Consider the following 57,512-nt stretch of genomic DNA (forward strand, 5'->3'; position numbering starts at 1 on the left):
GCTGCCGCTGGTTCCCGAGGCCATCGGCATCGCCGCGATCGTGCTGATGCTCTGCATGATCTTCATCCGGCTCCCCGTCGCGCTGGCGATGATCGTCCCCGCCCTGATCGGCATGTACGCCCTACGAGGTGAGCTGCTGGTCGAGAGCGCGCTCACCACGCTGCCCTACAGCCAGGTGGCGGAGTGGAGCCTGAGCGTCGTCCCGATGTTCATCCTGATGGGCCTGCTGCTCTGGAAGGCCGGACTCACCGAGAGTCTCTACTCCGCGGGGCGCAAGTGGCTCGGGTGGATGCCCGGCGGCCTGGCGGTCGGCACCAACATCGCCGGCGCCGGACTGGCCTCGGTGAGTGGCTCCTCGGTCGGCACCGCCTATGCGCTGGCGCGCATCGGCATCCCCGAGATGCTCAAGGCCGGCTACGACAAGAGGCTGGCCATCGGCGCGGTGATCGTCGCCGGGCTGCCCGGCCAGCTCATCCCGCCGAGCATCATGCTGGTGATCTACGCCGGCATCGCCGAGGTGCCGATCGGTCCCCAGCTGCTGGCCGGCATCGGCCCGGGCATCCTGGTCGCGATCCTGTTCACGGTGATGATCGTGATCTTCGCGAAGCGCTGGGCGCCCACGGTCGCCGAGGAGGCGGCCGGCCAGGACCCGGTCACCTGGGGCGACCGCTTCGGCAGTCTCGCCAAGATCTGGCCGGTCCCCATCTTGATCGTGGTGATCGTCTGGGGCATGTTCTCCGGCACCTTCACCGCCACCGAGGCGGGTGCCTGCGCCGCGCTGGTCTCGCTGCTGATCACCTTCATCTGGAAGAGGGGCGACGGCCCGTTCCGCGCCATCGCCGACGCCTCCGTCGCGACGGTCAGCAGCGTGGGTGGCATCTTCTTCATGCTGATCGGTGTGGAGATGCTCTCCCGGATGTTCACCCTGACCGGGATCAGCACCGGGTTCGCCGAGCTGGTCGAGTCGATGGACCTCAACCGGGTGACCTTCCTGCTGCTGATGATGGTCGTCTACATCGTGCTGGGCACCTTCATGGAGCCGTTGCCGATGATGGTCCTCACCATCCCGATCCTGATGCCGACGCTCATCTCCCTGGACATCTCGCTGCTCTGGTACGGCGCCTTCGCCGTCCTCATGGGCGAGCTGGCGGTGGTCACGCCCCCGGTCGGCATCCTCGCCTTCATCATCCACCAGATCACGAAGGAGCCCGAGGTCAACCAGGGGCAGAACATCCGCCTCAACGACGTGTTCAACGCCTGCTGGTGGTTCATGCCGATGGCGATCCTGGTGACCGTCATATTGATCTTCTTCCCCGAGATCAGCACCTGGCTGCCCAGCATGGCCTCCGACAGCTGATCGATCCCGCCAGCCCCGAAAGGACGCACCACCCCATGACGCAGACGCACCGCGGGTGCCCGGTCGCGCACACCGACTTCACCGGGTCCGCTCCGATCCTCGAGCACTACAGGATGCTGGACGAGGACCGGGAGAAGGCGCGCTTCCTCTTCAACGACACCACCGACCGCGGCTTCCTCATGCTGCAGCGCTACGACGACGTCCAGGAGGGCTTCCAGCAGCACGAGACCTGGACGACAGCGGTGCGCAGCGCGCTGCGGCCGGGCCTCGGCGAGCCGCTGCTGCCGCAGGACCTCAACGGGCAGCCGCACGTCAAGCTGCGCCGGATCCTCAACCAGTTCTTCGCACCCGCCGCCGTGCGGCGGATGGAGCCGATGGCCAAGCAGCGGTGCATCGAGCTGATCGAGGAGATCGAGGACGCGGGCAGCTGCGACTTCGTCAAGGAGTTCGCGATCCGCTATCCGACCGACATGTTCCTGGCGCTGCTCGGCCTGCCGGTCAGCGACGGCGAGCAGTTCCTCGAGTGGTCCGACGACTACTTCGGCGCGCTCCTGGCCGGTGACCCGGGCCGGGCGGAGGCCGCGAAGACGAGCATCATGAAGTACTTCGACGAGGCGGTCAACGAGCGGCGCGCCCACCCGCGCGACCCCAAGGAGGACATGGTCACCCGGCTCGTCCAGGCCCGCATCGACGACGAGGCGCTCACCCAGGACGAGATCCTCACGATCTGCCTCACGCTGATGCTCGCGGGCCTGGACACCACCCGCAGCGCCCTCGGCTACATCTACGCCCACCTCGCCCAGAACCCCGCGGACAGGCAGGCGCTGATCGACGACCCGGCGCTCATCCCCAAGGCCGTCGAGGAGTTCCTCCGCCTCTACCCGCTGGTCTTCCAGGCCGGCCGCGAGGTGCAGGAGCCGCAGGACTTCAACGGCCTCGAGGTCGAGAAGGGCGACGTCGTCTGGCTCGGCATCGCGCAGGCCAACCGCGACCCGCGCAAGTTCGAGAACCCCGACGAGTTCGACGTCGCGCGCCACAATGCCAACCAGCACCTCGCCTTCGGCGGTGGCCCGCACCGGTGTCTCGGCATGCACCTGGCCCGCCTGGAGCTGAAGGTCGTGCTGGAGGAGTGGCACCGGCGGATCCCGGAGTACCGGATCAAGGCGGGCACCGAGCTGACCGAGCGCGGCGTCCAGCTCAGCATGTCCTCGCTGCCGCTCGAGTGGGACGTGGAGGCCTGATGTTCATCGCGATCGACGCGGGCAAGTGCATGGGCCACGGCCGGTGCTACGCCGTCGCCGAGGACCTGCTCTCCGACGACGACGAGGGCTTCGTGGCCGAGCGCGGTCGCTGCTGGGAGCTCCCGGCGGACCTCGTCGGCCAGGCACAGGACGCCGCGGACGCCTGTCCCGAGGGCGCGATCGCGGTCACGGAGACCGCGCCGGCCGATGCTTGAGCACCTCCGCGTCCTGGACCTGACCGACGAACGCGGCCTGCTCTGCGGGCGGCTGCTTGCCGACCTGGGCGCCGACGTGGTCCAGGTCGAGCCGGCGGGCGGGTCCACGGCCCGCCAGGCACCGCCGGTCGCCGAGGGCGCCGCCCCGAGCTCGATGTACTGGGAGGCGTTCGCCGCCGGCAAGCGCGGGGCCGCGTTCGACCTCGACGACCCCCAGGAGGTGGCCCGGCTCCGGCTCCTCGCGGACGCCGCCGACATCGTCGTCACCTCCTGGCCGCGCCCGCGCCTGGAGGCGCTCGGCCTCGACCCGGCGACGCTGCGCGCCGACCGGCCGGGGCTCGTCTACACGGTGGTCAGCGCGTTCGGCTGGGACGGCCCCAAGGCGCCGTACGCCGACACGGACCTCGTGGTCTGGGCGGCCGGAGGCCCGCTTGCCCCGCATCGCGACGGCGACCTCCCGCCGCTGCGGATCAGCGTCCCGCAGGCCTTCCTGCACGCGGCCGCGGACGCGGCGGCCGGCACCATGATCGCCGTCCTCGCCCGCGGCGCGACCGGCCGCGGCCAGGTCGTCGACGTCTCCGCGCAGGAGGCCGTCGGCGTCGCCACCCTCGCCCGGGTCCTCGCCACGGCCGTCGGCGACGACCACCCGGAGTGGCAGACCACGCCCGGCAAGCGCACCGGCGGACGCACCGACCAGAGCGGCAGCGGCGCGGCGACCCCCAACAGCCTGAAGAAGTGGCACTGCCGCGACGGGATGGTGGAGCTCCACCTCTCGATGGGTCCCGCCGCCGGCACGTTCACCAACAACCTGTTCGCCTGGCTGCGGGACGAGGGGGCGGTCGAGGAGCCCGTCGCGTCGTGGGACTGGCGCGTCGTGCCGGACCGGCTGGTCTCCGGTGAGCTCGGCCACGACGACCTCGACGTGGCGCGCGCCGCGGTGCGGGCGTTCCTGCTGACCAGGACCAAGGCGGAGGTCCTCGACGCCGCCATCCGCCGGCGGCTGCTGTGCATGGCCATCTTCGACATGGCCGACATCGCCGCGAGCCCGCACCTGGAGGAGCGCGGCTTCTGGGGGCACGTCGACGTCGGCTCGACCGACGTCAAGCTGCCCGGCCGGATGGCGCAGGTACGCGGCCCCGAGGGTCCGCGGGTCCGCGGTCGCGCGCCGCTGGTCGGCGAGCACACCGACGTCGTACTGAGGGAGTGGCTGCGATGACCACCGACGCGTTGGCCGGGCTGAAGGTCCTCGACCTGTCCTGGGTCGTCGCCGGACCGCTCATCGGCCGCACCCTCGCCGACTTCGGCGCCACCGTCGTGCGGGTCGAGTCGAGCGTCCGGGTCGAGACCGCGCGCCTCATGCAGCCCTTCCACGGCGGCGTGCAGGACAAGGAGGGCTCCGCGCTCTTCGGCAACTGCAACGCCGGCAAGCTGGGCCTGACCCTCGACCTCAAGTCCGAGGAGGGCCAGCAGGTCGTGCGCGACCTGGTGGCGTGGGCCGATGTCGTCGTCGAGTCCTTCTCGCCCGGCCAGCTCCGGAAGTGGGGCCTCGACTACGAGACCCTGCGCGCCGGCAAGCCGGACCTCGTCATGCTCAGCACCTCGATCGCCGGGCAGCACGGTCCCTGGTCGACCCTCGCCGGCTTCGGCAACGTCGGCTCGTCGCTGAGCGGGTTCCAGCACCTGGTCGGCTACGAGGACCGGCTGCCGATGGGCACCTTCGGGCCCTACACCGACTACGTCGGCCCGCGCCTCGCCCTCGTGACGCTGCTGGCCGCGCTGGAGAACCGCCGCCGTACCGGCGAGGGCGCCTACATCGACGTCTCGCAGGTCGAGGCCGGCATCTACTTCCTCTCGCCGCAGGTCGCGCAGTTCGGCTACGACGGCACGATCGCCGAGCGCCAGGGCAACCGTGACCAGCAGTACGCCCCCCACGGTGTCTTCGGCTGTCGGCAGGTCGACGGCAAGGACCGCTTCGTGGCGGTCGTGGCCCGCGACACCGCCGAGTGGCGCGCCCTGGCCAGGGCGATGAGCCGGCCCGACCTGGCCGATCGCGCCGACCTGGCGACGGTCGAGGGGCGGCGGGCGGCACAGGACGAGATCGAGTCCGCCGTGGCCGCCTGGACCAGCGGGCTCGCCGCGACCGAGGTCGAGCGCGTGCTCCAGTCCGCCGGCGTCCCCGCGCACCTCGCGGTCACCAGCGACGACTACCCGGCCGACAGCCAGCTCGGGCACCGCGGGCACCTGGTCGAGCTGCCGCACCCGCGCCACGGCACCACCTGGGTCGAGGGCCCGCGCTACGCGCTGTCCGAGACGCCCGGGCGTCCGCGCGGCGCCGCGCCCACGCTCGGTCAGCACAACGAGATGGTCCTCACGGAGATCCTCGGCTACGACGCCGAGCGGGTCGCCGTACTCACCGAAGGAGGGATCCTGCGATGACCGCGACAGCGGACACCGGACAGGACTGGCAGGCCGCGTGGCAGCCGGTGATCGACGCGATCGGGAAGGACTTCGCCGAGGGCGCGGTCACCTGGGGTGGCGACGCCGTGGAGCGCGGCGGGATCCGCCGCTACCTCGAGCCGCTCGAGCTCGACTGCGCGCTGCACACCGACCCGGAGCTGGCCCGCGCGGCAGGGTACGCCGACGTCACGATGCCGGCCACCGGCGTCATCGCGTGGACCATTCCCGCGGCCTGGACGCCGGGGCAGGTGCTCTTCGCCAGCAGCGAGCGCGACGCCCAGCCCGTGCACAGTGCGATCAACAACGCGGACATGACCCTGGGGCCGCGCACCACCGGCTTCTTCGGAACCGACATCGAGGTCGACTTCCTGCGCGACGTCGTGGCGGGGGAGCGGCTGGGCCGCCGGGGGAGGACCCTGCTCAGCTGCAAGCCCAAGGAGACCGCGGTCGGCCGGGGCGCGTTCCTGACCTGGGGGAGCGAGATCGTCACCGCGGAGCTCGAGGTCGTCGGCCGGATCCGGATCGGCACCTACGCCTATGTTCCGCACGCCAAGGAGGAGGACGCGTCGTGAGTGCCGAGACCCCGCTGCTGGAGGGCCGCCGCTTCGAGGACGTCGTCGTCGGCGACCAGCTGCCCGTCGTCGAGCTGCCCCTCACCGTCTACCGCCTGGTCATGGCGGCCGGCAGCAACCGCGACTTCAACTCGATCCACCACAACACCGAGTACGCCCGCTCGACCGGAGCCGAGGAGATGTACGCCAACACCTCCTTCCTGATGAGCTCCTGGGAGCGCAGCGTGCGCGACTGGATGGGACTGGCCGGCCGGATCCGCGGCATCCGCGGCTTCCGGATGCGCAGCTTCAACTACGTCGGCGACACCCTGCGGGTCATCGCGGAGGTCGCCGCCACCCGCCTCGAGGGCGAGACGGGCATCGTGGAGATCGTGATCCGCTGCGAGAACGGCGCGGGCGTGAGCGTGGGCCCCGGCGTGGTCGAGGTCGAGCTGCCGCGCCGCGCTGCCGAGAGCGGCACGGCCGCCCCCACCACCCGCACCACCGGACAGGAGACCCCGTGACCGCCGCCATCGCCGGACTCGGCATGACCGAGATGGGCAAGATCTACGGCCGCACCGCCACCCAGTTCGCCGTCGAGGCGATCAGCCGTGCCGCCGAGGACGCCGGCCTGACCCTGGCCGACATCGACGGCCTGTACGTCAACCCGGGCGTCAAGAACGACACCGACCTGCGCCTGCAGTCGACCCTGCAGATGCGCGACACCCGTCTGCTGGCGACGATCCAGGGCTTCGGCTCCTCGGCCGGCCAGATGGTGCAGTACGCCGCCATGGCGATCGACGCCGGCATGGCCGAGGTCGTCGCCTGCGTGTACGCCGACGCGCCGCTGAAGGAGGGCAAGCGCGCCGGCGCGGCGTACCCCGGTCAGGCTCGGGCGATGGAGGGCGTCGGCTCGCTGCCGTTCGCCGCCGGCCTCAAGGCCGCCCCGGAGCGCTATGCCGTCGCCGCCCGCCGGCACATGGAGAGGTACGGCACCACCAGCGAGCAGCTCGGCGCGGTCGCGGTCGCGGCCCGGCAGTGGGCGGCGATGAACCCCGCGGCGCAGATGCGCGAGCCGATGACACTCGAGGACCACCAGTCCTCGCGGATGATCGCCGACCCGCTGCGCCTGCTGGACTGCTGCCTGGTGAGCAACGGCGCGGTCGCGGTGATCGTGACCAGCGCCGAACGGGCCGCGACCCTGCGGCAGCCGCCCGTGCACGTGTGGGGCTGGGGACAGGGGCATCCGGGCTACGTGAACCGACGCGACAGCGAGTTCGGTCTCGTCACCGGCGCCGCCCGGTCGGGCGCGGACGCGCTGAAGATGGCCGGCGTCGGTGTCGACGAGATCGACGTGCGCGAGCTCTACGACTGCTTCACCTACACGACGCTCATCACGTTGGAGGACTACGGCTTCTGCGCGAAGGGCGAGGGCGGCGACTTCGTCGCCAGCGGCGCGATCGCCCCCGGCGGGTCGCACCCGACCAACACGGGCGGTGGCGAGCTGTCGTCGTTCTACATGTGGGGGATGACCCCGCTGTCCGAGGCCGTCATCCAGGCACGTGGCCAGGGCGGCGAGCGGCAGGTGCCGCAGCACGACCTGGTGATGGTCAGCGGCAACGGCGGCGTCCTCGACTTCCACTCCACACTGGTCCTCAGCCCCCACCCGAAGACGAGGTGACCGCGATGTCCCTGGCTCCCGTCGTCCGCGACGACTTCTCCGCCCCCTTCTTCGAGGCCTCGGCCGAGGGCCGGCTCCTGCTGCGCTTCTCGCCGAGCAGCGGCGCGTGGTCGGAGCCGAGCGCGATGGTGTGCTCGGTCTCCCAGGCCGCCGACCTGGAGTGGCGCGAGGCATCCGGTCGCGGCCACCTGGTCAGCTGGACGATCAAGCCCGGGCGTCCGCGCGACGACCAGCCCGCCCAGGACACCGTCATCGGCATCGTCGAGACCGACGAGGGTCCGTGGCTGACCCTGCTGCTGCCCGACGCCGATGTCGCCGCGCTCGCGGTCGGCGCTGCTGTCGAGGTGCGGTTCGTCCGGCCCGAGGGCAGCGAGCACCTGCCGGTGGGTCGGCTCGGGGGCTGAGGCTCGCCGGCTGTAACTATCTGTTGTTGCCTCCACCACACCGGTCTACCGGTACGCCAGTGGCAGTAGCAGTTAGTTACAGCGGCGTGCCCGGGCCGTCAGAAGGTGACGACGGTCCGAGCGGCGGTGGCGCCGTCGATCCCGTCGAGCGCGGCCGCGAGTCCGTCGATCGAGACGGTGGCGCCCTGCAGCGCATCGAGGTCGAGCCGGCCGGAGAGGTACATCCGCGCGTAGAGCGGTACGTCGACCCGCAGCCGGGTGCCGCCGAGCCGTGAGCCCTGCAGCCGCTTCTCGGCGAGCAGGTCCGACGCCGGGATGGAGACGGCGTCCCCCGGCCGGGCGAGGCCGACCACAGTGGCCGTGCCGCGGGTGCGCAGCATGGCGAAGGCCTGGGCGATGGTCGCGGGGAGACCGACCATCTCCAGCGCGTGGTCGACACCACCGGTGAGGTCGAGGACGGCGGCGACCGGGTCGGTCGTGGCGGCGTCGACGACGTCCGTGGCGCCCATCCGGAGGGCGAGGTCGAGCTTCTCGGGCATGCGGTCGACGGCGACGACCCGGGACGCGCCGGCGAGCACGGCGCCCTGCACCGCGCTGAGCCCGACGCCGCCGCAGCCGATGACGGCGACGGTGTCGCCGACCCGGACGGCGGCGCTGTGCCGCACGGCGCCCAGGCCCGTGATCACGGCGCACCCGAGGAGGGCGGCCTTGTCGAGGGGCATGTCCACGGGGATCTTCGCGACGCTGGACGCCTGGACGAGCATCTCCTCGGCGAAGCTGCCGATCCCGACGAACTGGGTGACGGCCCGGCCGTCCAGGGTGAGCCGTGGCGATCCGTCGGCGCGGGTCCGCCTCAGGTCGGTGCAGTGCTGGGGATGTCCCTGGCTGCACCAGGGGCAGGTGCCGCACGACCCGGCCGGCGCCACGACGACGTGGTCGCCGGGTGCGATCCCGGAGACGTCGCGGCCGACCTCGACGACGACGCCGGCCGCCTCGTGCCCGAGCACGGTGGGCAGGCCGAGCGCCGGGTTGCCGCCGGTCTGGCCGTGGCGGTCGGAGTGGCAGATGCCCGTCGCGGCCGTGCGGATGCGCACCTCCGCGGCGAGGGGCGCCTCGACGTGCACGTCCTCGAGCACCACCTGCTGATCGAACCCGTGCAGCACCGCAGCCTTCACGCCGAGCGTCCTCTCTCTTGCCTCTGTGATGGACGTTACCGTAGATTGCTGATCATCAAAACCATGGATTGACCCGGATCGACTCCGAGGGAGGACAGACGCGTGGCCGCGATCGACGTCGAGACCAGAGGACCCCACGGCAACGTCCGGTGGATCACCATCAACCGTCCCGACCGGCTCAATGCCTACGACCTCGACATGGCGCGGACGATGATCGCGGCCTTCGAGGACGCCGCGGCGTACGACGCCGTCGTGCTCACCGGCGCCGGCGGAGCCTTCTGCGCCGGGGGTGCCCTCGACCAGCTCGGGGAGCCCGATCCCGAGCAGCTGCGCTCGCTCTTCACCGGCTCGCTGCGGCTGGTCGACGCCATCCGGTCCTGCCCGCGCCCGGTGATCGCCGCGGTGGACGGAGCCGCGGCCGGCGGCGGCAACGAGCTCGTCGTCGCCTGCGACTTCGCGATCGCCACCGAGCGCTCGACGTTCGGCCAGACCGGGCCCCGCGTCGGCTCGGCGCCGGTGCTCGGCGCCACGAACCTGATGGCGGTGCAGATCGGCGAGAAGCGCGCCAAGGAGATGGCGATGCTCTGCCGTCGCTACTCCGCCCAGCAGGCGCTGACGATGGGCCTGATCAACGAGGTCGTGCCCGACGGCGCCCTGGCCGAGGCCGTGGATCGGTGGCTCGGTGAGATCGAGCGGCTGAGCCCGCGCTATCTCGAGATCGCCAAGATCAGCTCCAACCAGTGGTGGAACGCCTCCAAGGACAACATGAGCGCCGGGCTCGGCATGCTCATCCAGGCCATCGGCAGCGAGGACATGCTCGAGGGCGCCAACGCCTTCCTCGAGAAGCGCAAGCCCGACTTCCGCGCCGCGCGGCGCGCCCAGCAGAAGCCGACCGAGAAGGACGACCAGTGAGCATCCGGCACTACCGCGACCTCCAGCCCACCTTCGCCGACCGCGCCCAGTGGGCGCTGCCGACCGTGCTGCGTCATCACGCCGCGGAGCGCCCCGACGCGGTCTGGCTCGACTGTCCCGAGGAGGGGCGCACCTGGACCTTCGCCGAGACCCTCGCGGCCGCCGAGCGCGTGGGCCGGAGCCTCCTCGCCGCGGGCGCCGAGCCGGGCGACCGGGTGGTCCTGGTCGCGCAGAACTCCTCACAGTTCGTCCGGACCTGGGTCGGCACCGCCGTGGCCGGGTTGGTCGAGGTGCCGGTCAACACCGCCTACGAGCACGACTTCCTCGCCCACCAGGTGAGCACCGTCGAGGCCACGCTCGCCGTCGTCGACGACGTCTACGCCGCCCGCTTCGTCGCGATCGCCGAGGCGGCCAAGTCCATCCGCAAGTTCTGGGTCATCGACACCGGCACCCGCGACGAGGCGCTCGAGACCCTGCGCGCGGCCGGCTGGGACGCCGCGCCGTTCGAGGAGCTCGACGAGGACGCCGGCGCGCCCGGCGTCGTCGACGGCGCGATCGCGCTGCCCGACGTACGCCCACAGGACCTGGCGTCGGTGCTCTTCACCTCCGGCACCACGGGCCCGAGCAAGGGCGTGGCGATGCCGCACGCGCAGATGTACTTCTTCGCCGACGAGTGCGTGTCGCTGGTCCGGCTCACGCCGGCGGACGCCTGGATGTCGGTGACGCCGCTCTTCCACGGCAACGCCCAGTTCATGGCGGCCTACCCGACGTTGGTCGCGGGCGCCCGGTTCGTGACGCGCAGCAGGTTCTCCGCGAGCCGCTGGGTCGACCAGCTGCGCGAGAGCCGCGTGACGGTCACCAACTTCATCGGCGTGATGATGGACTTCATCTGGAAGCAGGACCGGCGCGAGGACGACGCCGACAACCCGCTGCGCGTGGTGTTCGCCGCGCCGACCGCCGCCACGCTGGTGGGCCCGATGAGGGAGCGCTACGGCATCGAGGCCTTCGTCGAGGTCTTCGGCCTGACGGAGACCTCCGCGCCGATCATCTCGCCGTACGGCGAGGACCGCCCCGCCGGGGCCGCCGGTCTCGCGGCGGACGAGTGGTTCGACGTCCGGCTGGTGGACCCGGACACCGACGAGGAGGTCGCCATCGGGGAGATCGGCGAGCTGGTCGTGCGGCCGAAGGTGCCGTTCATCTGCTCGATGGGCTACTTCAACATGCCGGACAAGACCGTCGAGGCGTGGCGCAACCTGTGGTTCCACACGGGGGACGCGCTGCGCCGAGACGAGAACGGCTGGTTCTACTTCGTGGACCGGTTCAAGGACGCCCTGCGCCGCAGGGGCGAGAACATCAGCTCCTACGAGATCGAGACGTCGATCCTCGCGCATCCCGCGGTCGTCGAATGCGCGGTGATCGCGGTGCCGGCCTCCAGCGAGGCCGGGGAGGACGAGGTGATGGCCTACGTCATCACCGGCGGCGACGCGTCGCCGCCCACCGCCGAGGAGCTGTGGGCCCACTGCGACGTCCGGATCCCGTCCTTCGCCGTGCCCCGCTTCCTCCGCTTCGTCGACGAGCTGCCGAAGACGCCCTCGCAGCGGGTCCAGAAGGCGAAGCTGCGCGCCCTCGGGGTCACCCCGGACACCCACGACCGGGAGGGCTGAGCCGTGCACCCCTACCGAACCGTCCTCTTCGTCCCCGCGCACAAGCCGGAGTGGGCTGCGAAGGCACTGGCCTCGGGCGCGGACTGCGTGGTCCTCGACCTCGAGGACTCGGTGCCCCACGACCTCAAGCACGAGGCCCGCGCGACCGTGCGCGAGACCCTGCCGAAGCTGCGCGCCGAGCGGCCGGAGGTCGGCCTGTTCGTGCGGCCCAACGCCCTCGCCACCCGGCTCGCCGGCGCCGACCTGGAGGCCGTCGTGTGTCCGGAGCTCGACGGGATCTTCGCCCCGAAGATCAAGGACGCGACCGACGTGCTGCGCTGGGAGACGCTCATCGACTGGTTCGAGGCGCGCAACGGCGCCGAGGGCCTCGAGATGATCGTGCCGGTCGAGATGGTCGACGCGATCACCAACTGCTTCGAGATCGCCGCGGCCTCGCCACGGGTCGGCGCGATGATCGGACCGACCTCCGAGCACGCCGACATCGCCCGCGCCGTCGGCTTCCGCCAGTCCCCCGAGGGCTCGGAGACGTTGTACCTGCGCAGCCGGATCCTGCTCGCCTGCCGACAGTACGGTCTGCACCCCCTGACCGCCCTGTGGGAGGACCTCGCCGACCTCGACGGCCTGCACCGCTTCGCCGACTACGGCTTCCAGCTGGGCTTCCGCGGGATGATCGCGATCCACCCCAGCCACGTGCCGGTGATCAACGAGGTGTTCACGCCCTCGGACGAGGAGGTCGCCTACTACGAGGACCTCGTCGCCACCGTCGACGCGGCGGTCGCGCGGGGCGAGGGTGCGATCCGCTTCCGCGGCCAGCATGTGGACCTCGCGCACGCCGACAAGGCCCGTGACTGGCTCGAGCACGCCCGGCTGGTGCGCGGGGGGACGCCTGCCCGATGAGGGCGTTCGTCCTGGACCGGGACGGCTGGCGGCTCACGGACGTACCTGACCCCCGCCCCGCGCCGGGGCAGGTCGTGGTCCGTACGACGGCCGCCGGGCTGTGCCACTCCGACCTGACCCTGGCGAGCAGGTCGGCCGACGAGCAGCGATTCGCCCTGCCCGTCGTGCTCGGCCACGAGCTCGCGGGCACGGTGGTCGCCCTCGGCGCCGGCGTGACTGACGGCGGGGACATCGCGATCGGCAGTGCCGTGGTGGGCTACGGTCCCCGCGGCTGCGGTCGCTGCGCCGCCTGCGCGACGGGCGCGGAGAACTACTGCCGTGCGCCCGGCTCGCGGCTGCCGCCGGGACTCGGGGCGGACGGAGCCCTGGCCGAGCTCGTCGCCGTCGACCTGGACCATCTCCTCCTCGCGACGGGCGTCCCGCCCGCGCAGGGCGCGGCGCTGACCGATGCCGGCCTGACCGCCCTGCACGCCCTCGGCCGTGCCCTCGCCGCGGTCGGCCTGCCGCCCGACGAGGTCACCGTCGTGGTCCTGGGGATCGGCGGGCTGGGCCATGTCGCGGTCCAGCTCGCCCGACGCGCCGGCGCGTCCGTGATCGCGGTCGACCGGCTGCCCGCCAAGCGCCGACTGGCCGAGCGGCTCGGGGCGGACCACGCGCTGCCGGCCGACGCGGACCTCCCCGGCGCCGTGCGCGAGCTCACCTCCGGACGCGGTGCCGACGTGGTGCTCGACCTGGTCGGCTCCGGGCCGAGCCTGGCCCAGGCGGCGGACCTGGTCGGCGTGAACGGCGTGATCTCCGTCGTCGGTGTGGGCAGTGGCCGTCTCGAGGTCGGCATGCACGCGCTGCCGCTCGGCGTCCGCACCGACCTGCCGTACTGGGGCACGCGGCCCGAGCTGGCCCGGCTGCTGGAGCTGGCGGCCGCCGGGGAGGTCCGCGTCGAGGTCGAGGAGGTCGCGCTGGACGAGGTCGAGGCGGCCTATACGCGCCTCGCCGCCGGCGCGGTGCTGGGACGAGCGGTCGCGGTCCCGGCGCCGGAGCTGCTTGACCGGTGACCGAAATCACTGATAAGGATTATATCGATCATCATCGCTAGGGAAGGTGCTGCCCATGTCCACAGGTCTGACGAGAGGACGGCGCCGCGGCGCCGTCCTCACCGCTCTCACGACGGCGATGCTCGCCCTGGCGGCCTGCTCGGGATCGTCGGCGACCGAGGAGACCAACGCGGGCGGTGAGAGCATCGAGTACGGCGCCGACCGGGCGGCGTACGCGGAGGCGCTCGCCGACATGGAGCCGGTGACCCTGGCCATGCAGTCCACCGGTCCCAAGGGCTCGGCGACCGGACGGCGCTTCGAGGACTACGCCGCCGTCGTCGAGGAGTGGTCGGACGGCAAGATCTCCTTCGACCTCACCTACGCCAACGGCATGGCACCGCCCGACGAAGTGCACCTCGCCCTCGCGGACGGCCGGCTCGACGTCGGCTCGGTCATGCCCGCCCTCATCCCGGACGAGCTGCCGGCCGCCAACGCGCTCGGCGACCTCAGCCACCTGGGTCGACAGACTCCCGTGGACTGGATGCTCCAGTGGCACGGGATCATGCTCGACATCGCCGCTGCTGCCGACGACGTCGACCGCGAGTACGAGGCGCATGGCATGAAGCTGTTGCTGCCCGCCTTCGGATCGGGCGCCTACATGCCCTACTGCACCGATCCCGGCGCCTCCGCCGATGCGCTCGACGGTCGCGGCATCGCGAGCCAGAGCAAGGTGCAGAACCGGGAGGCCGAGGCGCTGGGCCTCGCGCCGACCTCGATCAGCTACGCCGAGATGTTCGAGGGCCTGCAGCGCGGTGTCATCGACTGTGCCTTCAGCACGGTCACGGGTGCCGCGCTGGGCGGGTTCATCCCGGCGGCGCCGCATGTGGCCTACGCCGAGGACGAGGGGTTCAACTCGCCGGCCGGCACGATCGCGATCAGCCTGGCCCGCTGGAACGAGCTGCCGCTGGCGGCCCAGCAGCTCATGTTCGACCGGCTCGACGTGCTCCTGCAGGCCAACTTCGAGGGTGCCTGGGAGAACACCGCCGCGGCCGTCCAGGCGGTCCTCGACGCCGGCGGCGAGCTGGCTGCCTTCGACGACGATGCCGTGGCCCGGCTGGCCGCCGTCCACTCCACCGTGGAGGAGGAGGTCGCCGGCAGCGACGCGGTCAGCGACGGCCGGGCACTGGTCGACGTCGCCACGCAGGCCGAGGAGGAGTGGGCGAACCGGATCGACGAGCTCGGCATCGACGGCGTCGGCACGTCCTACGAGGACTTCCCCGCGTGGTACGCGCGGGGAGTGCCGGACCTGCAGCCGTACTTCGACGCCCTGTGGGACGGCGCCATGGGCGAGCGGCGTCCGTCGTGAACTTCGACGTCGACCCGGTCCACGACGACATCCGGCAGGGGATGCGCGACCTGTGCGCGAGGTTCCCCGACGAGTACTGGGCCGCCAGGGACGAGCTGCACGAGTTTCCCTGGGACTTCTACCGCGCCGTCACGGACGCCGGGTGGCTGGGCCTGACCATCCCCGAGGAGTACGGCGGCGGCGGGCTCGGCGTCACCGAGGCGGCGATCGTGGAGCGCGAGATCTCCGCGTCCGGCGCCGGGATGGGCGGGTGCAGCTCGGTCCACATCGGGATCTTCGGCTTCGAGCCGATCCTGCGCCACGGCAGCGAGGACCTGAAGCAGCGCTTCCTGCCGCGGGTGCCGAAGGGCGACCTGCAGATCTCGTTCGCGGTCACCGAGCCCGATGCCGGCACGGACACGACCAACCTGTCCACCTTCGCCCGCAAGGTCGACGGCGGGTGGCTGGTGTCGGGCAAGAAGGTCTGGATCTCCAACGCCCAGCAGGCCGAGCGGATGCTGCTCCTGGCGCGGACCACGCCCAAGGACCAGTGTGCTCGTCGGACCGACGGGCTGACGGTCTTCTTCGCGCCGGTCGACCGGGACCGCGTGACGATCCGGCCGATCCCCAAGATGGGCCGCAACTCCGTCGACAGCAACGAGCTGTTCATCGACGACCTCTTCGTCGCCGACGAGGACGTCGTCGGCGAGGTCGGCCGGGGCTTCGAGGTGATCCTCACCGGCCTCAACGCCGAGCGGGTGGTCGCCGCCAACGCGATGCTCGGGATCGGAGAGGCGGCGCTGCGCCGCGGCGTGCGGTATGCCCAGGACCGGGTGGTCTTCGGCCGCCCGATCGGTCAGAACCAGGGCCTGTCGTTCCAGCTCGCGGAGGCCAAGATCCGGCTCGAGGCCGCCGACGCGGTGCTGCAGAAGGCGACCTGGCTGGTCGACCGGCAGCGGCCCTGCGGTGCGGAGGCCAACTACGCCAAGTGGCTGTGCGCCGAGGCGGGCTTCTACGCCGCCGACGTGGCGCTGCAGGTGCACGGCGGCATGGGCTACAGCAAGGAGTTCCACGTCGAGCGGTACTTCCGCGAGGCCCGGCTGATGCGGATCGCCCCGATCAGCCAGGAGATGGTGCTCAACTACGTCGCCGAGCACGTGCTCGGCCTGCCGAGGAGCTACTGATGCGCGGCCTGTACTTCGAGGAGTTCGAGATCGGGAAGGTCTACCGGCACGCCTTCCGGCGCACGGTGACCGAGATGGACAACGTCCTCTTCACGTCGTTGACCATGAACGTCGCTCCGATCCACCTCGACGCCGAGCATGCGAAGACCACGATCCACGGCCGTCCGCTGGTCAACAGCCTGTTCACCGTGGCGCTCATCGGGGCGTTCCACGTACCCGAGCTGACGATGGGGACCACGCTGGGCAACCTCGGCTACGAGGAGATGCGCTTCCCCGCGCCCGTCTTCCACGGCGACACCCTGCGCGGGGAGACCACTGTCGTCGACAAGCGGGAGTCGGCCAGCCGGGACGACTCGGGGATCGTGTGGTTCGAGCACCGCGGCTACAACCAGGACGACGTGCTCGTCATGACCTGCAAGCGGGCCGGACTGATGATGCGGCTCCCTGCCGACGGCACGGCGTTCGGAGAGTGAGCGCTTCGTGACGGAGCAGCACGAGGGCCGGTACCCGCACGTCTTCACCCCGATCACCATCGGGACGATGCGGCTGCGCAACCGGATCATGGTTCCGCCGCACGGCTCCGGGATCGGGAACCTGTGGGGCACCGACGCCGAGGCCGAGACCCACATGGCCTACTGGGAGTCGCGGGCGCTGGACGGCGCGTCCTGGATCGACGGCGTACGCGGCCGGGTCCGCAACCCCGTGATCCCCGGCTTCGACACGGGCGGCTACGGCGCGGAGACCATCGGCAACTACCGGCAGCCGAACTACGTCGAGCGGGTCCAGGAGCTGGCCCACCGGCTGCACCGGGCCGGGGCGGTGGTCACCAGCCAGCTCACCGTGATCGGCGGGGTGCCGCAGTCACCCGGCCGGGTGCTCAGCTCCCCGCTCACCAACGCCCGGCCGCACGTGATGTCGACCGCCGACGTCGCCGAGTACGTCGAGGAGTACCGGTTCAGCGCCACCCGCGCCCGCGAGGCCGGGCTCGACGGCATCGAGCTGCACCTCAACCACGACGACATGCTCGAGTGGTTCCTCTCGCCGCTGACCAACGACCGCACCGACCGCTACGGCGGGTCCCTGGAGAACCGGGCCCGCTTCGCGGTCGAGTCGCTGCGGGCCGTCCGCGAGGCGGTGGGCTCGGAGCTGACCGTCGGGGTCCGGTTCAACCTGCGCGAGGAGATGCCCGAGGGCTACGACGAGAGCGGCGGTGTCGAGGTGGCGCAGCTGCTCGAGGCGACCGGCCTGGTCGACTACCTGCACGCGGTGGTCGGCTCGCCCTGGGGCGACCCCAGCTACATCCAGTCCCAGCACTACGACGCCGCGCAGTGGGCCGAGCTGGCCGGACGGGTCCGCAAGGAGGTCTCGCTGCCGGTGGTCTATGCCGGCCGGGTCAACACCGTCGCGGTGGCCGAGCAGGTGCTGGCCGCCGGCCACGCCGACGTGGTCGGCATCGCGCGGGCCTACCTCGCCGAGCGCGATCTGCTCGCCAAGGCGCGCGCGGGCCGCGAGGGCGAGATCCGCCCGTGCGTGGGCGGCAACGACTGCATCAGCCGGCAGTACGCCGAGGGCCTGCCGTTCTCGTGCGCGGTCAACCCGCACGTCAAGACCGAGGCGCAGGGCCGGTGGGGCGAGGGCGACCTCGGCGTCGCCGCGTCGCCGCGCAAGCTGCTGGTGATCGGTGGCGGACCGGCGGGCCTCGAGCTGGCCGCGCTGGCCGCGGAGAGCGGACACCAGGTGGCGCTCTGGGAGGCCGGTGAGCGGCTCGGCGGCCAGCTCGCGACCGTCGCCAACGCGCCCACCTTCGACAAGTACGGCGAGTACCTCACCTGGCAGGAGGCGCGGTTGGCCCGGCTCGGGGTGGACGTGCGTCGGGCGACGACGGCCACCGTGGAGTCGGTGGTCGCGGCGGAGGCCGAGGTCGTCGCGGTCGCCACCGGCGCACGACCGCACCGGCCGGTGCTGCCGGGAGTCGACCTGCCGCACGTCGTGGACGCCGCGGACGTGCTGGGCGGCACCGCCGCCGTGGGCGACCGGGTGCTGATCATCGCGCGCGACGACCACCTGCCGCCGCTCACCGTCGCTGACCTGCTCGCCGGCCAGGGCCGCCAGGTCACCCTGGTGTACGGCGCCCAGCAGCCCGGCCAGCAGCTCGGTCGCTACATCCTCGGCGGCGTACTGGCGAGGCTGCACAAGCAGAAGGTGGAGTTCCGCCACCTCGAGGAGGTGCGGGCGATCCACGCCGACGGCGTCGACGTACGACACGTCTACACGTTCGAGTCGCAGCGGCTGTCCGGCTACGACACCGTCGTGCTCGCCTGTGGCGCGGACAGCGACGACACCCTGTTCCAGCAGCTCCAGGGCAAGGTGCCCGAGCTGCACGTGCTCGGCGACGCGTACGCACCCCGGCGGCTGTCGTTCGCGACCCGCCAGGCCTACGCGCTCGCCGAGGTGCTGGCCGGCCACCCCGAGGTGGTCGACGGTCGTTGGTCATCGTCCCCGGTGGAGCGGATCGGATGAGCGCCCGCACCGCCCTCGTCGTCGGCGGCGCCGGCGCGATCGGAGCCGCCTGCGTGCGGGCCCTCACCGCCGACGGGCTGAGGGTGGTCCTGGCCGACCTGGACGAGTCCGCTGCCGGTCAGGTCGCGGAGCGCACCGGCGCCGTCGGAGCGGTCGGCATCGACGTCACCTCCGCCGACAGCGTCCGCGACGGCGTACGGCGTGCCGTCGAGATCCTGGACGGCCTCGACGTCGCCGTGAACCTCGCCGCCATCGGCGGCCCGCCCGTTCGGTTGCACGAGTACGACGACGCCGGCTGGGAGCGGGTCGTCGACGTCAACCTCAACGGCACCTTCCGCTGCCTGCGCGAGCAGGTGGGGGCGATGCTCGGGACCGCGGGCGCCGCTGCCGGTGCCGGTGGCAGCATCGTGGTGGTCTCCTCGGTCGGTGCCGGCGTCGGGTTCGCCGGCGCGGCCGCCTACTCGGCCACCAAGCACGCACTGACCGGACTGACCCGATCGGCTGCGCTGGAGTACGCCGGGGACGGCATCCGGATCAACGCCGTCGCGCCCGGCTTCGTGGACACCGGGCTGCTGCGCTCTCGCCGTACGGACGAGGAGATCGCCCACCTCGAGTCGGCCCACCCCCTCGGCCGGCTTGCCACGGTCGAGGAGGTCGCGGCCGTGGTCGCCTTCCTCGCCTCTAGCGCAGCCGGCTTCGTGACGGGCTCCTGCTACGGCGTCGACGGTGGCTTCCTGGCCGGCAACGCGAACCTGCTGAACCGTCCCGAGTAGCCCAGCCGCCCGCGCCCCGTGCGGGCGTCTCGATACCGCACCTGCGCTCGTTCAGCGCTGCGGCGCTACTCGACGACCACGCGGACTCGGCGTTCTAGGCTCTTCGGTGGAAGCGGATGTCGCCGTCGGGCAGGGTGTCATGGTCATAGACCTGGTCATGGATCCGGTGATGATGAAACCCGCACAACAAGATCCCGTTGCCCAGGCTCGTCACCCCACCCAGCGCCCACGGTTGCAGATGATGGGCCTCGCACCACCGAGCCGGGATCGTGCACCCCTCACCCCGACACACCGGATCACGCAACCGCAGCGCCCTGCGGATCGCCGTGCTGAACAACCGCTGCTTGCGACCCAGGTCCAGGACCTCGCTCTCCCCGCCCAGGACGGCGGGGATGACGCCCCCCGTGCACGCCAACCGCCGCGCCTCGGCCGCAGAGATGTCCGTGGTGCCCGTTGGCGACAGCGGGTTCGTGGTCGTCGCCGCCCCCATCCCCGACAACAACTGCTTGATCCCGATCGTCACGACCACCGACGTCGCGTCCCCGCCCTGGTCGGGCAGCTTCGACGGGTCCAGGTGCTCCAACAGGCGACGGAACGCCTCGGCCAACTGCCGGTGTCGCGGCAACCGCACCACATCCGGGTTCGACCCCGCACCGTCGTTCCCGACGTCGTGCTGGTCGCGCTGGTTGGGGTGGCGGGGATTGGTCCACCCGTCCAGGTACGTCTCGAACCGACCGGCGACCGCATCGGCGACCCGAAGATGGATCTTGGTGGTGCCGTCGCCGACGGGGCGGAACCGCACCGAGGCCTTCTCCTCCGCATGCCGCTCTTGCTCCGCCAACCGCCGCGCGTCCTCGGCGTCGGCGATCTCGGGAGCCGAGACATGCAGAATCGCCCGCCCCAACCGGCGCAGCTCGGCGGGACCGAAGTCCGCGGCCAACCGGATCAGGTCCGCCTCCGCCTGCTGTTTCACCGCGACCCCGACCCGGTCGGGCAGGTCATCGACACAAGCGGTGATGACCCGCACCTGCTCCAGGTTCACCCCACCCTTGGCGAGCGCGGCAGCGGTCGCGGTGAACCGGTCCGCCACCGCTGAGGCCAGCCGCTCCTCGGCCCGCACCTTGGCGGGGTCGGCATGCACGGCTTTGGCGAACCAGCCCGCCACATCGCGCGACCCGTGGCTCTCCGCGACGTCACCGGCGACCGCCAGCGTGCGCAGCCGCAGCTCCACGACCTGCGCCTCCAGGCCCGCGAGCTCGGTCAGCAACCGCTCCTTCTCCCCCGTCGAGAGGTACAGCGGCTGCATGTCCCGCACGCCGGCCAGGGCCTCCCGCGACACCGCCACCGCAGCCGCCAACGGAGCAGGCGGTGACTGGATGAGGGACATCGGAGCGGCCTTCCCGATCGGCTTCGGCGTACGCCGATCCTCTCAAGCGGCTCCGACACGAAGGCCCTTCTCACACTGAGCTGTGGAGACAGGCTCGACTCTGACAGGGGTCTCGACAGGCTCGACCTACGGTTGGCGTCAGGGATAGCGGGCGACGAGGCGGCCGGTGACGTCACCCCGGCGCAGCCGGTCGAGCGCGGCCGGGATGTCGTCGAAGCCGATCGGCTCGAGGGCGGGGGAGAGGTCGCCCGAGGCGAACATCTCGTACACCGCGGCGATGTCCTCGACGGTCCCGCCACGGGAGCCGAGCAGGGTGACCTGCTTGAGGATCAGGGCGTTGGTCGAGATCGTCGACTCCAGGCGACCCATCCCGACCTGCACCACGCGCCCGAAGTCGCGCACGGTCTCGATCGCGGCGGCGGTGGTGGTGCCGAACCCGGCGAAGTCCACGATCAGGTCGAGACCGACGTCGGCGAAGGCGGTGATGTCGGCGGCGACCTCGGTGACACCGAGCTCGCGCGCCATCGGCCACAGCGACTGCTTGGGCTCGGCGGCGTACACCTCCGCCCCGCGGAGCACCGCGATCCGCGCGCCCACCTGCCCCAGGCCGCCGAGGCCGATGATGCCGACCTTGTCGCCGGCGGCGACCTCGCCGCGCACCACCACGGCCCGGTACGGCGCCCGGCCGGCGTCGGTGCCCGCGGCGGCCAGCTCGAAGGAGAGCCCCTCGGGGACGCGGACGAGGTCGGGCGGGTCCGCGACGACGTACGGCCCGTAGCCGCCGTCGCGGCCGAGTCCTGGCCGGGTGCTGCCGGCGGGGTTCACGGCGACCCGGTCGCCGACGGCCCAGCCGTCGACCCCGACCCCGACGGCGGCGATCACGCCGGCGACCTCGTGGCCGAGGGTCAGCGGGAACGGACCGAGCCGGGCGGTCCAGGTGGCGTCGTCGAGGATCCCGACGTCGGTGTGGCACAGGCCGGCCGCGCGCACGGCCACCAGCACCTCACCGGGACCGGCGACCGGCTCGGGGAGGTCGGTCAGGCGCAGCGGCTCGCCGGTGCCCGTCATCTGCCAGGCACGCATCGTCGCGCTCAGCGGCCCGTCCAGCGGGGCGCGCGCTTCTCGACGAAGGCGAGTGCGCCCTCCTGGGCGTCGGCGGACTCGCGGACCGGGTTCACGAAGGCCTCCTGACGGTCGAACATCTCGGTCAGGGGCCAGTCGGCCGACCGGACCAGCACCTGCTTGGAGGCGGCGAGGGCGAGGGGCGCGTTCGCAGCGACCTCGTCGGCGAGGTCGAGCGCGGCGGCCAGCGCCTGCCCGGGCTCGGTGAGCCGGTTGACCAGGTGGACCTCGGCAGCGTCCGGTGCCGGCCACATGCGCCCGGTCAGGACCAGCTCCATCGCCAGGTGGTACGGGATCCGGTGCTGCAGGCGCAGCAGGCCGCCGGCCGCGGCGGTGAGGCCGCGCTTCACCTCGGGCAGCCCGAACCTCGCCGCGGACGAGGCGACGACGAGGTCGCAGGACAGCACGATCTCGAAGCCTCCGGCGAGCGCGTAGCCCTCGACGGCGGCGATCACGGGCTTGGTCGGCGGTCGCCTCACGATGCCGGCGAAGCCGCGACCCTCGACGACGGGGCGCTCGCCGCGGGCGAAGCCCTTGAGGTCCATGCCCGCACAGAACGTGCCGCCGGCACCCGTGATCACCGCGACGCTGAGGTCCGCGCGGTCGTCCAGGAGCTGGAGCGCGTCGGCGATCCGGTGCGCCATCGCCATGGACATGGCGTTCTTCGACTCGGGCCGGTTCATGGTCAGCACGAGGACGCGGCCCCGCTCCTCGACGAGCAGGTCGGTGTCGGTCACGATGCTCTCCTCCGTGGTCATCGCGGGCTCATCCGGATCGCGCCGTCGAGGCGGATCGTCTCGCCGTTGAGGTAGGGGTTCTGGACGATCTGCTCGGCGAGCAGGGCGAACTCGTCGGGCTGGCCGAGCCGGGCGGGGTTCGGGACCTGCGCGCCGAGGCCGTCCCGGATCTCCTGCGAGAAGCGGGCCAGGATCGGGGTGTCGAAGACGCCGGGCGCGATCGTGTTCACCCGGATGCCCTTGGTGGCCAGGTCCCGTGCGGCGACGAGAGTCATCCCCACGACGCCGGCCTTCGCCGAGGCGTAGGGGATCTGGCCGATCTGGCCCTCCCATGCGGCGACCGACGCGGTCAGCACGCACACGCCGCGCTCGCCGTCGACAGGCTCGTTCGCGGCCATCCGCGCGGCCGCCAGGCGCAGCACGTTGAAGGTGCCGACGAGATTGATGTCGATCAGCTGCCGGTAGAGGTCGAGGTCGCCGGCCGAGCCGTCCCGGTTGACGAGGCGGACCGTGCCGCCCTTGCCGGCGCAGTGCACCAGCGCCCGCAGGGGGCCCCGCTCGACGGCCAGGTCGAGCGCGGCGTCGACGCGCTGCGCGTCGGTGACGTCCGCGGCCGCGTACGATCCACCGACCTCCTCGGCGAGCTCCTTGCCGAGCTGCTCGTTGAGGTCGAGGACGACGACATGGGCGCCCGCGCGGGCCAGTCGCCGCGCGGTCGCGGCGCCGAGGCCGGACGCGCCGCCGGTGACGAGGGCCGAGGCTCCGGTGAGGTCCACAGTGTTCTCCTTCGGGTGGGCGGGCTCAGAGCCGCTCGAGGATGGTGGCGTTGGCCATGCCGCCGGCCTCGCACATGAGCTGGAGGCCGAGGCGCTGGTCGTTGTCCTCCAACGCGTGCAGCAGGGTGGTCATCAGCCGCGCTCCGGACGCGCCGAGGGCGTGACCCAGCGCGATCGCACCGCCGCGGGGGTTGACCCGCGCGGGATCGACGTCGAACTCGGCCTGCCAGGCGAGGGGGACCGAGGCGAAGGCCTCGTTGAGCTCGATGTGGTCGAGGTCGCCGACCGAGAGTCCGGCCCGCTCCAGCACCCGATGCGTGGCGGGGATGGGGCCGGTCAGCATGAGCAGCGGGTCGTCGCCGACCACCGCCATGCTGTGGATCCGCGCTCGGGGGGCGAGCCCGAGCTGCTCGGCGCGCTGGGCGGACATGAGGAGCAGGGCGCTCGCCCCGTCGGTGATCTGCGAGGAGTTGCCGGCGGTGACCGACCAGTCGATCTCGGGGAAGCGGGCGCCGAGCTCGGCGGTCTCGAAGACCGTCCTCAGCCCGGCCAGCCGCTCGACGGTCGTGCCGCGGCGGATCGTCTCGTCGCGGCCCACGACACCCGCCGGTGTCGTGACCGCGATCACCTCGCGGTCGAACGCCCCCGAGTCCTGCGCCGCCGCTGCCAGCTCGTGGGAGCGCACGGCGTGCTCGTCGAGCTCGGTGCGGGAGAGCTTCCAGCGAGCGGCCACCAGCTCGGCGGCGACCCCCTGGGACACCAGCCCGGGGGCGAAGCGCTCGGCCACCCGCGCGCCGTACGGGTCGGCGCCCATCCGGGCCGAGCCCATGACGACCCGGCTCATGGACTCCACGCCGCCGGCGACGATGACATCGGCCTGGCCGGACGCGATGGCCTGCGCGGCGAAGTGCACGGCCTGCTGGCTCGACCCGCACTTGCGGTCGATGGTGGTCGCCGGGACGTGCGGGGGCAGGCCCGCGCCCAGCCAGGCCATCCGGCCGGGAGTGGCGGACTGCTCGCCGACCTGGGACACGCAGCCGACGATCACGTCGTCCACGGTCGCCGGGTCGAGGGCGGGGGAGCGGTCGAGCAGGGTCTCGATCGTCTGGGAGAGGAGGTCGACGGGGTGGAGGCCGGCGAGCGCACCGTCGGGCTTGCCCCGACCGCTGGGCGTGCGTACGGCATCGACGACGACGACGTCGGAGAGGTAGCGTCCAGTCACCCCTAATGCTTATCATGATATTCATCAAGTGTCACGAGGCCTTGACATCCGCCTGGGTGGCGAATCTAGGATAATGATTACAACCGTGAAGGAGGATGTCGTGCCGAACGACGAGTACGCGGAGGTCCGGCGGCTCGCCGCTCAGGTCGCCCGCGACGTGTACGGGCCGGTGGCCGAGGAGATGGACGTCAACCGCACGCCCGTGTCCCGCGAGCAGCGCATGCAGCTGGGCGAGCTCGGGTTCCTCGGCATCGCCCACCCCGAGGAGTACGGCGGCTCCGGTGCCCCGCTCGCCCAGGCGCTGGTGGTGGTGGAGGAGTTCGCCAAGGTGTGCCGTCCGGCGGCCTTCCAGATCTTCGAGGCCAACACCGGCCCCGCCCAGGTGGTCAACCACCTCGGCACCGAGGAGCAGAAGCGGCGGTGGCTCCCGGCGATCATCTCCGGCGAGCGGACCATGGCCGTCGGCATCTCGGAGCCCGACGCCGGCTCGGCGGCCACGGACATGCGCACGACCGCCAAGGTCACCAACGGCACCGTCGTGGTCAACGGCAACAAGCGCTGGATCTCCAACGGCGGCGAGGCCGACCAGTACGTCGTGTACTGCCGCCTCTCCGACGCACCCGGGGCCAAGGGCATCGGCGCGGTCGTCGTCGACAAGGGGGCACCCGGCTTCTCGTTCGGGGCCAGTGAGCGCCTGATGGGCTTCCGCGGCATTCCCTCGGCCGACCTCTACTTCGACAACGTCGAGGTGCCCGAGTCGAACATCATCGTTCCCGCGGGCGGCTTCGGCAGGCTCTTCGGCGTCTTCTCCATCGAGCGGATGGGCAACACCACCATGAGCCTGGCGATCGGGCAGGCCGCGCTCGACCGGACGCTCAAGTACGTCGAGGAGCGCGAGCAGTTCGGCAAGCCGCTCATCGAGTTCCAGAGCATCCAGGTGATGGTCGCCGACATGGTGCTGCAGGTGGAGGCCGCGCGCCTCCTGCGCGACCAGGCGGCCGCGTCGGTGGACGCGCGGGGGATGCCCGACGCGCTCAAGGTGTCGCTCGCCAAGTGCACGGCCAACGAGATGGCCAAGCGGGTCACCGACCTCGCCATGCAGATCCACGGCGGCAACGGCTACACCGAGGAGTACGGCATCGAGCGGCTCCACCGCGACGCCCACGGCTGGGCGATCGCCGGTGGCACGCCCACCATGCAGCGCATCCGGATCGTCTCCGAGGTGCTCGGCCGCAAGTTCGACCAGCGCCGCTGATGATCACCGGCCGACCCGTGACTGCCGCGGACGCGGCAGGGAGGATGGACCCATGTTCGACCTGACCCCGGAGCACCGGGAGATCCAGGCCGCGGCACGCGCGCTGGCTGCCGCCGTCGAGCCGTTCGCCGACGAGGCGGACGAGTACGTCGAGGTGCACCCGAAGGTGCGCGCGCTGCTCGCCGAGAGCGGGCTCGCCCGCCACGTCGTCCCGGCGCAGTACGGCGGCGTGAGCGAGGTGCTCGACCCGCTCACCATCGCGGTGGTCCGCGAGGCGCTGATGTACTCCTCCGCCCACCTGGACTCGATGTTCGGGATGCAGGGCGTCGGCAGCTACTCGCTGTCGGTCGGCGGCTCGGACGAGCTCAGGGCGCAGTGGCTGCCGAGGGTCGCCTCGCTCGAGGCCATCGCGGGCCTGGCGCTGACCGAGCCCGACGTCGGCTCGGACCTGCGCGCGGTCTCCACCACGATGGTGGTCGACGGTGACGAGCTCGTCGTCAACGGCAGGAAGTCGTTCATCACCAACGGCGGCGCGGCCGACTTCTACTGCACCCTGGTGCGCGAGGGCGAGGGCTGGTCGATGGTGCTCGTGCCCGCCGGCAGCGCCGGCCTGAGCATCGAGCGCGGCGCGGACCTCATCTCGCCCCACATCCTCGGCGAGCTCACCTTCACCGACGTCCGGGTGCCGTCCGGCAACCGCCTGGGCGTGCCTGGCAAGGCGTTCTCCCTGATGCTCCAGACCCTCGCCGTCTTCCGCGTCACCGTGGCCGCGTCCGGCGTGGGCCTGGCCCAGGCGGCTCTCGACGAGGCGAAGGCGCACGCGCTGGCCCGTGAGCAGTTCGGCAAGCCGCTCATCGAGCTCGGTGCCGTCGCGCAGAAGCTCGCCCAGTCCTGGACCGACGTCGAGGCCGCGCGCGCCTTCGTCTACCGGGCGGCGGCCCTGGCCAAGAGCGATCCGCTGGGCCACCTCGACTACTCGTCGATGGCCAAGGTGCATGCCACCGAGGCGGCCGCGGCCGTCGTCGACCGTTCGGTGCAGACGATGGGTCGCTTCGGCCTGGTCCGTGGTTCGAAGATCGAACGGCTCTACCGCAACGCGCGGCCGCTGCGCGTCTACGAGGGCGCGACCGAGGTGCTGCTCGACTCGCTGGCCCGGCGCCTGGCGAAGGGTGCCCGCTGATGGATCTCCGGCTCACCGGCACGGTCGTCCTCGTCACCGGCGCGAGCCGCGGTCTCGGCGCGGCGATGGCGATCGCCCTGGCGAGGGAAGGAGCGTACGTCGTCGCCACGGCGCGCTCCGAGGACAGCCTCGCGGAGGTCGCCGCGCAGGGGGAGGGCCGGATCTCGACCATCGCGGCCGACATGCGTGACGAGTCCTCGGTGCGGGCGATCGTGCCCGAGGTGATCGGGCGGCACGGCCGGGTCGACGGCCTCGTCAACAACGCCGGGATCGCCCCGGCCGGCAAGTTCGCCACGCAGGACCCCGCGGTCTGGACGGACGCGCTCGCCGTCAACGTGGTCGCGCCGATGCTCCTCGCGCAGGCGGCCGGAGTCCACATGATCGAGCAGGGCGGCGGCCGCATCGTCAACATCGCCTCCACGACCGGACTGCGGGGCAAGCCCTACCTCGTGCCGTACTCCACCTCCAAGGGGGCCGTGGTCCGCTTCACCGAGGCGCTCGCCGCCGAGTGGGCGGCCAAGAACGTGCAGGTCAACTGCATCGCCCCCGGAGCGTTCGTCACCGACGCGCAGAAGGCGGTGACCGAGTCGCCGGAGCTGCACGCCAAGCGGATCGCGAAGATCCCCGCCGGCCGGATGGCGGACCCCTCCGAGCTGGTGCCGCTGGCCTGCCTGCTCGTCTCCCCGCTGTCGTCGTTCACCACCGGAGCGACCTTCGTGGTCGACGGTGGCGAGTCCGGCAAGCTCTGAGAACACGTTCTGAGCTCCCGCACGTCCTCCTCGAAAGGCATCCCGCGTGATCATCGACGCCCACGCCCACGTCTGGCCCGACCGGATCGCCGAGATCGCCCTGTCGGCCAACCGCCTGCCTGATCTGCGCGCCCGGGGCGACGGCACGGTCGGCGGACTGACGGCCGACATGGCCGCCAGCGGAGTGGAGATCAGCTGCTGCCTGGGCATCGCCAACGAGGCCCGGCACGTCGACTCCGTGAACCGGTTCGTCGCCGGCCTGACGTCCGACGCCCGCTTCGGCTTCGGGACCGTCCACGTCGGCCTGTCGGTCGAGGAGAACCTCGCCAGCCTGAGGCGCCACGGCATCCGCGCCGTGAAGATCCACCCGCTGTTCCAGGGGTTCGCCCTCGACGACCGACGGCTCTGGGAGATCTTCGAGGCGATGGGGGAGGAGTTCGCCGTCATCACCCACGTCGGCGAGGGCGGCTCGCCCGAGGCCAACCGGCTGTCCAGCCCCGCGATGATCCGCGACATCGCGGCCCGGTTCCCCGGACTACGGCTGATGGCCTGCCACTTCGGTGGCTACAAGATCCTCGACGACGCCGAGGAGATGCTCGCCGGCGCCGACGTCGTGCTCGAGACCAGCTGGCCGCCCAGCCTCGCCACGCTGCGTCCCGAGCGGGTCCGCGACCTGATCCGCAAGCACGGCGCCGAGCGCATCGTCTTCGGCTCCGACTGGCCGATGACCAGTCCGGCGGAGGAGATCCGCGCGATCGACGGGCTCGGGCTGAGCGACGACGAGACGAAGAAGGTCCTCGGCGGCACGCTCGCCCGGGTGCTGGGGCTCGACTCGCCCTGGGCCTGAGGACACGTGCGCGGAGGTCCTCAGGCGCCGTTGCCCCACACGATGGGGGCGGCGAGCACGTCGGGGAACTTCCGCTCGGCGTACTTCAGGTACTGCTGGACGTGGTCGGCCATCGCCTCCGCGGACCGGGCCGGATCCCGCTCGGCGATGGCCTCGTAGATGCTCAGGTGGGCCTTGTGGACCGCTGCCCGGCGTACCTCGGGGTAGTCGATGCCGATGGCGGAGCCGTCGAGGATGCCCAGCAGCGCGTCGACCAGGTAGCCGAACATCGCGTTGCCCGAGCCGTGCGCGATGACGTCGTGGAAGCGCTTGTTCTCCTCCAGGAACACCGACTGGTCGTCGAGGTGTGCGTGCATCGTGTCCACACTGAGCTTCAGGCCGGCGAGCTGCTCCTCCGACATCCGCTCGGCCGCGAGCTGGGCCATCATCGGCTCGAGGCCGCCCCGTGCCTCGGCGATGGTGCGGAACGGCGCGTTGGCGAACTGCAGCAGCAGGGTCAGCGAGGTGGCCAGGCTGGTGGAGTCCGGGTGCTGCACGACGGGACCCCCGCCGGGGCCCGGCTTGAGCGAGATGACCCCCTGGAGCTCGAGGAAGCGCAGCGACTCCCGCAGCGTCCCGCGCCCGACCTCGTACTCCTCGAGCATGATCCGCTCGGGCGGCAGGCGGTCGCCGACGGTGTTGCCCCGCCGGTTGATGTCGCCGACGATGCGCTGCGCGAGCAGCATCGCCGTCTTCTGGGGACGCATCGGAGCCGTGGTCATGGGTTCACCTCTGTGGTCGCCGTGGCCGGCGTGCCGGAGCTCGGCGGGTAGGGCTGAATCATAGTCAGGGATTGGGAGCCTCGTCGCGGAACCGCTGCCGCGACGGCGAGCCGCCGCACGGCCGCGACGATCTCGGAGCGCGCCGCCCGCGCGCCTGCCGACGCAGCCGTGAAACGCAGGAAGCCGTGGCACAGGTCGGCGTGCCGGTCCACCGTCACCTGGACGCCGGCGCCGTCGAGTGCGGCGGCGAAGGAGGCACCCTCGTCGTGGAGCGGGTCGTGACCGGCGAGGACGAGGTGGGTCGGCGGCAGGTCGCCGACGTGCTCGGCGCGGAGCGGCGCGAGGTCCGGTGTCGGCTCCGGCCGCGCATGCCCGGAGACGTAGTGGGTGAAGAACCAGCGCATGTCGGCCGCGCCGATGGGGAACGCGGTGGCCCGCGTGCGGTACGACGGCGTGCTGTCGGGCAGGTCGAGGACGGGGTAGACGAGGAGGAGGAAGGAGGGGGCGCTCGTCGCGCGCAGGGCGAGCGCCGCGGCCAGGTTGCCGCCCGCGCTGTCCCCGCCCAGGCCGAGCGGGCCGTCGTACGCCGACGCCGCCCACGTCCATGCGGCGGCGAGGTCGTCCAGGGCGGCAGGGAACGGGTGCTCGGGCGCGAGGCGGTAGTCCACGCTCACCACCCGCACGCCCGCGTCGCGGGCCACGAAGCGGCACAGCTCGTCGGCGTAGTCGAGGTCGCCGGTCACCCAGCCGCCGCCGTGCGCGTAGACGAGGGTCCCGGACGGCGTGCCGGGCGGCTCGTAGATGCGGACCGGGACCGGGCGACCGTCGCCCGGGGGCAGGTCGGTCACCGGACCTGCCGGTCCGTCGACACACAGCCGGTTGCCCGCGACGACACGCTGGCGGGCCTCGGCGGGGGTGAGGTCGACCATGGGCACGTTGCCCGCCGCGGCGTCCCGGAGTGCCGCGAGGCCCGGCTCCAGGTCAGCCACCGACCACCCCGGCGACGCGGAGCTCCGCCAGCTCGTCGGCCGACAGACCGAGATCGGTCAGCACCTGGGTGGTGTGCTCGCCGACGGCCGGGACGCCGTCGTAGGACGGCCCGTCGTAGGAGCGCAGGTGGAGGATCGGGCCGGGGACCAGCGCGTCCGGACCGAGGGGGCTGCCGGTGAGAGCGGTGAGGGTGCGCTGGGCGAAGTGCGGATCGGCGACGATGTCGCTGGAGTCGTTGACGGCGGCGGCCACCACCTCGTACTTGTCGAGGATGGCGAGCACCTCGTCGCGGGGGCGCTGCCCGACCCACTCGACGACGATCTGCTGCAGCGACTCGTTGTTGGCCATCCGGGCGACGTTGGTGGCGTAGCGCTCGTCCGTCTGCAGGTCGATGCGGTCCATGGCCTCGAACAGCCGCATCGCGATCGCCTGGTTCGAGCCGGCGATCGAGAGCCAGCCGCCGTCGCCGGCCTGGTAGATCCCGCGCGGTGACGCGGCGCCGGACGCGTTCCCGTGGCGCTGCATGATCTCGCCCGACGCCGTGTAGTTGAGGACGGCGTCGCCGAGGATGAACATCAGTGGCTCGTAGAGCGCGACGTCGACCTCGCTGCCCTCGCCGGTGCGGCCCCGGTCGAAGAGCGCCATCGCGGTCCCGTAGGCCGCGGAGATGCCGGCGATGGAGTCGGCGAAGCCGAACGGGGGCGCGGTCGGCGGCGTGTGCGGCCAGCCGTTGAGGAAGGCGTAGCCGCTCGCGGTCTCCGCGACCGTGCCGAAGCCCGGGCGCTCGCGGTACGGCCCGGTCTGGCCGAACCCGCTGACCCGGGTCATGACGAGGCCCGGGTTGACGGCGTGCAGGGCGTCGTACGACAGGCCCCATGCCTCCATCCGGCCCGGCCGGAAGTTCTCGATCAGCACGTCCGCCTCGGCCACGAGGCGCTGGAGCAGGTCGCGACCCTCCGGGCGGCGCATGTCGATCCCGACCGATCGCTTGCCGCTGTTGAGACGCGCGAAGCCGATCGCGGTGCCGTCGTGGGCCGGTTGCCACTGGCGGGCGAAGTCGCCGTGCGTCGGGTCCTCGATCTTGATCACCTCGGCACCGAAGTCGCGCAGCATCCGGCCGGCGGTCGGGGCGGCGTACATGGAGCCGGCCTCGATCACCCGTACTCCGTGGAGGGGCCCGTGGGTCGTCGTCATCGTCGTCGTCCTTCGGTCAGCTGAGGGTGAACCCGGTGTAGTCGTCGGCGGCGACCTGGTCGCAGATGTCGCGGTAGTGCCCGACGCCGCCGAGGTAGAGCGCGAACACCCGGGGCTTGCCCGGGACGTTGGCGCCGAGGTACCACGAGTTGCCCTTCATGAAGAGCGTGGGCGCCGCGACGTCGTACACCTCCTGCGTCCAGCGGTCCTGCGCCTCGACGCTCACCTCGGCGGTCGTGATGCCGTTCTTGTACTGGTACTGGATGAAGTCGGTGATCCACTCGACGTGCTGCTCGATGGAGATCAGCACGTTGCTGATCACCGAGGGGCTGCCGGCACCGGCGACCACGTAGAGGTTCGGGAAGCCGTGGGTGCCGATGCCGAGGAAGGTCCGCGGGCCGTCGGCCCAGGCCTCGGGGAGGGTGGCGCCGCCGATGCCACGGATGTCGATCGCGAACAGCGGCCCGGTGAGCGCGTCGAAGCCGGTGGCGAGGACGAGGACGTCGAGCTCGTGCCGCACGCCGCTGGCGAGGACGACCTCGTCGCCCTCGACCCGGACGATCGGATCGGCGGCGACGTCGACCAGCGAGACGTTCTCCCGGTTGAAGGTCGTGTAGTAGTCGATCTCCAGGACCAGCCGCTTCGAGCCGAAGGGATAGCCCTTCGGGCACAGCCTCTCGGCCGTCTCCGGGTCGTGCACGATCTCGCGGATGCGCTCCTTGACGAAGTCGCCCGCCTTCTCCGCGGCCCGCTCGTCGGTCCGGAAGTCCCGGTACGCCGCGAGGATGTCGGGACCGCCCTTGTCCCAGTGGCCGCGGAAGGTCTCCTCGAGCGCGGCCGGGTCGACGTCGTGCGCCGACTCCGTGCCGATGCGGCGGTGGGTTCCTCCGGGATGGTGGCGCGCGATCTCGCGGTACTCCTGGAAGCGCGACTTCAGGTCGGCGACGTAGGCCGGGTCGAGGCCGTGGTTGCGCGCGGGGATGGCGTAGTGGGCGGTGCGCTGGAACACCGAGAGGTGGGCGGCCTGCCGGGCGATCTGGGGGACCGTCTGGACGCCGGACGAGCCGGTCCCGATGACCCCGACCCGCTTCCCGCTGAGCTCCACGCCGCTGCGGGGCCAGTCGCCGGTGTGGGCGAGGACGCCCGCGAAGCCGGCGATGCCCTCGATGGCCGGCAGCTGCGGCTTGGACAGCTGGCCGCTGGCCATGATCACGTGGCGGGCGACCAGGGTGTCACCGCGGTCGGTGGCCACGCGCCAGTGGGCGGCGTCCTGGTCCCAGTGCAGCTCGGTCACCCGGGTGTCGAAGGTGATGCCGGGGCGCAGGTCGAGCCGGTCGGCGACGAAGTTGATGTAGCGCAGGATCTCCGGCTGGGCCGGGTAGCGCTCGGTCCAGGTCCACTCCTGGACGATGCGGTCGTCGAACGAGTAGCAGTAGTCGACGCTCTCGATGTCGCAGCGGGCGCCCGGGTAGCGGTTGCGGTACCAGACGCCGCCGAGGTCGTCGTCGGCCTCGATGACGTGCACCGTGCGCCCGAGGGTGCGCAGGCGGTGGAGGCTGTAGAGGCCGGAGAAGCCGGCGCCGACGACCAGGACGTCGAGCTCGGCTGGGGGTGTGGCGCGCAAGGTGGGTCCTCTCCCTAATCAATGCTCATGAATATTAGCATTGCGGTGAGTGGTGTCACAAGGTGCGGGCCGGCGCCCCTGATCTGTGACGGAGGTTACCCCAGATCTAGAATTATGGTAGTAACCATCCCTATGAATAGAACCGCACGGCTCGCCCTCGGGCCGATCGCTCTCGTCCTGGCGGCCACCGGCCTCGCGGCCGTGCCACTGCTGGCCGGCGCCGAGCCCCCGGCCGAGCCCCCGGCCGCGGAGCCCTGCGCGGCCGCCCGGCTCTCCGGCCTCGAGGTGGTCGGTGCGGAGGTCACCGGAGTCGACGCCGTCGCCAACAGCAGCGGTGCGACGCGGCTGACGCCACCCCTGGACTCGGCAGCTCCGGACCTGCCCTTCTGCGAGGTGCAGCTCACTCTCACCCACGGCGTCGAGGGCGGGTTCGGCCCCGACCAGGCCCACGTGTGGCTCTGGCTGCCCGACGCCTGGAACGGCCGCCTCCAGGCCGTCGGCGGCGGTGGGACCCGCGCCACGAACGGCCCGGGTGCCATGGCGCCCGCGCTGGCGGACGGCTACGCCGTCGTCGCGAGCGACTCCGGCGTGCCCGACGCGCGTCAGCCGAACATCTTCCTGACACCCGAGGAGGACTTCGACTGGCAGCTCTTCGAGAACTGGACCTATCGCGGGGTCCGCGACGCGACCGTACTGGCGCAGGCGGCCGTCGCGAGGTACTACGGCGAGCCGGCGGCGTACTCCTACTGGAACGGCTGCTCCAACGGCGGGCGGCAGGGCATGGCCATGGCTCAGCGCTTCCCCGACCTCTTCGACGGTGTGCTGGCCGCCGCGCCTGCGCTCTACGGCGCGGACCGGCTCAACATGACGATGTCCTGGCCCGCCGTCGTGCAGAACGAGCGGCTGGGCGGGCTCCTCCCGGCCTGCAAGCTCGCCGCGATGCGGGACGCCGTGCTCGCCGCGTGCGACGGCGGCGACGGACTCGGCGACGGTCTGATCAGCCGGCCCGAGCGGTGCGACTACCGTGCCGCGCTCGACTCCGTGGTCGGCGCCAAGCTCCCGTGCGGGAAGGTGAAGAAGGCCGACGTGGCCGCCGCGGTGGAGATCTTCCGGGGGCCGCACGAGCCGGACGGGCGAGCCGTCTGGTACGGCCACACGCCCGGCGTCGACCTGACCGGCGGAGTCGTGCGCGTCCCGCCGAGCTTCGCCCTGCAGAACTTCGCGTTCGCGGACCTCTCCTACGACTGGCGCCAGGTCTCGACGCGGGACCTGGTGACGACCGTTCGGGCGCGCCTGCAGGGACGTCTGGAGCTGCTCGCCACCGCCGACCCCGCGCTCGACACCTTCGCCGAGACGGGCGGCAAGGTGCTGATGTGGCACGGCCTGGCCGACGGACTGTTCCCCGCCGACCAGTCGATCCACTACTACGAGGAGGTGCGCACGCTGTCCGGTGCCGCCACGGACGACTTCCTCCGGCTCTTCCTCGCCCCGGGGGTCGACCACTGCCGTGGCGGTGCGGGTCCGCAGCCCGTGGACCCGTTCGAGGCGCTGGTGCGCTGGGTCGAGGACGGCGAGGCGCCCGAGACACTGCCGGCCAGCGGGCCGGCACCGGACGGAGGGACCCGGGACCGCGGGCTGTGCCCCTATCCGCAGGTGCAGGTCTACCGGGGCGGAGACCCGGACCTCGCCGCTTCGTTCGCCTGCGCGGACGCCTGAGCCGGCCGCCGTCCGGGACCGGCTGCCGGTCCCGGACGGCTCGGCCGCACATCACCGCATCCATCCGCTGCCGGCTGGCGAGCCCATCGACGGGCCCGCCCGGGCGGCGGATTCAACGCGCCTGCCCGCCGTTGATGTCTCCGACATCTGTCGTTGCACCGGATCACTGCCCTCGACGGCTGTCAGTTGTATCGGCCGGTGCCGCCTTGGAGAGTTTGTTGCGTGGGTCACCCTGCACGAACTAGTGAAAGGAACCTGGATGTCGCTTCCAGATCCGACCGCCCAGGACATTCGCGGCACCGAGGACTTCGCCCGAGTCGAGCACTTCTTCGCGTCGGTGCATGCTCCGGCATTCGGTGAGATCAGCAATGCCGACTCTCCGTCGGCATCCCCGGACGGGGAGGCGATCGCCTTCGCCGGGGAGGTGCTCACGGCGCTCGAGGGGCGGACGCGGACCCGGCTGTGCGTCGCAGACCCCGATGGAGCGCGGTTGCTCACCGACAACGACGCCGACGAGAGACACCCCCGGTTCTCCCCGGACGGGCGAGTGATCGCCTTCACCTCGGACCGAGCCGTCGCGGCCGTGCAGCAGTTGGAGCTCCTCGATGTGACGAGCGGGAAGCTGTGGCAGACGCCGCCTGTCGACGGCACGGTGGAGTACCTGCACTGGTCTCCGGGTGGTGATCGGATCCTGCTCGGCGTAGCCGGCCTGGGCGCCGACAAGTCCGGAGGCGAGGGCTCGGGTGGCATCGCCCAGGGCGCGGCAGCTCCGGAGGCGGATGCGGACTGGCTGCCGCACGTCGATGCGGGGGCAGCCGACGACCAGTGGCGTAGCGCCTGGGTCTACGACATCGAGCAGGCCAGTGTCGAGCGGGTATCGCCGGAGCGCCTCAACGTGTGGGAGGCAGTCTGGTGCGGTCCGGACGCCCTTCTCGTCGTCGCGAGCCCTACCCCCGACGAAGGTGCCTGGTACACGGCTGAACTCCAGCGCCTCGACCTGTCCACCGGCCATCTGGAGAAGCTCTACAGCACCGACCGTCAGCTGGGATGGCCCGCTGCGAGCCCATCGGGCGACCGGGTCGGCGTGGTCCGCGCTGTCTGCTCCGACCGGTGGGTGGTCGCCGGCGACGTCGTGCTCCTCGGCGAGGACGGCCCCTCCTCGGTGGACACGCTCGGCGTGGATGTCACCCACCTGCAGTGGCTCGACGACGTCCGCCTCGCCTTCGTGGGCGTGCGGGGCTTGGACTCGGTCGTCGGAGTGCATGACACCGCAAGCGGACGGACGGCCGAACTATGGTCGAGCGACACGACCATCGGCTCGAGATACCCGTCGGCGTCCTTCCGCGAAGACGGGTCGGCGGCTGTCGTCCACCACGGCTACGACGTCTATCCCGAGCTGGCGTGGCTGCGTGACGGGAAGACGCAGGTCGTCGCGAGTCTGCGCCATCGTGGAGCCGATCGCCGCGTCGAGGTCGCTGGGTCCGCCGAGCCCGTCACCTGGCTGGCCGGCGACGGTTGGGAGATCCAGGGCATCCTCTGCACGCCCGACGGTCCAGGTCCCCACCCGCTCCTGGTGAACATCCATGGCGGCCCCGTGTGGGCCTACCGCAACAGCTGGGCCATCGGCGGTGCACTCACGCCGCTCCTCGTGAGCCGTGGGTACGCGGTGCTTCATCCGAACCCGCGGGGAAGTGGTGGTCGTGGCCAGGAGTTCGCCGAAGCGGTCTTCGGGGACATGGGCGGGGCGGATACCCACGACTTCCTCAGTGGGATCGACCACCTGGTCGATCGTGGGCTGGTCGATCCCGAGCGCGTCGGTGTCTTCGGCGGCAGCTACGGCGGCTTCATGTCCTCGTGGCTCGTCACGCAGGCCCCGGAGCGGTTCGCGGCAGCGGTGCCCGTCGCGCCGGTCACCAACTGGTACTCCCAGCACCACACATCCAACATCCCGTACTTCGACCAGATCTTCCTCAACGCCGACCCGCACGCGGCCGGTGGCCTCTACCACGACCGGAGCCCGGTGATGTTCGCCGACGGAGTCCGGGCTCCGGTTCTTCAGATCACCGGGCTCGAAGACCGATGCACGCCACCGACGCAGGCGACGGAGTTCCACAACGCCCTGCTGAGCGCCGGTGTGACCTCAGTCTGTGTCTCGTACCCAGGAGAAGGCCACGGGATCAGGACATTTCCTGCCGTCATCGATTTCGGCACTCGAGTCGTCGACTGGTTCGAGCGTCATATGCCCGCTCAGAGCTCTCCTGAGGAGGGATGAGATGTACCGCCGCATCCTGATGGTGCTCGTTCTCGGCGTCGGACTCGGCCTCACCGCGTGTGGCTCGGAGGGTGGCGCGTCCTCCCGAGACTCCACCCTCAGGTGGGCGATATCGAGCGCACCCCGCAGTCTCGACACCGCTCACGCGTTCGACGGCACCTCGGTGAACGTGATCAACGAACTGCTGGAGCCGCTGGTCGTCGTCGACCCCCAAGGACAACTCGAACCCAAGCTCGCATCGTCCTGGCGCCAGACCGACGCGGTGACCTACGTCTACACGCTCCGTGACGACGTGACCTTCTGGGACGGCTCGCCCCTCACCGCCGAGGACGTCGTCTTCTCGATCGAGCGCCATCGCGACCCTGCTGTGGCGTCTGAGTATGGGACCTATGTGAAGGACATCGCATCGGTCACCGCGACGGGCGAGCTGGAAGTGACGTTCACACTGAAGACGGCGGTGCCGGAGTTCAAGTACCTGGTTGCTCTCTTCTCGCACACCGTCAAGAAGAGCTTCGCCGAGGAGCACGCCGAGGATCTCGGCGACAGCAAGACGCTCACCATGGGGACCGGGCCCTACCAGGCAACCACGTTCTCTGCTGACGGCGTTGAAGTGACGCGCAATGACGAGTACTGGGGCGAGCCCCCGACCTGGGAGGCGATCAGATTCGACGTCATCCCGGACGCGGATACGCTCCACCTGGCCGTCGACGGCGGCGAGGTCGATGGCACGTTCAACGTTCCTCTGACCTCCTCCCGCAACTGGGACACGCTCAGCGACACCTCGGTTCACTACGTGGACGCCCCCATCTCGACGGTTCTGTCGATGGACACCACCGCCCCACCGTGGAACGACGTGCACCTCAGACGTGCCGTGGCTCATGCGATCGACCGTGAGTCGATCGTCGCGACGGTGTTCGGCGGGCACGGCAGGGTCTCGCAGTCGATCATCGATCCGTCCCTGTGGAGCTTCCTCGGACCTGACGTGGAGGACTTCGAGACGACGTTCGACGGCGTGAGGGCCTACGAGTACGACCTGGACAAGGCACGGGCGGAGCTGGCCCAGTCGGCGCACCCGGACGGAATCTCGTTCACCGTGACGTATCCCTCGGGGCGGGCGAGTGTCGGCAAGCCGCTGCAGGTCATGGCCGCGAGTCTCAAGGAGGTGGGCATCACGCTCACTCCGAAGGAGGTCCCCGCCAGCGAGTGGATCGGCTACATCTACGCACACCAGGACCTCGGTGCGCAGATCCTCGCCGTCGCGGCCGACTATCCCGATCCTGGAGTCGCACGCCTCCTGCTCGGCAAGGAGAACGCGGTCCCCAATGCGTTCAATGTCGCGAACTTCACCTCCCCCGAGCTCGAGGACCTGCTGGCGCAGGAGAGAAGCGCGGACACGGGCACCCGGGTCGACGCGATGCATCAGATCGCGAAGATCGCAGCGGAAGAGGTGCCCTATGTGCCGCTCTTCTTCCTCGACTCCACGCTCGCGCTGGGCAAGGACCTCCGGTATGCGGGGGACTTCAGCTATTGGACGCCGCTGCTCGACGAATGGGCCAATCGTGTCCAGGTGAGGAAGTGAGGCTCGCCCTCTGGCTGGGCGGCCGGCTCGCCGGGATCGCGTTGACCCTGCTGATCGTCTCCATCCTGGTGTTCGGCATCCTCTATGTGACACCAGGCAGCGCGGAGCAGGTGCTGTTGGGGACGCGGCCGAGCTCGCCGGAGACCCTGGCGGCGATCAGGGAGCGCTATCACCTCGACGAATCGGTGGGATCGCAGTACGTCCACTGGTTGTCGAGCGCGGTCCGGCTGGACCTGGGCGAGTCGGTCCGGTCCGGCCAGGACATCTCGACGATGCTGTCCGAGCGGATGCCCGTCACGTTGTTCCTTGCGGCCTATGCTGCTCTGATCGCTGGGGTCGTCGGCATCCCCGCCGGCTTGGTTGCGGGAATCCGGTCGGGAACCCTGACCGATCGGGCGATCACCGTGGCGACAACCATCTGCGTCAGTGCTCCGTCGTTCGTCGTGGGCTTCCTGTTGCTGTACGCCTTCGGAGTGGCACTCGACTGGTTCCCCAACTACGGCACGGGGGGCGGTCTCGTGGATCGTGCCTGGCATCTCACGCTTCCCGCGGTCGCCTTGGCGCTGGCACCGATGGCGATCTTGGCGCGGCAGACCAGGGCTTCCGCCTTGAAGGTCTACCACCAGGACTTCACGACCTTCGCTCGCGCTCGGGGTCTGCCACGTCGCGTGGTGCTCGGACGGTACGCCTTGCGGAACAGTTCGCTGCCCGTCGTCACCACGGCCGGGTTGGTCGTGGGCTACTTCCTCACGGGAACCGTGTTGGTCGAGCAGGTTTTCGCTGTTCCGGGGATAGGCACGCTGATGATCGAGTCCGTATCGACCAAGGATGTGCTCGTCGTGCAGATGCTGGCGTTGGTGATCGCGCTGTTCATGCTGTCGGCCAACCTCCTGGCGGACCTCGGCCATCTTGCGTTGGACCCGCGTGTTCGCAAGGGCGTGCTCGGATGATGCCCCCCGAGGCTCCGGAGCATGACGCCTCCGCCGTCGGGTCGCGGAGCGCCCGATGGGGTGTTTTGGTGCCCGTGTGCGTGGCGGTGACCGGCGTCGTCGTGGTCCTTGCGGTGCTCGGTGGTTGGCTGGCGCCGCAAGACCCCGACCACCAGAACCTGCTGTCACCCGCTGCGGGGCCCTCGTCCGAACACTGGCTGGGCACCGATGATCTCGGTAGAGACATCTTCTCGCGGATCCTGACGGGCACGCGCAGTGCCGTGGTCGGCCCGATCGTCGCAGCGATCGGCGTCACGATCATCGGATTGCTGCTGGGCCTGCTGGCCGGCTTCCACGGCGGACGGCTCGAGGCCGTGATCATGCGCATCGTCGACCTCGTCTATGCCATGCCGGCTCTCCTGGTCATCATCGTCTTGATCGGTCTGTTCAGCGGCGGCTACTGGGCTGCGGTCGGTGTGCTCGTCCTCCTGGCGACGCCCGGAACGACGCGGATCCTGCGGGCGGCCGTGCTCGCCCAACGCGGCCTGCCGTACGTCGAAGCGGCGCGGACCGTGGGAGTCAGCAATCGTCGGCTGATCTTCGTCCATGTGGCACCCAATGTCCTCCCCACGGTGGTCACGAGCTTCCTGCTGGAGTTCGTCGGCGCGTTGGTCGCGTTGTCCGCGTTGTCGTTCCTCGGCCTCGGTGTGCCGCCGGGGTCACCCGACTGGGGTCGCATGCTCGCGGAGAATCGCGGTCTCCTCGAGCTGAACCCGTGGGCGGTGCTGGCACCGGCGCTGATGCTGATGGTCACAGCGACCGCGGTGACCGTGCTCGGGGACTGGCTCTACGAGCGATTCGAGAAGGCGCGAACCTCCAATGATTGAGAGTGCACAGAGCATGCCCGACGTGGACCCGAGGCAGCGCGCGGACCGACTCCTTGATGTCGAAGGACTGACCGTCACCCACGTCGGTTCCGGTCGGCTCCTCGTCGACGGCATCGGATTCCATGTCGAGCGGGGCGAGAGCGTCGCGCTCGTCGGGGAGTCCGGCAGTGGAAAGTCCTTGACCGCTCGCGCGCTCATGGCACTCCTGCCGCGTGGCCTCGCTGCGCGTGGGCGCGTTCGCTTCGATGGCAACGAGGTGTCGGCACACGGCGAGCGACAGATGATGAGTTTGCGGGGCCAGCATCTGGGGCTGCTGATGCAGGACCCCTTCACCATGCTGAACCCGCTCACGACGGCGGGGACGCACCTTGCGGAGACCCTGCGCTCGACGACGGAGGGGGCGAGCCTGGATCGGTCGGCCCTGGACGCCGACATCGCCCGCCGCCTCGAGGAGGTGGGCGTCGTCGACCCGGCGGTGCCCGACAAGTACCCGTTCGAGCTCTCCGGCGGAATGCGTCAGCGCATCGCCCTCGCGACCGCGCTCGCCAAGGACCCCGAGCTCCTGATCGCCGACGAGCCGACGGCGGCCCTGGACACCACGACCCAACGCGAGGTGCTGCGGCTGCTGCGCCGCGTCCAGCGCGAGCGCGAGATGGGGTTGCTGCTGATCACGCACGATCTCGCGGTCGCGTTCTCGCTCTGTGAGCGGATCATGGTGATGAAGGCAGGAAGGATCGTCGAGGTGGCCGATCCGGCCACCCTGCGGTCCTCGGCCCGCGATCCGTACACCACGAGGCTCCTGGCAGCGGACCTTTCGTTCAGCGACGCACGTCGCGAGCCGGCCGCTCGGTCCGTCGACGCGCCACCGCTGCTCGAAGTCAGGAACCTGAGCAAGGACTTCCCTCGGCCGCGGCGCCTGCGCAGAGCCGCTGCCCAGGGTGCCTCGGCGCTGGCGGACGTGAGCATCACGGTCACCGAAGGGCGCAGTCTGGGACTGGTCGGAGAGTCCGGCTCCGGGAAGTCGACACTGGCTCGCTGCATCCTCGGGCTGGAGACCCCCACATCGGGTTCCATCCGCCTCGATGGCCTGGAGCTCGGCCGCTACGGCTCGCTGGCCAAGGCTGAGCTGCGACAGGCTCGGGGAGCCGTGCAATGCGTGTTCCAGGACCCCTACTCGACGCTGAACCCGGCTCACTCGATCTCCTTCATCCTGACGGAGGCGATCAGACACCGTGAGACAGATGAGCTGAGTCGCGAGGAGGAGGAACAGGAGGTCCTCGAGCTCCTCGATCAGGTCGGCCTGCCGGCCACGTTCGCAGGGCGTCGGCCGGTCGCGCTGTCCGGAGGCCAGCGGCAGCGGGTGGCGATCGCACGTTCCCTGGCGATGAAGCCGCGTCTGTTGATCTGCGACGAGGCGCTGTCCGCGCTCGATGTATCCGTGCGGGCTCAAGTGCTGGACGTGCTCGAAGCCGTGCAGGCACGAGGCGTGACGCTGCTGTTCATCACGCACGACCTCGCCGTCGCCCGCAAGGTGACCGACGACCTGGTGGTTCTCTATCGCGGCAAGGTGGTCGAGGCGGGGACCACGGCCGAGGTGCTGGACAACGCGCAGCACGACCACACGCGGAGCCTGTTGGCCGCTGTGCCGACCGGCGAGCCGGCATGGCTGGGCGGCCGGTGACGCGGTACCCGTCCCCGCTCCATCTCGCTCTTGGGAATATGGCTGGAAGGAACCTCTTCGCTATGCGCACATCGACGTCACCTCACGTCCTTCGGAGCTGTTCGTGACCGGCTCGGCAGCGGAATTCCCCGTGGGCAGGCGACCTGCGTCGCGCAGGGACTCGGGCCCTGCCGGCGAGCCCATCGTCGAGCAGAACTACCGGGTGCCCATGCGTGATGGAGTCGAGCTTGCCCTCGATCTGGTCCGCCCGGACATCAAGGACCCGCTGCCGGTGATTCTCACCCGCACTCCCTACGACAAGACAATGATGCGAACGGCCAGCATGGCGCAATGTCGGCGACTGGCCCAGGCGGGCTACATCGTTGCCTTCAGCGATTGCCGTGGTCGGTTCAACTCGGACGGTGAGTTCTTTCCCTACCTCAACGAGCACGACGACGGGTTCGACACCATCGAGTGGATCGCACAGCAGGACTGGTGCGACGGAAATGTCGGGATGTTGGGTGGGTCCTACAACGGGCAGGTCCAGTGGCAGGCCGCATCGCGAGTCCCGCCTCATCTGAAGGCCATCGTCCCCCTGGTATCCCCGCCGAGCTCGCTGTGGCGCAACGAGCCGATCTTCAATGGCACCCTGAGGATGTGCATGGGGGAGTGGATGGTCGGCATGGGCCATCGGTCGTGGCACGACACCAGCTTCGCGAAGGAGCTGTTCAGTGCGCAGCGAGACTACTTCGAAGCGCTTCCCGTCTCCTCCCTGGGCTCGCGGGCCGGGGTGAACAACTCGTGGTGGCGGGAGATGCTGGAGCATCCCACGCTCGACGACTTCTGGAAGCGCGGACAGTACGACCACTACCGGTCGATGAAGGTAGCCGCCCTGAATGTCACCGGATGGTGGGACATGAACTTCCCGGGTGCGCCGCTCAATTTCGAGGCCATGCGACGTGACGCCGCCACGGCGGAGATCCGGGCGGGGCAGAAGCTCGTCATCGGTCCGTGGCCGCACCACATCAATCAGACGCGCGTGCTGTCGGGGGTCGACTTCGGCGAGGACGCCGTGGTGGACCTGGACGGCTACATCATCAGGTTCTTCGATCGCTACCTGAAAGGCGTCGAGAACTCGATCGACGACGAGTTGCCCGTGCACGTGTTCGTCGTCGGCGCGAACGAATGGTGGGCAGAAGAGGACTGGCCGCTGCCGGACACGGAGGAGATTGCGTACTACCTCCACTCGGGCGGCCGGGCCAACACGCTCAACGGAGACGGATGGCTGTCGACGGAGCCGCCTTCATCGGCCGAGCCGGCCGATGAGTACGTCTACGATCCCACCGACCCGGTCCGGGTGACGTGGCAGCTCGAGGAGGGACCGGTCGACGACCGCGCGTCCACGACTCGCGACGGGGTGCTGTGTTACACGACCGAGCCTCTCGCCGAGCCGCTCGACGTGGTCGGTTGGGTGAGGTGTCACCTGGTGGCGAGCTCGTCGGCGCCTGATACCGACTGGCATGTACGCCTCGTGGACGTCCATCCCGACGGCAGCGCCCGCTTCCTGTGTCACGGGGCGCTGCGTGCCCGCTTCCGTGAGTCGTTCGAAGAGCCGACCTTGCTCACGCCGGGCGAGCCGACGACGTTCGAGTTCACGATGGATGCGGTCGGCGTGCGCTTCCTGCCCGGTCACAGGATCCGGGTCGAGGTGGGCAGCTCATGGTTCACCCAGTACGACCGCAACATGAATGGCGGGGCGGTGAACCCGTTCCAGGAGAGCGAGCCGCACACGGCGGTCCAGCGGATCTATCACCAGCCACAGCTCGCCTCGCACGTCGTGCTGCCGGTGATCCAGCGCCGGCGGTGACGGCGGTGACGCGACGTCGGTCTGCGTGCTGAACGCCCTTGTGCACGCCAGAGGCCAGGGCGGCCCCACCGGGGCCGCCCTGGCCTCTTTCTCGACGAGCGGAGTTGGTTGCCGGTCAGTCCCCCAGGCCCAGCGCTCGCAACGCGGCCGGGCTGAGATGACGACCGAGAGTGCCGCTGAACCACGCGTCGGCCTGGGACTCGGCCACGGCAGCAAGGTGCCGGTCGTTCGTCCACGGCGTCACCGGGAGCTTCGTCCTTCTGTCCGAGGCCACCGGCAGTGGCGGAGTGACGGGCCTGCCGTGCCTGGCATTGGGCTTGAGTGGGGCCCAGTGCTCGTAGGTGACGTCCTCGTGGGGGAGCGGACGTCCTTGCACGATGGTGATCCTCCGGGGACGCCTGCTCGTCTTGAAGAACGAGAGGACGGCATCGTCGAGCTTCGGCACGCCGTAGGGAAAGAGTGCATGGCTTCCCTCGTTGTCCACGGCGATCAACGACGTGTTGGGAAGCCGCGTGCCAGCCCGGTACCCGCCCTCCCAGGGTGTGGCGGAGTCGAGTTCACTCTGCACCACGACGGTCTCGGGATAGTCCCGCGGCGCGGCTGGTTTCCGCACGTCGGTCTCCCACCACCCACAGGCTGGCGCGCCCAGCGCGCCGATGGCGGCGAGGAACGGGGCCTTCGCTGTCATCTTTCGCTCGTGGTTCTGCCAGTACCGGAGACCTTGGGTCCACTGACCGTCGTTGCACAGGATGTAGTCGTAGACGAGGGTGTTGGTCTCGGTGACGGGACCCGTGGGTGTCCCTCCGTCGACCTTCTTCGGCAGAAGGCGTGCTGTGGACACGCTTCGGCGGCGTTGCTCGGGCACGGTCGTGGTGCTGGCAAGGTGCATCAGGGAGGCCCGAACTCGCTCAACCCCGTGCAGTCCCGCCAGGTGGTCCGATTCGGCCATCTCGATCACCGACCGCACGCTCGCGGCCGCATGGGGGTAGTAGGCGTTGACATAGAACGCCAGGAAGCCGGAGGCGTTGGACAACGTCCACTGCACTCCGGACGCGATCAACCCGATCTCGGCGACCGCGTCTTCGTAGCGCTGCAGGATCGCGTCGGCGTCCGTCCCGAGACCGTAGGTGTCGTCGTGACGAGCGATCCAAGGGATGATGCGCGCCTCGAACTGACGCTGGAACGCGATCGGCTGAAGCACGGTCCAGTTGTCCTCGAGGGTCGACCTGGTGGCGTCGATCGCGGAGTCGAGCAGGAACTTGCCGCCATGGGCGGGTCCGAACACCCGTGCGTACCAATCCCCGAGCCAGGTGCCGTACGAGTAGCCGATGTAGTCGAGCTTGGGTACCCCGAGCAGATGCCGGATGAAGTCCATGTCGTAGGCGGTCTGCTCGGTGGTGATGGTCCGTACGTCGGGGTCCTGAGAGCAGGTCTCGCCCCTCGCCTGGGCAGCGGCGTGGGGGCCGTCGGCCGGATCGTACGTGTAGGTGCAGGGCACGACGCTGCTCTGGCCCACTCCGCGAGGGTCGAAGCCGACGAAGTTGTGGCTTCCCCGCAACTGGGGACTTCGCGCGGCAAGGACCGTGCTCATGTCGAGTCCAGGGACGGTCGGCCCGCCGGGGTTGCCGAAGATCGTTCCCCGATATGCGGGGTCATCGATGTCGACGGTGCTGAGCTGGGAGACCGCGATGCTCCAGGTGAGGCCGTTGTCCGGGTCATGCCAGTCACGCGGCACCACCACCGTCGTGCAGTCCGCGCTGGCGTCGAAAGCGCACGCGGACCACTCGAGCTGTTGGTCGGCGAGTGCCCCCGCGAGCGCGGCAGTGTCGGGCACGACGGTCTTCGGCTTCGCGGCGCGTGGCTCCCCGGCCTGGCTTCCCGCGACGGGCAGGCCGGCGACGATGACTGCGGCTGCACCCACCGATGCCGCCCCGCGAACAACCTGGCGGCATCGCCGCCTACGACGAGTTCTCGGTTCCACCTTGTTCCTCCTCGAGATGCGCTCCTCGCGCTCGGCGGGAGCAGATCGGGCTGGGCGATGATGCGTCCCGCATGCCCGGCCCAGGCCGCTCGCGAGGCCTGCCGCCGACAACGGGATCTGATGCCGCGGCCGGACCAGGAGTGAGCCTCCTCGTTCGCGTGGCCCGCGGCGAAGTCAGCAGACCACGCCCTGTGGGGCTCTCGCGCCGTGCATTTGTCGCAATCCGGAGTCGTGGATTACGACAGTGCGTTCTCGGCGGATGTGGCTTCTCGCCGCTGGCTCGGTGTTCGACCACGCGCGGGCTGCAGGCGGATATAGCGGGACAGCCACTTGAGGAGGTGCGCCAGGAAGTCCGTGGAGTCCGGGAACCCGGAGACGCCGTGTCCCTGTCGTGGATACAGGACGAGCTCGGTGGGCACGCCCTTCCGGCGGAGTGCTTGGTGGAACATCACGGCCTGATCCGGTGGCGTGGTCTTGTCGAGCAGCCCGGCCGTCAACAGCGTCGGTGTCGTCGCGCCGTCGATGTGGGTCAGTGGGCTACGACTCCAGTACTCGCCGCCGGGGTGGGCGACAGCGTCCTGAAGGAAGAGCTCGTCGAACTCGGGGATGTTCGATGTGTAGTGCTGGCTGACGCAGTCGACCACCGGCGAGGTCGGGATCGCCGCGGCGAACCTCGTGGACCTGGCAGCCAGCCAGGCAGACATCAGACCGCCGTAGCTGTTGCCGGTGACCGCCATGCGCGTGCCGTCGATGAGGCCTTCCTCGATGAGGCGATCGACGCCGCTCATGAGGTCCTCGACGTCGAGCCCGAGCATGTCGCCACGCACACGGTCGATGAAGTCCTGACCGCGGCCGAGGCTGCCGCGAGGGTTCACGTGAAGGCTCGCGACGCCGAGCTCGGCCAGCAAGCCGGTGTACGGGTGGCGCGTTCCGTGCGCCATCCCCCAGCGGTTGCGCCAGGCCGAGACCGGCCCGCCGTGAACGTTGAGCAGGAGAGGGAAGGGTCCCTGCCCTGCAGGGAGGACGAGCAGCCCTTCGATCGTCAGACCGTCCGGAGCCGGCCAGGAGAGGCTCCGCAGCCGTTGTCCGGCGGCGAGGTGCGCCTCTGCTCCGGGATGGCTCAGGTCGCGGACGGTGTGCACTCGGTCGGCGTGGATCCGCACCAGCCGGGGGTATCGGTGGAAGGACTCCGCGATCCCGTAGATCCGACCGTCGACGTCGACGCTGCCTTCCGGTGTCCACCCCGTGAGCGTCTCCGAGCCGGACCAGATGGGACTGCACCTGCCGGTGGCGGCGTCGATCGTGCCCGCGACCGTGGTCAGTCCGCGCAAACCTACATAGCCCACCGCATCGCCTGCGCTGCTCAGGCACGAGACGTCGACGTTCTCGGTGTCGAGTCGGACACTCTCCCCCGACGGGTCCACGCGGATCACGTCGCCGGCAACCACTCCGCGGTCACTGCTGATGCTCTCGATGACCAGGAGGTGGCCGTCGACGCTGACCGGGCAGGAGAGCTGCCGTCGGTCGACAGGCCGGTACCTCGTCTGGATGGTGCCGTTGTCGGTGTCGATCACGGCGAGGTACGCGTCGTACCACGCCCCCTCCCCGGGACGGTCGGAGATCACCGCGACCACGCTGTCGTCGTCGATCCAGCTGGCCTCCCAGATGTTCCGGCCCTGGCCGTCCAGCGTCCGATGCCGCCCGGTGACCGTGTCGATGAGGACCAGATCACGTGGTCTCTGAGCGCTGCCGAGGAAGGCCAGCGGGGCGGTGTCGGCGCAGCCGACGGCGGGGGCGAGGTCGTAGTGATCGTCCTGCGCGGGCGCGACGACGGCGAGGACGTGCCGGCCCGAGGGCGCGCCCGCGACGTTCTCGACCCGCCCGGGCAATGGCACTCGATGGGCTTGCCGGCCCTTCTCGTCGCAGATCACGACCGAGGTGCCGGAGCCCACGGCCACGACGTGACCCGCCCAGGCGACGGATTGCGGCTCGAGGTCCACCAACGTCAGGTCGCCGCGGGACACGTCGATGAGGCACAGCGCCGAGCGGGCGGGCTCGGCGATGCCCGTCAGGATCGTCCCGATGCCCGCGACGGTCGCTCCGTCCGGGCTGACCCGGACGGAGCCGAGCCTGCTGACATGGCCGTAGGCGGGCGACTCAGTGCGATGAAGCCACTCTTCGACCAGTTCGCGGCAGGCATCGTAGTTCAGGACGTGCGGCATGGTCCCGACCGTAGGGAGAGGCGTGCACGGCCGCCAGGCACACCTGACGCAGCCTCCGGGCCCCTGCCTCTACAACTGTCGAACCGGCACAGGCGGTTCGGTCGGCTCGGGCGGGGTTGTCGGCAGGGGTGGCAAGCAGCCCGGTCCGAGGCGCCTGTGAGAGTACGGTGCTCGGGTGGACTCCGAGCTCCAACAGATTGTCGACAGCCTGGGCCGTCGGCTGCGCCGTTCGGTGGCGATCGATGATCGAAACATCAGGCTCCTGGCCTACACATCGCACCGGGCCGATGTCGATGACGCACGTACAGAATCGGTGATGCGGCGCGCCGTTCCTCAAGCCTTGGTGCGCCATGTCCGCAGTGCTGGAGCGCTCGAGGCCGAGGAGTTCTTCACCGTTCCGCCGCTGCCCGACCATGGCTTGTCGGTCGAGCGCATCGGGCTGCCTATCCGACATGACGACGCGTTGCTCGGATTCCTCTGGCTCCTCGCGTCGGATGGTCCCGTGAGCACACAGGAGGCCGAGGCGGTCGAACAGGCCGCCCGTGCAGCCGCGCAGGTTCTCCATCGTGAGCAGTTCCTCGGCGAGTTGAGTCGGGGTCGTGAGCGGGAGCTGGTGCGTGACCTGCTCTCGCAGGAGCCCCGACTGTGTGGTGAGGCCTCGGACCGTCTCATTGACGAGGAACTCGTGGTGATCGGTCCCGTGGTGGTGCTCGTCGTCTCTGTGCGGCACCGGGACGGCGAGCCGCTCAGTGAACGAGACCGACTTGCGGTGACAGTCGGCTTGCTGCGTGGTCGCCAGCGACTGCCTCCACGCACGGCCATCCAGCTGACGCGCCCCGACCATGGCATCTTGGTGATGATCCGTACCGGTGCCAGGCGAGAGGTGGACGCGGTTGCGGAGACCATCCATCGGGAGGTCTGTGTCGAGAGCGGCCGGGCGGCCGGAGAGTGGCAGGTGGGAATCGGCGGTGAACGCAGCGGGCTCCTGGATGCCCGCGCATCGTTCTTGGAGGCGAAGCGAGCCGCCGAGGTCGCCGGAGTGGTGAGGATCCTCGGGCCGATCGTCCGGTACTCAGGCCTCGGCGTCTACGGCCTGCTCGCCGAGCTGCCCCAGGACAGGCTGAGTCGCAGCATCCACCCCGGTGTGCTGAGTCTGATCGAGCACGACGCCGCCTCAGCCGACGACTCGCTGGTCAGCACCCTGGAGGCCTTCCTCGACAATGCGGGGAATGTGAAGCAGACCGCCGCGCAGCTGTGTATCCATCGCGCCAGTGTCTATTACCGCCTCGAGCGGATCGCGAAGCTGGCCGACGTCGACCTGTCGAAAGGAGACGACCGGTTGGCTCTCCACATCGGTCTCAAGGTCTCCCAGCTGATCGGGCTGCGCTAGGAAGACCGTTCCTCCCGCTGTCGCCACCGACTCGGCTGCTGTCGTGACAGAGGGCGAAGAGTCTGAACAGTCGTCGGTCCCGTCGCGCCGGTGCGCCTGTCTAGCGTGATGGGTGTGACCGTAAAGAAGCTGCAACCATGAGCACGGGGCGGGACGTCGTCGTCATCGGTGCGGGCGTGATCGGCTGTTCGATCGCCTACTCCTTCGCCAAGGCCGGCCGCGAGGTTCTCGTCATCGATCGAGCCAAAGGCCCTGGAATGGGATCCACGAGCGCGTCGTCGGCGGTGGTGCGCTTCAACTACTCGACGCACACCGGGGTGGCAGCTGCCTGGGAGTCCAGACAGGCTTGGTCGATGTGGGAGGACCACCTCGGTGGTACCGATGACGGCGCCCTTGCTCGGTTCCACCTGACCGGCGGATTGGTTCTGGACACGCCCGAGATCGACGCGGCAACGACGTGTCGTCTGTTCGAGCAGGTCGGCATTCCCTTCGAGCGGTGGACGGCACGTGACATCCGAGACCGCATCCCGGGACTCGACCCGGCCCGGTACTTCCCTCCGAAGCCGGTCTCGAGTGATGAGTTCTGGTCACCCGCTGACGGCGAGCTCGGCGGCATCTGGACGCCCGACTCCGGATTCGTCGACGACCCGTCGTTCGCTGCCCACAACCTCATGGTGGCTGCGCGGCGGCACGGTGCCGAGTTCGAGTTCGGCAGCCCGGTGGTGGCGATCGAGAAGCGTGATCAGCGTGCCGTGGGTGTGCGGACTCCCACGGAACGGTACTCGTGTGACGTGCTGATCAATGTCGCCGGGCCGCATTCGACGGTGATCAACGACATGGCCGGTGTCACCGAGGAGTTCCGGATCCGCACCCGTCCACTTCGTCAGGAGGTCCACGAACTCCCCGGCGACGGCCATGACCATCCACTCGTCGCCGACCTGGACCTCGGTACCTATTTCCGGCGCACCCCTGCCGGCAACGTGTTGGTGGGCGGGGCGGAGCCGGCGTGCGATCCCTTGCAGTGGCTCGAGGACCCGGACGAGTTCAAGACCATTCCGAGCCACGAGGTCTACGAGGCTCAGGCCTATCGCGCCGCCCGCCGCCTGCCCGACCTCGTGGTCCCATCCGCGCCGCGGGGGGTCGTCGGCGTCTACGACGTCAGCAGTGACTGGGTGCCGATCTATGACAAGACCAGCCTCGGCGGCTACTTCGTCGCGATCGGCACGAGCGGCAACCAGTTCAAGAACGCTCCTGTGGTCGGTGAGTTCCTCCACGCGATCGTCTCGGCCACCGAGGCCGGGATCGACCACGATCAGAACCCCGTCGAATACAAGCTCGCGAGAACCGGCGTGCCTGTCGACCTGGGCGACTACTCCCGCTTGAGAGATCCTGCCCGGACGGCGGGCAACGTCATGGGATGACCTCCCACTGGCGAGCTCAGGAAGGGACATGGACGACGCCGAGTGCGACGCATCCTCGACCGCTGTCCTGCGCGGAATCGCAGTCCCGACGATGACGGAGGAGCGTTCATTCTGTCTCACCGTGGTGCTGGCCGGCGCTGACGAAGCCGCAGTGCTGTCGGTCGTCGCGATGCTCCACCGCCGGGCCGTCCCCCTGGACGAGTTGACGATGACCCGCTCAGGCGCCGGACGGAGAGTCGTGACGGCGATGATCGGTACGACACCCGCACGCGCGGACCTGGTCGCGATGTCGCTGCGGAGCCTCGTGGACGTCGTCTCGGTCGAGCTGTACCAACGGTGAGTCGAGGATCAGCCGCGGCTGTGCCAGATCACGATCTCGTCGAGCAGCGCGGGGTGCTGCTTGGCGACGTACTTCACGTAGTCGCTCATGTGCTCGGTCATGAGGCTCTCGGCACGGGCTCCGTCACCCGCCAGGATCGCCTCCGCGATGTCGACGTGGGCGGTGTGGACGTCGTGCTGCTTGTTCTTCGGGAAGAGGACCGACCGGACCCGGTCGCGGAAGATCTCGGCCAGGGACTGGCACACCAGGCTGACCAGGGTGTTCTCGCCCAGGGAGATCACCGAGGCATGGAAGTCCCCGGTGATGTGGAGGTACGTCTCGTTGTCCGGCGCGTCCGGGCCGGACCCGGCGAGTGCGACGAGCTCCCGGGCCGTGTCGGACCCCTTCTGCCGCTCCGCGGCGAGGCGCGCCGCCATCGGCTCCAGGATCAGCCGGGCCTCGTTGACCTCGCGGTAGGTCACCTCGGCGAACTGGAAGAAGAGCGAGGCGACGCGTCCGAAGTCCTCGGCGTGCACGCTCTGCACGACCGGCCCGCCGCCGGGGCCCGGCTTGAGGGCGATCAGCCCGCAGGTCTCCAGCACGCGCAGTGCCTCGCGAAGCGTGCCCCGGCCGACGCTGTACTCGGCCAGCATGTCGGCCTCCTTGGGCAGCTGGTCGCCCGTCCCGAGGCCGCGTCGCCTGATGTCGCGCAGGACCGACTGCGCCACGTTGTTGGCGAGCTTGTCCTTGCGAGCGGTGCGTCGGGGCGCGGCTCCGGGCGTCGTGCTCATTGCAGGTCCTCCATGCGCATCATGATGACGACATCATGGCCGCTCCCCAGCCGGTTCCGACGGAGGCATGCCCGAAGGGGGTGTGCCGGCGGCGCCTGGCGCGCCGGGCTCAGCCGTCGTCGCCCGCCCCCAGGTCGGCGTGCGCGTCCCGGAGCTGACGCTTGAGGATCTTGCCGCTGGGGTTCTTGGGGAGCGCGTCGGCGAGGACGACGTACTTCGGCGCCTTGTAGCCGGCCAGCCTCCCGCGGGCGTGGGCGAGCACGTCCTCGGCGGCGAGGTCGGCGCCGGCGCGGGGCACGACCACGGCGGCGACCGCCTCGACCCAGCGCGGGTGGCTGACGCCGAAGACGGCGACCTCGGCGACGTCGGGGTGGGTGTAGATGGCCTCCTCGACCTCGCGGCTGGCGACGTTCTCGCCACCGGTCTTGATCATGTCCTTCTTGCGGTCCACGACGTAGAGGTGCCCGGTGTCGTCGAGGTAGCCGAGATCGCCGGAGTGGAACCAGCCGCCGCGGAACGCCTCGGCCGTCTTCTCCGGGTCCCGGTAGTAGCCGAGCGTCGCGTGGGGGCCGCGGTGCACGATCTCGCCGACCGTGCCGGCGGGGACGGGCCGGTCCTCGTCGTCGACGATCCGGGTCTCGACGTTGAGGGCGGGGCGCCCGGCCGAGCCGGCGTACGGAAGCTGCTCGTCCGGGCCGAGGATGGTGGCGAGCGGGGCCATCTCGGTCTGGCCGTAGAAGTTCCACAGCGCGACGTCGGGCAGTCGCCGTTGGAGCTCGCGCAGCACCTCGACCGGCATGGGGGAGGCGCCGTAGTAGCCCTTGCGCAGGCTGGACAGGTCGGTCGTGTCGAAGTCCGGGTGCCGCAGCAGCCCGATCCACACCGTCGGCGGCGCGAAGAACTTCGTGACGCGGTGCTCGGCGATGGCGCGCAGGACCGTCGCCGGGTCGGGGCCGGGCAGGATGATGCTGGTCGCGCCCAGGTAGACGTCGGTGCCGAGGAAGCAGTCGAGCTGTGCGCAGTGGTAGAGCGGCAGGGTGTGCAGCTCGACGTCGTCGGCGCTCATCGATCCGTCCAGCGCGCAGGAGACGTACTGCCACAGCAGCGAGCGGCTGCTCAGCAGCGCACCCTTGGGCCGCGACTCCGTGCCGGAGGTGAACATCATCCGGACCGGGTCGTCGTCGGCCATCGGTACGACGACCGGCGGGCCGTCGTGCTCGAGCCAGCCGGCGAGGTCGGCCCAGCCGGCCGGGGGCGCCGTGCCCGTCAGCCCGATCGACGCGCGGACCCGGACCTGCGGGTCGGCGGCCGCGGCGAGGGCGGCGTCGGCGGTCGGGACCAGGGCGTCCTCGACCACGAACCCGGCCGCCCCGCTGTGGTCGAGGATGAACCCGATCTCCTCGGCGCCCAGCATGAAGTTGATCGGCACCAGCACCACGCCGGCGCGGGCCGCCGCGAAGTCCAGCACGGCGAACTGCCAGCAGTTGTGGCTGAGCAGGGCGAGCCGGTCGCCCTTCGCGAGCCCGGCTGCCGCGAGTGCGGCGGCCGTCCGCTCGACGCAGGCGTCCAGCTCGGCGTACGTCATCCGGTGCCGCCCGTCGACCAGCGCGACCTTGTCGGGAACGCGCTGGGCGGTGCGGCGGGGGAGATCGCCGAGGGTGTGCTGACGGGCCGATGCGACGTCGCTCTCGCTCATGCTCGGCAGGCTATATCCTCGGGTCATCTAAACGAACGTTCGATTGAGAGGAGTTGTCATGGAGCACGTCACGATGCGGGTCGAGGACCGGATCGCCACGCTGAGCTTCGCGCGACCCGACCGGCTCAACGCCTTCACCGACACGATGGAGGCCGAGCTGATCGAGGCCCTCGACGCGATCGACGCCGACGACGAGGTGCGGGTCGTGGTGCTGACCGGCGAGGGCGGGGCGTTCTGCGCGGGCATGGACCTGAGCGAGTCCTCCGACGCGTTCACCCGGTGGCGCACCTCGCCGAGCGCGCCCGAGGGCACGGTGTTCGAGGTGCCCGGTGAGGAGCTCCCGATGCGCCGCGATGGCGGCGGCCGGGTGGTGCTGCGGCTGTTCGACCTGGACAAGCCGGTGATCGCCGCGGTCAACGGGCCGGCGGTCGGCGTCGGGGCCACCATCACGCTGCCCTGCGACGTCCGGCTGGCCTCGGAGCGGGCCCGCTTCGGGTTCGTGTTCAACCGCCGCGGGTTCGTGCCCGAGTCCTGCTCGACCTGGTTCCTCCCGCGGGTGGTGCCGATGCAGACCGCCCTCGAGTGGGTCTACACCGGCCGGGTGTTCGACGCCGACGAGGCGCTGGCCAAGGGCCTGGTCCGCGATGTGTACGCCGAGGACGAACTGCTCCCCGCCGCCTACGCCCTCGCCCGCGAGATCGCCGAAAACACCGCACCGGTCTCGACCGCGCTGGCCCGCCGGATGATGTGGCGGATGCTCGGGGCCGAGCACCCGGTGGTCGCGCACACCGCTGAGACGATCGGACTCAACCTGCGCGGCGTGAGCCGCGACGCCCGCGACGGGATCGCCGCCTTTCTCGAGAAGCGGGACCCGGTCTTCACGGACCGGGTCCCCGCCGACGTGCCAGACGTGTTCGCGTCCTTCCCGGCGCCCCAGTTCGACCCCGCGGCGCTCAGCGTCGCTCGTACGTCGGAGTCCGCTTCTCCAGGAACGCCGCCGTCGCCTCCTTCTGGTCCCGCGTCAGCGCGGTGATGACCTGCTGCCGGTTCTCCAGCTCGATCCCGGCGCGCAGGCTCGGCATCTCGAGCGCGAGCCACATGCCCTGCTTGGTGAGCTCGACCTGAATCGGGCCGTTGCCGAGGATCTGCCCGGCCGTCGCGAGCGCCGCGTCGAGCAGCTCCTCGGCGCCGGCGACCCGGACGACCAGCCCGATCCGATGCGCCTCCTCGGCGTCGAAGCGTCGGCCGGTCAGCATCAGCTCGTGCGCGTTGCCGGCGCCGACGATGCGGGGGAGCAGCCAGGAGACGCCGATGTCGCAGGCGGAGTAGCCGGCGGTGATGAAGGAGACCTTGAAGATCGCCCCCTCGGCGGCGATGCGTACGTCGGCCGCGCAGACCAGTGCCAGCCCGCCACCCGCCGCGGGCCCGTTGACGGCGGCGACGACGGGCTGGGGGAGCAGGTGGATCTTCTCGGTCAGGGCGGCGATCTCGCGCTGCCGGTCCAGGACCGAGATCGGGTCGGCGTCGGAGGACCGCCCGTCGTCGTACCCCTGGAGGTCGAGTCCGGCGCAGAAGGCCCGCCCGGCGCCGGTGAGCACGACGACCCGGCAGGCCCGGTCGGTGCGGATCCGGTCCAGCTCGGCGTGCAGCGCGCCGACCAGCTCGGCGTCGAGGGCGTTGAGGCGCTCCGGCCGGTTGAGGGTGAGCTGGACGACTCCGTCGAGGGGGCGGGTGACGAGCAGGGTGGGCACGGCGACTCCTGAATTAAACGAGCGATCGTTTGGTTTTGCTATCCTAGGCCGGTGCCCACGACTTCCGACAGCCCCGACCTCCTCGCCGGGCAGGTCGCCCTCGTCACCGGCGCCAGCGCGGGGTTGGGGCGGCACTTCGCCTTGACGCTCGCCCGCGCCGGAGCCGCGGTCGCGGTGGCGGCGCGGCGTGCGGACCGGCTCGCCGGCCTCGTCGCCGAGGTCGAGGGCGCGGGCGGCCGCGCGCTCGCCGTGCAGCTCGACGTCACCGACGCCGCCGCGATCACCGCGGCCGTCGACGCGGTCGCCGCCGGGCTCGGCACCCCCACGATCCTGGTCAACAACGCCGGGATGCCCGACGCGCAGCGCGCGCACAAGATGTCGCTGGAGCTGGTCGACGCGGTGCTCGCGACCAACCTGCGCGGCCCGTGGCTGCTGGCCACCGAGGTCGCGCGCCGCCTGATTGCCGGAGAGCGACCGGGCCGCATCGTCAACATCTCCTCGATGTCCGCCTTCCACTACGCGGGCGAGGGGGCGGCGCTCTACTGCACCACCAAGGCCGCCGTGAACCGGATGACCGAGACCCTCGCGGTCGAGTGGGCGCGGTACGGCGTCAACGTCAACGCGATCGCCCCGGGGGCGTTCGGCAGCGAGATGACGGACGGGATGCTCCAGCGGATGGGCGACATCTCGCAGGCCTTCCCCCGGCGCCGGATCGGCGTACCCGAGCAGCTGGAGAGCACCCTGCTCTATCTCGTCTCGCCGGCCTCGGAGGCCGTGACCGGCACCGTCGTCAAGGTCGACGACGGCCAGACGCACCGGTGAGCCGCGCCGGGATGCCACACTGACCCTCGACCCACACCGACCAGGAGGTGCCGTGGCCCGGCCGAAGGGACAGCAGCGCAACAGCCGTGACGTGCTGGTCGCCGCCGCCGTCGAGAACTTCACCGCCCTGGGCTACCACGGGACCTCGATGCGCGACATCGCCCGCACTGCGGGGGTCACGGTCGCCAGCATCTACCACCACTTCCCGTCGAAGCAGGACATCCTGCAGCACGTCATGCTCGGGACGATCACCGACGTGCTCGCCGCGACCCGGACTGCCGTCGCGGAAGCGGTGGCCGAGGGGCGGACCGGGCCGACCGAGCGCCTCGAGGCGGTCGTCGACGCCTGGGTCGTCTTCCACACCACCCGCCAGGCCGAGGCGCTGATCGGCGCATCCGAGATCCGCAGCCTCGACGAGGCCGGCCGGGCGGCGCTGGTCGCGCACCGCGACGAGCAGGAGGCGCTGTTCCGCGAGATCATCGAGGACGGCGTCCGGGAGGGCGCGTTCGCGACCGGCTACCCGCGCGAGGCGGCCCGGGCGATCATCGAGATGGGCTCGTCGATCTCGTCCTGGTACCGCCTCGGCGGCGAGCTCAGCCCCGAGGAGATGTCGGTGCGCTACCGCGAGCTCGCCCGCGGCACCGTCGTCGACACCGGCCTGACGGCTACCGGCTCCAGCCGGGCGCGCGCTTCTCGAAGAAGGCGCTGACCCCCTCCGCCCTGTCGGCGGAGCCGGCGACCCGCGCGGCCACCACGAGGTCGCACGCCAGCACCACCTCGAAGCCACCGCCGAGAGCCGGGCCCTCGACCGCGGCGATCAGCGGCGTGCTCCGCCGACGCCGGACGACGCCGTACTCGCCGCCGCGAGGCGTGGCCGGGCTGGCCGGCTCGTGCAGGTCGGTGCCGGCGCTGAAGACGGGCCCGCTCGCGGCCAGGATGCCGACGTGCAGGGCCGGGT

51 protein-coding genes (2 of these 51 only partly in view) are annotated in these 57,512 nt (G+C 70.7%); 35 read left to right on the top strand and 16 right to left on the bottom strand.

Annotation, left to right across the window (positions count from 1 at the left end):
- The 9 genes in view from KVF89_RS27415 to KVF89_RS27455 are tightly spaced (at most 35 nt apart) and all read left to right on the top strand, a layout consistent with a single transcriptional unit that may run on beyond the window.
- Positions 1 to 1,357, top strand: partial view of a TRAP transporter large permease gene (locus KVF89_RS27415; protein ID WP_257430309.1) — the 3' portion only. It extends 149 nt beyond the left edge of the window; the window shows 1,357 of its 1,506 coding nt (coding positions 150–1,506); the start codon falls outside the window, past its left edge; the stop codon is at positions 1,355 to 1,357.
- Between the two features lie 35 nt (positions 1,358 to 1,392).
- Positions 1,393 to 2,598, top strand: coding sequence for a cytochrome P450 (locus KVF89_RS27420; RefSeq protein WP_257430310.1), 1,206 nt, complete (start codon positions 1,393 to 1,395; stop codon positions 2,596 to 2,598).
- On the top strand, positions 2,598 to 2,813 hold the full coding sequence (locus KVF89_RS27425) for a ferredoxin (protein WP_257430311.1): 216 nt from the start codon (positions 2,598 to 2,600) through the stop codon (positions 2,811 to 2,813). Before KVF89_RS27420 ends, KVF89_RS27425 begins: the two co-directional genes overlap by 1 nt.
- Positions 2,806 to 4,029: a CoA transferase gene (locus KVF89_RS27430; RefSeq protein ID WP_257430312.1), complete on the top strand. Its 1,224-nt coding sequence runs from the start codon at positions 2,806 to 2,808 to the stop codon at positions 4,027 to 4,029. The genes KVF89_RS27425 and KVF89_RS27430 overlap by 8 nt, the downstream gene beginning before the upstream one ends.
- On the top strand, positions 4,026 to 5,249 hold the full coding sequence (locus KVF89_RS27435; protein WP_257430313.1) for a CaiB/BaiF CoA transferase family protein: 1,224 nt from the start codon (positions 4,026 to 4,028) through the stop codon (positions 5,247 to 5,249). The genes KVF89_RS27430 and KVF89_RS27435 overlap by 4 nt, the downstream gene beginning before the upstream one ends.
- Entirely contained in the window at positions 5,246 to 5,842 is a 597-nt protein-coding gene (locus tag KVF89_RS27440) for an FAS1-like dehydratase domain-containing protein (RefSeq protein ID WP_257430314.1), read from the top strand. The genes KVF89_RS27435 and KVF89_RS27440 overlap by 4 nt, the downstream gene beginning before the upstream one ends.
- A complete protein-coding gene (locus KVF89_RS27445; protein WP_257430315.1) occupies positions 5,839 to 6,345 on the top strand; it encodes a hotdog family protein in 507 nt (168 codons plus the stop codon). Before KVF89_RS27440 ends, KVF89_RS27445 begins: the two co-directional genes overlap by 4 nt.
- Entirely contained in the window at positions 6,342 to 7,502 is a 1,161-nt protein-coding gene (locus KVF89_RS27450; RefSeq protein WP_257430316.1) for a thiolase family protein, read from the top strand. The genes KVF89_RS27445 and KVF89_RS27450 overlap by 4 nt, the downstream gene beginning before the upstream one ends.
- Positions 7,503 to 7,507: 5 nt before the next feature.
- A complete protein-coding gene (locus KVF89_RS27455; protein ID WP_257430317.1) occupies positions 7,508 to 7,906 on the top strand; it encodes a Zn-ribbon domain-containing OB-fold protein in 399 nt (132 codons plus the stop codon).
- 98 nt (positions 7,907 to 8,004) lie between these two features.
- Here the strand turns inward: KVF89_RS27455 and KVF89_RS27460 are convergent, their stop codons facing one another.
- Positions 8,005 to 9,081, bottom strand: a complete 1,077-nt coding sequence (locus KVF89_RS27460) for a Zn-dependent alcohol dehydrogenase (RefSeq protein WP_257430318.1) — start codon at positions 9,079 to 9,081, stop codon at positions 8,005 to 8,007.
- 102 nt (positions 9,082 to 9,183) lie between these two features.
- Here KVF89_RS27460 and KVF89_RS27465 point away from each other — a divergent pair, with 102 nt between their 5' ends.
- The 9 genes from KVF89_RS27465 to KVF89_RS27505 are packed head-to-tail and all read left to right on the top strand — an operon-like array spanning position 9,184 to position 19,407.
- A complete protein-coding gene (locus KVF89_RS27465) occupies positions 9,184 to 9,993 on the top strand; it encodes an enoyl-CoA hydratase/isomerase family protein (protein ID WP_257430319.1) in 810 nt (269 codons plus the stop codon).
- Positions 9,990 to 11,657: an AMP-binding protein gene (locus KVF89_RS27470; protein WP_257430320.1), complete on the top strand. Its 1,668-nt coding sequence runs from the start codon at positions 9,990 to 9,992 to the stop codon at positions 11,655 to 11,657. Before KVF89_RS27465 ends, KVF89_RS27470 begins: the two co-directional genes overlap by 4 nt.
- A gap of 3 nt (positions 11,658 to 11,660) precedes the next feature.
- Positions 11,661 to 12,554: an HpcH/HpaI aldolase/citrate lyase family protein gene (locus KVF89_RS27475; RefSeq protein WP_257430321.1), complete on the top strand. Its 894-nt coding sequence runs from the start codon at positions 11,661 to 11,663 to the stop codon at positions 12,552 to 12,554.
- Complete coding sequence (locus tag KVF89_RS27480; RefSeq protein WP_257430322.1) at positions 12,551 to 13,606, top strand: zinc-binding dehydrogenase; 1,056 nt, start codon at positions 12,551 to 12,553, stop codon at positions 13,604 to 13,606. Before KVF89_RS27475 ends, KVF89_RS27480 begins: the two co-directional genes overlap by 4 nt.
- Positions 13,607 to 13,661: 55 nt before the next feature.
- Positions 13,662 to 14,951, top strand: a complete 1,290-nt coding sequence (gene dctP, locus KVF89_RS27485; RefSeq protein WP_257430323.1) for a TRAP transporter substrate-binding protein DctP — start codon at positions 13,662 to 13,664, stop codon at positions 14,949 to 14,951.
- Complete coding sequence (locus KVF89_RS30525) at positions 14,948 to 16,114, top strand: acyl-CoA dehydrogenase family protein (RefSeq protein WP_257430324.1); 1,167 nt, start codon at positions 14,948 to 14,950, stop codon at positions 16,112 to 16,114. The genes dctP and KVF89_RS30525 overlap by 4 nt, the downstream gene beginning before the upstream one ends.
- Complete coding sequence (locus KVF89_RS27495) at positions 16,114 to 16,587, top strand: MaoC family dehydratase (protein WP_257430325.1); 474 nt, start codon at positions 16,114 to 16,116, stop codon at positions 16,585 to 16,587. Before KVF89_RS30525 ends, KVF89_RS27495 begins: the two co-directional genes overlap by 1 nt.
- A gap of 7 nt (positions 16,588 to 16,594) precedes the next feature.
- Positions 16,595 to 18,634, top strand: a complete 2,040-nt coding sequence (locus tag KVF89_RS27500; RefSeq protein WP_257430326.1) for an oxidoreductase — start codon at positions 16,595 to 16,597, stop codon at positions 18,632 to 18,634.
- Positions 18,631 to 19,407 (top strand): SDR family NAD(P)-dependent oxidoreductase, encoded by a 777-nt coding sequence (locus KVF89_RS27505; RefSeq protein ID WP_257430327.1) that lies wholly within the window; start codon positions 18,631 to 18,633, stop codon positions 19,405 to 19,407. The genes KVF89_RS27500 and KVF89_RS27505 overlap by 4 nt, the downstream gene beginning before the upstream one ends.
- 94 nt (positions 19,408 to 19,501) lie before the next feature.
- Here KVF89_RS27505 and KVF89_RS27510 read toward each other — a convergent pair whose 3' ends face one another.
- The 5 genes from KVF89_RS27510 to KVF89_RS27530 all read right to left on the bottom strand — a co-directional run bounded on the left by KVF89_RS27510 (position 19,502) and on the right by KVF89_RS27530 (position 24,651).
- The gene (locus tag KVF89_RS27510) at positions 19,502 to 20,794 is read right to left on the bottom strand and encodes an HNH endonuclease signature motif containing protein (protein ID WP_306810125.1); all 1,293 of its coding nucleotides are present in this window, start codon (positions 20,792 to 20,794) and stop codon (positions 19,502 to 19,504) included.
- Between the two features lie 138 nt (positions 20,795 to 20,932).
- The gene (locus tag KVF89_RS27515) at positions 20,933 to 21,877 is read right to left on the bottom strand and encodes a zinc-binding dehydrogenase (protein WP_257430328.1); all 945 of its coding nucleotides are present in this window, start codon (positions 21,875 to 21,877) and stop codon (positions 20,933 to 20,935) included.
- An 8-nt stretch (positions 21,878 to 21,885) separates the two neighbouring features.
- Positions 21,886 to 22,674, bottom strand: a complete 789-nt coding sequence (locus KVF89_RS27520) for a crotonase/enoyl-CoA hydratase family protein (RefSeq protein ID WP_257430329.1) — start codon at positions 22,672 to 22,674, stop codon at positions 21,886 to 21,888.
- Positions 22,671 to 23,429, bottom strand: coding sequence for an SDR family NAD(P)-dependent oxidoreductase (locus tag KVF89_RS27525; protein WP_257430330.1), 759 nt, complete (start codon positions 23,427 to 23,429; stop codon positions 22,671 to 22,673). Before KVF89_RS27525 ends, KVF89_RS27520 begins: the two co-directional genes overlap by 4 nt.
- 25 nt (positions 23,430 to 23,454) lie before the next feature.
- Entirely contained in the window at positions 23,455 to 24,651 is a 1,197-nt protein-coding gene (locus KVF89_RS27530) for a thiolase family protein (RefSeq protein ID WP_257430331.1), read from the bottom strand.
- A gap of 100 nt (positions 24,652 to 24,751) precedes the next feature.
- On the opposite strand from KVF89_RS27530, the gene KVF89_RS27535 reads away from it, so the two are divergent.
- The 4 genes from KVF89_RS27535 to KVF89_RS27550 are packed head-to-tail and all read left to right on the top strand — an operon-like array spanning position 24,752 to position 28,682.
- On the top strand, positions 24,752 to 25,906 hold the full coding sequence (locus tag KVF89_RS27535; protein ID WP_257430332.1) for an acyl-CoA dehydrogenase family protein: 1,155 nt from the start codon (positions 24,752 to 24,754) through the stop codon (positions 25,904 to 25,906).
- Positions 25,907 to 25,958: 52 nt separating this feature from the next.
- Positions 25,959 to 27,086, top strand: coding sequence for an acyl-CoA dehydrogenase family protein (locus KVF89_RS27540; protein ID WP_257430333.1), 1,128 nt, complete (start codon positions 25,959 to 25,961; stop codon positions 27,084 to 27,086).
- Positions 27,086 to 27,835: an SDR family NAD(P)-dependent oxidoreductase gene (locus KVF89_RS27545; RefSeq protein WP_257430334.1), complete on the top strand. Its 750-nt coding sequence runs from the start codon at positions 27,086 to 27,088 to the stop codon at positions 27,833 to 27,835. Before KVF89_RS27540 ends, KVF89_RS27545 begins: the two co-directional genes overlap by 1 nt.
- Before the next feature lie 46 nt (positions 27,836 to 27,881).
- A complete protein-coding gene (locus tag KVF89_RS27550) occupies positions 27,882 to 28,682 on the top strand; it encodes an amidohydrolase family protein (protein WP_257430335.1) in 801 nt (266 codons plus the stop codon).
- A 20-nt stretch (positions 28,683 to 28,702) separates the two neighbouring features.
- On the opposite strand, the gene KVF89_RS27555 is transcribed toward KVF89_RS27550, so the two are convergent.
- The 4 genes from KVF89_RS27555 to KVF89_RS27570 are packed head-to-tail and all read right to left on the bottom strand — an operon-like array spanning position 28,703 to position 33,251.
- The gene (locus KVF89_RS27555; protein WP_257430336.1) at positions 28,703 to 29,443 is read right to left on the bottom strand and encodes a FadR/GntR family transcriptional regulator; all 741 of its coding nucleotides are present in this window, start codon (positions 29,441 to 29,443) and stop codon (positions 28,703 to 28,705) included.
- Positions 29,440 to 30,432, bottom strand: coding sequence for an alpha/beta hydrolase (locus KVF89_RS27560; protein ID WP_257430337.1), 993 nt, complete (start codon positions 30,430 to 30,432; stop codon positions 29,440 to 29,442). The genes KVF89_RS27555 and KVF89_RS27560 overlap by 4 nt, the downstream gene beginning before the upstream one ends.
- The gene (locus tag KVF89_RS27565; protein WP_257430338.1) at positions 30,425 to 31,627 is read right to left on the bottom strand and encodes a CaiB/BaiF CoA transferase family protein; all 1,203 of its coding nucleotides are present in this window, start codon (positions 31,625 to 31,627) and stop codon (positions 30,425 to 30,427) included. The genes KVF89_RS27560 and KVF89_RS27565 overlap by 8 nt, the downstream gene beginning before the upstream one ends.
- A 16-nt stretch (positions 31,628 to 31,643) precedes the next feature.
- Positions 31,644 to 33,251: a flavin-containing monooxygenase gene (locus KVF89_RS27570; RefSeq protein ID WP_257430339.1), complete on the bottom strand. Its 1,608-nt coding sequence runs from the start codon at positions 33,249 to 33,251 to the stop codon at positions 31,644 to 31,646.
- A gap of 132 nt (positions 33,252 to 33,383) precedes the next feature.
- On the opposite strand from KVF89_RS27570, the gene KVF89_RS27575 reads away from it, so the two are divergent.
- The 7 genes from KVF89_RS27575 (at position 33,384) to KVF89_RS27605 (ending at position 44,161) form a co-directional block, all read left to right on the top strand.
- Positions 33,384 to 34,967, top strand: coding sequence for a tannase/feruloyl esterase family alpha/beta hydrolase (locus KVF89_RS27575; RefSeq protein WP_257430340.1), 1,584 nt, complete (start codon positions 33,384 to 33,386; stop codon positions 34,965 to 34,967).
- 259 nt (positions 34,968 to 35,226) lie between these two features.
- Positions 35,227 to 37,239: a S9 family peptidase gene (locus KVF89_RS27580; protein ID WP_257430341.1), complete on the top strand. Its 2,013-nt coding sequence runs from the start codon at positions 35,227 to 35,229 to the stop codon at positions 37,237 to 37,239.
- A gap of 19 nt (positions 37,240 to 37,258) precedes the next feature.
- On the top strand, positions 37,259 to 38,818 hold the full coding sequence (locus KVF89_RS27585) for an ABC transporter substrate-binding protein (RefSeq protein ID WP_257430864.1): 1,560 nt from the start codon (positions 37,259 to 37,261) through the stop codon (positions 38,816 to 38,818).
- Positions 38,815 to 39,768, top strand: coding sequence for an ABC transporter permease (locus KVF89_RS27590; protein WP_257430342.1), 954 nt, complete (start codon positions 38,815 to 38,817; stop codon positions 39,766 to 39,768). Before KVF89_RS27585 ends, KVF89_RS27590 begins: the two co-directional genes overlap by 4 nt.
- A gap of 80 nt (positions 39,769 to 39,848) precedes the next feature.
- On the top strand, positions 39,849 to 40,634 hold the full coding sequence (locus KVF89_RS27595; RefSeq protein ID WP_257430343.1) for an ABC transporter permease: 786 nt from the start codon (positions 39,849 to 39,851) through the stop codon (positions 40,632 to 40,634).
- 13 nt (positions 40,635 to 40,647) lie between these two features.
- Positions 40,648 to 42,315, top strand: a complete 1,668-nt coding sequence (gene nikE / locus KVF89_RS27600) for a nickel ABC transporter ATP-binding protein NikE (protein ID WP_257430344.1) — start codon at positions 40,648 to 40,650, stop codon at positions 42,313 to 42,315.
- A gap of 103 nt (positions 42,316 to 42,418) precedes the next feature.
- Entirely contained in the window at positions 42,419 to 44,161 is a 1,743-nt protein-coding gene (locus KVF89_RS27605; RefSeq protein WP_257430345.1) for a CocE/NonD family hydrolase, read from the top strand.
- Positions 44,162 to 44,276: 115 nt separating this feature from the next.
- On the opposite strand, the gene KVF89_RS27610 is transcribed toward KVF89_RS27605, so the two are convergent.
- Together KVF89_RS27610 and KVF89_RS27615 are read right to left on the bottom strand one after the other, a co-directional pair.
- Complete coding sequence (locus KVF89_RS27610) at positions 44,277 to 46,253, bottom strand: alpha/beta fold hydrolase (RefSeq protein WP_257430346.1); 1,977 nt, start codon at positions 46,251 to 46,253, stop codon at positions 44,277 to 44,279.
- A gap of 125 nt (positions 46,254 to 46,378) precedes the next feature.
- Positions 46,379 to 48,364, bottom strand: a complete 1,986-nt coding sequence (locus KVF89_RS27615) for a S9 family peptidase (RefSeq protein ID WP_257430347.1) — start codon at positions 48,362 to 48,364, stop codon at positions 46,379 to 46,381.
- Positions 48,365 to 48,539: 175 nt separating this feature from the next.
- Between KVF89_RS27615 and KVF89_RS27620 the strand changes: the two genes are divergently transcribed.
- The 3 genes from KVF89_RS27620 to KVF89_RS27630 all read left to right on the top strand — a co-directional run bounded on the left by KVF89_RS27620 (position 48,540) and on the right by KVF89_RS27630 (position 51,515).
- Positions 48,540 to 49,754 carry a PucR family transcriptional regulator gene (locus KVF89_RS27620; protein WP_257430348.1) on the top strand — a complete coding sequence of 405 codons (1,215 nt, stop codon included), beginning with the start codon at positions 48,540 to 48,542 and terminating at the stop codon, positions 49,752 to 49,754.
- Between the two features lie 137 nt (positions 49,755 to 49,891).
- On the top strand, positions 49,892 to 51,175 hold the full coding sequence (locus KVF89_RS27625; RefSeq protein WP_257430349.1) for an NAD(P)/FAD-dependent oxidoreductase: 1,284 nt from the start codon (positions 49,892 to 49,894) through the stop codon (positions 51,173 to 51,175).
- 28 nt (positions 51,176 to 51,203) lie between these two features.
- Positions 51,204 to 51,515 (top strand): hypothetical protein, encoded by a 312-nt coding sequence (locus tag KVF89_RS27630; RefSeq protein WP_257430350.1) that lies wholly within the window; start codon positions 51,204 to 51,206, stop codon positions 51,513 to 51,515.
- Positions 51,516 to 51,523: 8 nt separating this feature from the next.
- Here the strand turns inward: KVF89_RS27630 and KVF89_RS27635 are convergent, their stop codons facing one another.
- Both KVF89_RS27635 and KVF89_RS27640 read right to left on the bottom strand, forming a co-directional pair.
- Complete coding sequence (locus tag KVF89_RS27635; protein ID WP_257430351.1) at positions 51,524 to 52,285, bottom strand: FadR/GntR family transcriptional regulator; 762 nt, start codon at positions 52,283 to 52,285, stop codon at positions 51,524 to 51,526.
- A gap of 109 nt (positions 52,286 to 52,394) precedes the next feature.
- Positions 52,395 to 53,981, bottom strand: a complete 1,587-nt coding sequence (locus KVF89_RS27640) for a fatty acyl-CoA synthetase (RefSeq protein WP_257430352.1) — start codon at positions 53,979 to 53,981, stop codon at positions 52,395 to 52,397.
- A 58-nt stretch (positions 53,982 to 54,039) separates the two neighbouring features.
- Between KVF89_RS27640 and KVF89_RS27645 the strand changes: the two genes are divergently transcribed.
- Complete coding sequence (locus KVF89_RS27645; RefSeq protein WP_257430353.1) at positions 54,040 to 55,014, top strand: crotonase/enoyl-CoA hydratase family protein; 975 nt, start codon at positions 54,040 to 54,042, stop codon at positions 55,012 to 55,014.
- Here the strand turns inward: KVF89_RS27645 and KVF89_RS27650 are convergent.
- Positions 54,935 to 55,732 carry an enoyl-CoA hydratase/isomerase family protein gene (locus tag KVF89_RS27650; RefSeq protein ID WP_257430354.1) on the bottom strand — a complete coding sequence of 266 codons (798 nt, stop codon included), beginning with the start codon at positions 55,730 to 55,732 and terminating at the stop codon, positions 54,935 to 54,937. The genes KVF89_RS27645 and KVF89_RS27650 overlap by 80 nt on opposite strands.
- A 51-nt stretch (positions 55,733 to 55,783) precedes the next feature.
- Between KVF89_RS27650 and KVF89_RS27655 the strand changes: the two genes are divergently transcribed.
- A complete protein-coding gene (locus KVF89_RS27655; protein WP_257430355.1) occupies positions 55,784 to 56,554 on the top strand; it encodes an SDR family NAD(P)-dependent oxidoreductase in 771 nt (256 codons plus the stop codon).
- 52 nt (positions 56,555 to 56,606) lie between these two features.
- Positions 56,607 to 57,263, top strand: a complete 657-nt coding sequence (locus KVF89_RS27660; RefSeq protein WP_257430356.1) for a TetR/AcrR family transcriptional regulator — start codon at positions 56,607 to 56,609, stop codon at positions 57,261 to 57,263.
- Here the strand turns inward: KVF89_RS27660 and KVF89_RS27665 are convergent.
- Positions 57,220 to 57,512, bottom strand: partial view of an enoyl-CoA hydratase-related protein gene (locus KVF89_RS27665; protein WP_257430357.1) — the 3' portion only. It continues 130 nt past the right edge of the window; the window shows 293 of its 423 coding nt (coding positions 131–423); the start codon falls outside the window, past its right edge; it ends in the stop codon at positions 57,220 to 57,222. The two genes, KVF89_RS27660 and KVF89_RS27665, sit on opposite strands and share 44 nt — an antisense overlap.

Source organism: Nocardioides carbamazepini (genome assembly GCF_024614185.1).
Classification (GTDB): Bacteria; Actinomycetota; Actinomycetes; order Propionibacteriales; family Nocardioidaceae; genus Nocardioides; species Nocardioides carbamazepini.

Excerpts from the sequence above, each read along its gene's own strand:
- KVF89_RS27420 (WP_257430310.1), top strand. The coding sequence starts at position 1,393 with ATGACGCAGACGCACCGCGGGTGCCCGGTCGCGCACACCGACTTCACC.
- KVF89_RS27425 (WP_257430311.1), top strand. The coding sequence starts at position 2,598 with ATGTTCATCGCGATCGACGCGGGCAAGTGCATGGGCCACGGCCGGTGC.
- KVF89_RS27430 (WP_257430312.1), top strand. The coding sequence starts at position 2,806 with ATGCTTGAGCACCTCCGCGTCCTGGACCTGACCGACGAACGCGGCCTG.
- KVF89_RS27435 (WP_257430313.1), top strand. The coding sequence starts at position 4,026 with ATGACCACCGACGCGTTGGCCGGGCTGAAGGTCCTCGACCTGTCCTGG.
- KVF89_RS27440 (WP_257430314.1), top strand. The coding sequence starts at position 5,246 with ATGACCGCGACAGCGGACACCGGACAGGACTGGCAGGCCGCGTGGCAG.
- KVF89_RS27455 (WP_257430317.1), top strand. The coding sequence starts at position 7,508 with ATGTCCCTGGCTCCCGTCGTCCGCGACGACTTCTCCGCCCCCTTCTTC.
- KVF89_RS27480 (WP_257430322.1), top strand. The coding sequence starts at position 12,551 with ATGAGGGCGTTCGTCCTGGACCGGGACGGCTGGCGGCTCACGGACGTA.
- dctP (WP_257430323.1), top strand. The coding sequence starts at position 13,662 with ATGTCCACAGGTCTGACGAGAGGACGGCGCCGCGGCGCCGTCCTCACC.
- KVF89_RS27495 (WP_257430325.1), top strand. The coding sequence starts at position 16,114 with ATGCGCGGCCTGTACTTCGAGGAGTTCGAGATCGGGAAGGTCTACCGG.
- KVF89_RS27505 (WP_257430327.1), top strand. The coding sequence starts at position 18,631 with ATGAGCGCCCGCACCGCCCTCGTCGTCGGCGGCGCCGGCGCGATCGGA.
- KVF89_RS27510 (WP_306810125.1), bottom strand. The coding sequence starts at position 20,794 with ATGTCCCTCATCCAGTCACCGCCTGCTCCGTTGGCGGCTGCGGTGGCG.
- KVF89_RS27515 (WP_257430328.1), bottom strand. The coding sequence starts at position 21,877 with ATGCGTGCCTGGCAGATGACGGGCACCGGCGAGCCGCTGCGCCTGACC.
- KVF89_RS27520 (WP_257430329.1), bottom strand. The coding sequence starts at position 22,674 with ATGACCACGGAGGAGAGCATCGTGACCGACACCGACCTGCTCGTCGAG.
- KVF89_RS27540 (WP_257430333.1), top strand. The coding sequence starts at position 25,959 with ATGTTCGACCTGACCCCGGAGCACCGGGAGATCCAGGCCGCGGCACGC.
- KVF89_RS27545 (WP_257430334.1), top strand. The coding sequence starts at position 27,086 with ATGGATCTCCGGCTCACCGGCACGGTCGTCCTCGTCACCGGCGCGAGC.
- KVF89_RS27555 (WP_257430336.1), bottom strand. The coding sequence starts at position 29,443 with ATGACCACGGCTCCGATGCGTCCCCAGAAGACGGCGATGCTGCTCGCG.
- KVF89_RS27565 (WP_257430338.1), bottom strand. The coding sequence starts at position 31,627 with ATGACGACGACCCACGGGCCCCTCCACGGAGTACGGGTGATCGAGGCC.
- KVF89_RS27575 (WP_257430340.1), top strand. The coding sequence starts at position 33,384 with ATGAATAGAACCGCACGGCTCGCCCTCGGGCCGATCGCTCTCGTCCTG.
- KVF89_RS27580 (WP_257430341.1), top strand. The coding sequence starts at position 35,227 with ATGTCGCTTCCAGATCCGACCGCCCAGGACATTCGCGGCACCGAGGAC.
- KVF89_RS27585 (WP_257430864.1), top strand. The coding sequence starts at position 37,259 with ATGGTGCTCGTTCTCGGCGTCGGACTCGGCCTCACCGCGTGTGGCTCG.
- nikE (WP_257430344.1), top strand. The coding sequence starts at position 40,648 with ATGCCCGACGTGGACCCGAGGCAGCGCGCGGACCGACTCCTTGATGTC.
- KVF89_RS27615 (WP_257430347.1), bottom strand. The coding sequence starts at position 48,364 with ATGCCGCACGTCCTGAACTACGATGCCTGCCGCGAACTGGTCGAAGAG.
- KVF89_RS27625 (WP_257430349.1), top strand. The coding sequence starts at position 49,892 with ATGAGCACGGGGCGGGACGTCGTCGTCATCGGTGCGGGCGTGATCGGC.
- KVF89_RS27630 (WP_257430350.1), top strand. The coding sequence starts at position 51,204 with ATGGACGACGCCGAGTGCGACGCATCCTCGACCGCTGTCCTGCGCGGA.
- KVF89_RS27635 (WP_257430351.1), bottom strand. The coding sequence starts at position 52,285 with ATGAGCACGACGCCCGGAGCCGCGCCCCGACGCACCGCTCGCAAGGAC.
- KVF89_RS27640 (WP_257430352.1), bottom strand. The coding sequence starts at position 53,981 with ATGAGCGAGAGCGACGTCGCATCGGCCCGTCAGCACACCCTCGGCGAT.
- KVF89_RS27645 (WP_257430353.1), top strand. The coding sequence starts at position 54,040 with ATGGAGCACGTCACGATGCGGGTCGAGGACCGGATCGCCACGCTGAGC.